The sequence below is a fragment of the Hydrogenophaga intermedia genome (assembly GCF_000723405.1).
GTDB lineage: Bacteria > Pseudomonadota > Gammaproteobacteria > Burkholderiales > Burkholderiaceae_C > Hydrogenophaga > Hydrogenophaga intermedia.
Genome location: NZ_CCAE010000020.1, coordinates 1 through 55,586, shown reverse-complemented (window position 1 = coordinate 55,586; position 55,586 = coordinate 1). Strand labels below are relative to the sequence as shown.

54 protein-coding genes and 1 riboswitch (1 of these 55 running past the window's edge) are annotated in these 55,586 nt (G+C 69.7%); of the genes, 17 read left to right on the top strand and 37 right to left on the bottom strand.

The features are described from left to right. From dnaK to BN948_RS13225, 3 genes are all read left to right on the top strand, one after another. On the top strand, positions 1-1,250 hold the 3' portion of the coding sequence (gene dnaK / locus BN948_RS13235) for a molecular chaperone DnaK (protein WP_009520237.1). Its footprint begins 685 nt before the window's first position; only the last 1,250 of its 1,935 coding nucleotides appear in the window; its start codon lies beyond the left edge, outside the window; the stop codon is at positions 1,248-1,250. A gap of 80 nt (positions 1,251-1,330) precedes the next feature. Then, positions 1,331-2,467 carry a molecular chaperone DnaJ gene (gene dnaJ / locus BN948_RS13230; protein WP_009520238.1) on the top strand — a complete coding sequence of 379 codons (1,137 nt, stop codon included), beginning with the start codon at positions 1,331-1,333 and terminating at the stop codon, positions 2,465-2,467. Positions 2,468-2,596: 129 nt separating this feature from the next. Beyond that, positions 2,597-3,331, top strand: a complete 735-nt coding sequence (locus BN948_RS13225) for a M48 family metallopeptidase (protein WP_009520239.1) — start codon at positions 2,597-2,599, stop codon at positions 3,329-3,331. A gap of 43 nt (positions 3,332-3,374) precedes the next feature. Here the strand turns inward: BN948_RS13225 and BN948_RS13220 are convergent, their stop codons facing one another. Then, complete coding sequence (locus tag BN948_RS13220) at positions 3,375-3,863, bottom strand: GFA family protein (protein ID WP_009520240.1); 489 nt, start codon at positions 3,861-3,863, stop codon at positions 3,375-3,377. A 121-nt stretch (positions 3,864-3,984) separates the two neighbouring features. Here BN948_RS13220 and BN948_RS13215 point away from each other — a divergent pair, with 121 nt between their 5' ends. Genes BN948_RS13215 through BN948_RS13205 form a run of 3 tightly spaced genes read left to right on the top strand, consistent with a single transcriptional unit; the run spans position 3,985 to position 7,638 of the window. Further along, entirely contained in the window at positions 3,985-4,983 is a 999-nt protein-coding gene (locus BN948_RS13215) for a ZIP family metal transporter (RefSeq protein WP_009520242.1), read from the top strand. Between the two features lie 47 nt (positions 4,984-5,030). Further along, complete coding sequence (locus BN948_RS13210; protein ID WP_035622059.1) at positions 5,031-6,395, top strand: MBL fold metallo-hydrolase; 1,365 nt, start codon at positions 5,031-5,033, stop codon at positions 6,393-6,395. Positions 6,396-6,441: 46 nt separating this feature from the next. Further along, positions 6,442-7,638 (top strand): lytic murein transglycosylase, encoded by a 1,197-nt coding sequence (locus tag BN948_RS13205; RefSeq protein ID WP_009520245.1) that lies wholly within the window; start codon positions 6,442-6,444, stop codon positions 7,636-7,638. Positions 7,639-7,641: 3 nt separating this feature from the next. Here BN948_RS13205 and BN948_RS13200 read toward each other — a convergent pair whose 3' ends face one another. Continuing rightward, a complete protein-coding gene (locus BN948_RS13200) occupies positions 7,642-8,619 on the bottom strand; it encodes a helix-turn-helix transcriptional regulator (protein WP_009520246.1) in 978 nt (325 codons plus the stop codon). A gap of 117 nt (positions 8,620-8,736) precedes the next feature. On the opposite strand from BN948_RS13200, the gene BN948_RS13195 reads away from it, so the two are divergent. After that, the gene (locus tag BN948_RS13195; RefSeq protein ID WP_009520247.1) at positions 8,737-9,339 is read left to right on the top strand and encodes a glutathione S-transferase family protein; all 603 of its coding nucleotides are present in this window, start codon (positions 8,737-8,739) and stop codon (positions 9,337-9,339) included. Positions 9,340-9,605: 266 nt separating this feature from the next. Here BN948_RS13195 and BN948_RS13190 read toward each other — a convergent pair whose 3' ends face one another. The 20 genes from BN948_RS13190 to BN948_RS13090 form a co-directional block, all read right to left on the bottom strand. Then, positions 9,606-9,977 carry a type II toxin-antitoxin system RelE/ParE family toxin gene (locus tag BN948_RS13190; protein ID WP_009520305.1) on the bottom strand — a complete coding sequence of 124 codons (372 nt, stop codon included), beginning with the start codon at positions 9,975-9,977 and terminating at the stop codon, positions 9,606-9,608. Next, positions 9,977-10,276: a type II toxin-antitoxin system Phd/YefM family antitoxin gene (locus BN948_RS13185; RefSeq protein WP_009520304.1), complete on the bottom strand. Its 300-nt coding sequence runs from the start codon at positions 10,274-10,276 to the stop codon at positions 9,977-9,979. Before BN948_RS13185 ends, BN948_RS13190 begins: the two co-directional genes overlap by 1 nt. A gap of 59 nt (positions 10,277-10,335) precedes the next feature. Beyond that, on the bottom strand, positions 10,336-10,680 hold the full coding sequence (locus BN948_RS13180; protein WP_009520302.1) for a heavy metal-binding domain-containing protein: 345 nt from the start codon (positions 10,678-10,680) through the stop codon (positions 10,336-10,338). Positions 10,681-10,727: 47 nt separating this feature from the next. Further along, positions 10,728-11,372: an ABC transporter ATP-binding protein gene (locus BN948_RS13175; protein WP_009520300.1), complete on the bottom strand. Its 645-nt coding sequence runs from the start codon at positions 11,370-11,372 to the stop codon at positions 10,728-10,730. Beyond that, positions 11,356-12,918 carry an ABC transporter permease gene (locus tag BN948_RS13170; protein ID WP_009520298.1) on the bottom strand — a complete coding sequence of 521 codons (1,563 nt, stop codon included), beginning with the start codon at positions 12,916-12,918 and terminating at the stop codon, positions 11,356-11,358. Before BN948_RS13170 ends, BN948_RS13175 begins: the two co-directional genes overlap by 17 nt. A 7-nt stretch (positions 12,919-12,925) precedes the next feature. Next, positions 12,926-13,948: a thiamine ABC transporter substrate-binding protein gene (locus BN948_RS13165; RefSeq protein WP_009520297.1), complete on the bottom strand. Its 1,023-nt coding sequence runs from the start codon at positions 13,946-13,948 to the stop codon at positions 12,926-12,928. 564 nt (positions 13,949-14,512) lie between these two features. Next, complete coding sequence (locus tag BN948_RS13155) at positions 14,513-15,067, bottom strand: histidine phosphatase family protein (RefSeq protein ID WP_009520685.1); 555 nt, start codon at positions 15,065-15,067, stop codon at positions 14,513-14,515. Between the two features lie 19 nt (positions 15,068-15,086). After that, on the bottom strand, positions 15,087-15,896 hold the full coding sequence (locus BN948_RS13150; protein WP_009520684.1) for an adenosylcobinamide-GDP ribazoletransferase: 810 nt from the start codon (positions 15,894-15,896) through the stop codon (positions 15,087-15,089). Then, a complete protein-coding gene (gene cobT, locus BN948_RS13145; RefSeq protein ID WP_009520683.1) occupies positions 15,893-16,996 on the bottom strand; it encodes a nicotinate-nucleotide--dimethylbenzimidazole phosphoribosyltransferase in 1,104 nt (367 codons plus the stop codon). The genes BN948_RS13150 and cobT overlap by 4 nt, the downstream gene beginning before the upstream one ends. Then, complete coding sequence (locus tag BN948_RS13140; protein ID WP_009520682.1) at positions 16,993-18,441, bottom strand: cobyric acid synthase; 1,449 nt, start codon at positions 18,439-18,441, stop codon at positions 16,993-16,995. The genes cobT and BN948_RS13140 overlap by 4 nt, the downstream gene beginning before the upstream one ends. 5 nt (positions 18,442-18,446) lie before the next feature. Further along, entirely contained in the window at positions 18,447-19,460 is a 1,014-nt protein-coding gene (bioB, locus tag BN948_RS13135; protein ID WP_009520681.1) for a biotin synthase BioB, read from the bottom strand. 39 nt (positions 19,461-19,499) lie between these two features. Beyond that, positions 19,500-20,522 (bottom strand): aminotransferase class I/II-fold pyridoxal phosphate-dependent enzyme, encoded by a 1,023-nt coding sequence (locus BN948_RS13130; protein ID WP_009520680.1) that lies wholly within the window; start codon positions 20,520-20,522, stop codon positions 19,500-19,502. Further along, a complete protein-coding gene (gene cbiB, locus BN948_RS13125; RefSeq protein WP_009520679.1) occupies positions 20,519-21,481 on the bottom strand; it encodes an adenosylcobinamide-phosphate synthase CbiB in 963 nt (320 codons plus the stop codon). The genes BN948_RS13130 and cbiB overlap by 4 nt, the downstream gene beginning before the upstream one ends. Further along, positions 21,481-22,062, bottom strand: coding sequence for a cob(I)yrinic acid a,c-diamide adenosyltransferase (gene cobO, locus BN948_RS13120; protein WP_009520678.1), 582 nt, complete (start codon positions 22,060-22,062; stop codon positions 21,481-21,483). The genes cbiB and cobO overlap by 1 nt, the downstream gene beginning before the upstream one ends. Before the next feature lie 28 nt (positions 22,063-22,090). Next, a complete protein-coding gene (locus BN948_RS26660; protein ID WP_009520677.1) occupies positions 22,091-22,852 on the bottom strand; it encodes an ABC transporter ATP-binding protein in 762 nt (253 codons plus the stop codon). Beyond that, complete coding sequence (locus BN948_RS26655; RefSeq protein WP_009520676.1) at positions 22,849-23,853, bottom strand: FecCD family ABC transporter permease; 1,005 nt, start codon at positions 23,851-23,853, stop codon at positions 22,849-22,851. The genes BN948_RS26660 and BN948_RS26655 overlap by 4 nt, the downstream gene beginning before the upstream one ends. Further along, positions 23,850-24,722, bottom strand: coding sequence for an ABC transporter substrate-binding protein (locus tag BN948_RS13105; RefSeq protein ID WP_009520675.1), 873 nt, complete (start codon positions 24,720-24,722; stop codon positions 23,850-23,852). Before BN948_RS13105 ends, BN948_RS26655 begins: the two co-directional genes overlap by 4 nt. After that, a complete protein-coding gene (cobU, locus tag BN948_RS13100) occupies positions 24,719-25,303 on the bottom strand; it encodes a bifunctional adenosylcobinamide kinase/adenosylcobinamide-phosphate guanylyltransferase (protein ID WP_009520674.1) in 585 nt (194 codons plus the stop codon). The genes BN948_RS13105 and cobU overlap by 4 nt, the downstream gene beginning before the upstream one ends. Then, entirely contained in the window at positions 25,296-26,117 is an 822-nt protein-coding gene (locus BN948_RS13095; RefSeq protein WP_009520673.1) for an ABC transporter substrate-binding protein, read from the bottom strand. Before BN948_RS13095 ends, cobU begins: the two co-directional genes overlap by 8 nt. 9 nt (positions 26,118-26,126) lie before the next feature. Further along, positions 26,127-27,944: a TonB-dependent receptor domain-containing protein gene (locus tag BN948_RS13090; RefSeq protein ID WP_009520672.1), complete on the bottom strand. Its 1,818-nt coding sequence runs from the start codon at positions 27,942-27,944 to the stop codon at positions 26,127-26,129. Positions 27,945-28,019: 75 nt separating this feature from the next. Further along, positions 28,020-28,280, bottom strand: a riboswitch (cobalamin riboswitch). Positions 28,281-28,333: 53 nt separating this feature from the next. Here BN948_RS13090 and BN948_RS13085 point away from each other — a divergent pair. The 3 genes from BN948_RS13085 to BN948_RS13075 all read left to right on the top strand — a co-directional run bounded on the left by BN948_RS13085 (position 28,334) and on the right by BN948_RS13075 (position 30,057). After that, complete coding sequence (locus BN948_RS13085) at positions 28,334-28,561, top strand: hypothetical protein (protein WP_009520671.1); 228 nt, start codon at positions 28,334-28,336, stop codon at positions 28,559-28,561. Beyond that, positions 28,558-28,968, top strand: coding sequence for a cell division protein ZapA (locus tag BN948_RS13080; RefSeq protein ID WP_009520670.1), 411 nt, complete (start codon positions 28,558-28,560; stop codon positions 28,966-28,968). The genes BN948_RS13085 and BN948_RS13080 overlap by 4 nt, the downstream gene beginning before the upstream one ends. 273 nt (positions 28,969-29,241) lie before the next feature. Beyond that, positions 29,242-30,057, top strand: coding sequence for a sulfite exporter TauE/SafE family protein (locus BN948_RS13075; RefSeq protein WP_009520669.1), 816 nt, complete (start codon positions 29,242-29,244; stop codon positions 30,055-30,057). 380 nt (positions 30,058-30,437) lie between these two features. Here BN948_RS13075 and rraA read toward each other — a convergent pair whose 3' ends face one another. After that, entirely contained in the window at positions 30,438-30,935 is a 498-nt protein-coding gene (gene rraA, locus BN948_RS13070) for a ribonuclease E activity regulator RraA (protein ID WP_009520668.1), read from the bottom strand. 274 nt (positions 30,936-31,209) lie between these two features. On the opposite strand from rraA, the gene BN948_RS13065 reads away from it, so the two are divergent. From BN948_RS13065 to BN948_RS13050, 4 genes are all read left to right on the top strand, one after another. Then, positions 31,210-31,692, top strand: a complete 483-nt coding sequence (locus BN948_RS13065) for an SWIB/MDM2 domain-containing protein (RefSeq protein WP_009520667.1) — start codon at positions 31,210-31,212, stop codon at positions 31,690-31,692. A gap of 144 nt (positions 31,693-31,836) precedes the next feature. Beyond that, on the top strand, positions 31,837-33,663 hold the full coding sequence (locus BN948_RS13060) for an adenylate/guanylate cyclase domain-containing protein (protein ID WP_081921949.1): 1,827 nt from the start codon (positions 31,837-31,839) through the stop codon (positions 33,661-33,663). Between the two features lie 33 nt (positions 33,664-33,696). Continuing rightward, entirely contained in the window at positions 33,697-34,800 is a 1,104-nt protein-coding gene (locus BN948_RS27035) for a phosphatase PAP2 family protein (protein WP_009520665.1), read from the top strand. A gap of 31 nt (positions 34,801-34,831) precedes the next feature. Further along, the gene (locus BN948_RS13050; protein ID WP_009520664.1) at positions 34,832-36,775 is read left to right on the top strand and encodes a S8/S53 family peptidase; all 1,944 of its coding nucleotides are present in this window, start codon (positions 34,832-34,834) and stop codon (positions 36,773-36,775) included. 21 nt (positions 36,776-36,796) lie between these two features. Here the strand turns inward: BN948_RS13050 and BN948_RS13045 are convergent, their stop codons facing one another. The 5 genes from BN948_RS13045 to BN948_RS13025 form a co-directional block, all read right to left on the bottom strand. Then, positions 36,797-37,450: a Crp/Fnr family transcriptional regulator gene (locus BN948_RS13045; protein ID WP_009520663.1), complete on the bottom strand. Its 654-nt coding sequence runs from the start codon at positions 37,448-37,450 to the stop codon at positions 36,797-36,799. A 10-nt stretch (positions 37,451-37,460) separates the two neighbouring features. After that, positions 37,461-38,084 (bottom strand): helix-turn-helix transcriptional regulator, encoded by a 624-nt coding sequence (locus BN948_RS13040; protein WP_035622028.1) that lies wholly within the window; start codon positions 38,082-38,084, stop codon positions 37,461-37,463. A gap of 180 nt (positions 38,085-38,264) precedes the next feature. After that, positions 38,265-39,962, bottom strand: a complete 1,698-nt coding sequence (locus BN948_RS13035; protein ID WP_009520661.1) for a thiamine pyrophosphate-binding protein — start codon at positions 39,960-39,962, stop codon at positions 38,265-38,267. Then, positions 39,959-41,206, bottom strand: a complete 1,248-nt coding sequence (locus BN948_RS13030; RefSeq protein ID WP_009520660.1) for an MFS transporter — start codon at positions 41,204-41,206, stop codon at positions 39,959-39,961. Before BN948_RS13030 ends, BN948_RS13035 begins: the two co-directional genes overlap by 4 nt. Before the next feature lie 45 nt (positions 41,207-41,251). Further along, a complete protein-coding gene (locus tag BN948_RS13025) occupies positions 41,252-43,675 on the bottom strand; it encodes a DUF1631 family protein (RefSeq protein WP_009520659.1) in 2,424 nt (807 codons plus the stop codon). Between the two features lie 258 nt (positions 43,676-43,933). Here BN948_RS13025 and BN948_RS13020 point away from each other — a divergent pair, with 258 nt between their 5' ends. Then, the gene (locus BN948_RS13020) at positions 43,934-44,173 is read left to right on the top strand and encodes a hypothetical protein (protein ID WP_009520658.1); all 240 of its coding nucleotides are present in this window, start codon (positions 43,934-43,936) and stop codon (positions 44,171-44,173) included. A gap of 18 nt (positions 44,174-44,191) precedes the next feature. On the opposite strand, the gene clpB is transcribed toward BN948_RS13020, so the two are convergent. The 9 genes from clpB to BN948_RS12975 form a co-directional block, all read right to left on the bottom strand. Continuing rightward, a complete protein-coding gene (clpB, locus tag BN948_RS13015) occupies positions 44,192-46,798 on the bottom strand; it encodes an ATP-dependent chaperone ClpB (protein ID WP_009520657.1) in 2,607 nt (868 codons plus the stop codon). A gap of 130 nt (positions 46,799-46,928) precedes the next feature. Beyond that, positions 46,929-47,681 carry a GNAT family N-acetyltransferase gene (locus BN948_RS13010; RefSeq protein WP_009520656.1) on the bottom strand — a complete coding sequence of 251 codons (753 nt, stop codon included), beginning with the start codon at positions 47,679-47,681 and terminating at the stop codon, positions 46,929-46,931. A 10-nt stretch (positions 47,682-47,691) separates the two neighbouring features. Beyond that, positions 47,692-48,171, bottom strand: a complete 480-nt coding sequence (gene moaE, locus BN948_RS13005) for a molybdopterin synthase catalytic subunit MoaE (RefSeq protein ID WP_009520655.1) — start codon at positions 48,169-48,171, stop codon at positions 47,692-47,694. Further along, positions 48,168-48,422: a MoaD/ThiS family protein gene (locus tag BN948_RS13000; protein WP_009520654.1), complete on the bottom strand. Its 255-nt coding sequence runs from the start codon at positions 48,420-48,422 to the stop codon at positions 48,168-48,170. Before BN948_RS13000 ends, moaE begins: the two co-directional genes overlap by 4 nt. Continuing rightward, complete coding sequence (locus BN948_RS12995) at positions 48,419-49,702, bottom strand: molybdopterin molybdotransferase MoeA (protein ID WP_009520653.1); 1,284 nt, start codon at positions 49,700-49,702, stop codon at positions 48,419-48,421. The genes BN948_RS13000 and BN948_RS12995 overlap by 4 nt, the downstream gene beginning before the upstream one ends. Next, on the bottom strand, positions 49,699-50,232 hold the full coding sequence (gene mobB / locus BN948_RS12990; RefSeq protein WP_009520652.1) for a molybdopterin-guanine dinucleotide biosynthesis protein B: 534 nt from the start codon (positions 50,230-50,232) through the stop codon (positions 49,699-49,701). Before mobB ends, BN948_RS12995 begins: the two co-directional genes overlap by 4 nt. Continuing rightward, a complete protein-coding gene (gene thrC / locus BN948_RS12985) occupies positions 50,229-51,671 on the bottom strand; it encodes a threonine synthase (protein ID WP_009520651.1) in 1,443 nt (480 codons plus the stop codon). Before thrC ends, mobB begins: the two co-directional genes overlap by 4 nt. Then, the gene (locus BN948_RS12980) at positions 51,671-52,993 is read right to left on the bottom strand and encodes a homoserine dehydrogenase (protein WP_009520650.1); all 1,323 of its coding nucleotides are present in this window, start codon (positions 52,991-52,993) and stop codon (positions 51,671-51,673) included. The genes thrC and BN948_RS12980 overlap by 1 nt, the downstream gene beginning before the upstream one ends. A gap of 21 nt (positions 52,994-53,014) precedes the next feature. Further along, entirely contained in the window at positions 53,015-54,241 is a 1,227-nt protein-coding gene (locus tag BN948_RS12975; RefSeq protein WP_009520649.1) for a pyridoxal phosphate-dependent aminotransferase, read from the bottom strand. Between the two features lie 115 nt (positions 54,242-54,356). On the opposite strand from BN948_RS12975, the gene BN948_RS12970 reads away from it, so the two are divergent. Then, positions 54,357-54,758 (top strand): Mth938-like domain-containing protein, encoded by a 402-nt coding sequence (locus BN948_RS12970; RefSeq protein WP_009520648.1) that lies wholly within the window; start codon positions 54,357-54,359, stop codon positions 54,756-54,758. A 129-nt stretch (positions 54,759-54,887) separates the two neighbouring features. Further along, positions 54,888-55,364: a peroxiredoxin gene (locus BN948_RS12965; protein WP_009520647.1), complete on the top strand. Its 477-nt coding sequence runs from the start codon at positions 54,888-54,890 to the stop codon at positions 55,362-55,364. The last annotated feature ends 222 nt before the right edge of the window (positions 55,365-55,586 follow it).

Here is a 55,586-nt window from a genome sequence, read left to right as displayed (position 1 = left end):
GCGGTGAAGACTTCGACCAGCGCATCATCGATCACATCATCTCCGAGTTCAAAAAGGAACAGGGCGTCGACCTGAGCAAGGACGTGCTGGCCCTGCAGCGCCTGAAAGAAGCCGCCGAGAAGGCCAAGATCGAGCTGTCGTCTTCGGCCGCCACCGACATCAACCTGCCCTACATCACGGCCGATGCCTCGGGCCCGAAGCACCTGAACATCAAGCTCACGCGCGCCAAGCTCGAAGCCCTGGTGGAAGAGCTGATCGAGCGCACCATCGCGCCCTGCCGCACGGCCATCAAGGACGCCGGCGTGAGCGTGGGCGAGATCCACGACGTCATCCTCGTCGGCGGCATGACGCGCATGCCCAAGGTGCAGGAGAAGGTCAAGGAGTTCTTCGGCAAGGAGCCGCGCAAGGACGTGAACCCCGACGAAGCCGTGGCCGTCGGTGCCGCCATCCAGGGCCAGGTGCTCTCGGGTGACCGCAAGGACGTGCTGCTGTTGGACGTGACCCCGCTGTCGCTCGGTATCGAGACCATGGGCGGCGTCATGACCAAGATGATCGCCAAGAACACCACGATCCCGACCAAGTTCTCGCAGGTGTTCTCCACCGCCGACGACAACCAGCCGGCCGTGACCATCAAGGTGTTCCAGGGCGAGCGCGAGATCGCCGCCGGCAACAAGCTGCTCGGCGAATTCAACCTCGAGGGCATTCCCGCCGCGCCGCGCGGCCTGCCGCAGATCGAGGTGACCTTCGACATCGACGCCAACGGCATCCTGCACGTGGGCGCCAAGGACAAGGGCACCGGCAAGGAAAACAAGATCACCATCAAGGCGAACTCGGGCCTGTCCGAAGCCGAGATCCAGCAGATGGTGAAGGACGCCGAGCTCAACGCGGCCGAGGACAAGAAGAAGGTCGAGCTCGTGCAGTCGCGCAACCAGGCCGAGGCCATGGTGCACAGCGTGAAGAAGAGCCTGGGCGAGCACGGCGACAAGCTCGAGGCCGGCGAGAAGTCTGCCATCGAGGACGCGATCAAGGCCCTGGAAGAAGCCGTCCAGGGCGAGGACAAGGACGCGATCGAGGCCAAGACCACCGAGCTGATGACCGCCAGCCAGAAGCTGGGCGAGAAGGTCTACGCCGCGCAGCAGGCCGAACAGGCCGGTGCCGAGGCGGGGGCCGCCGACGCCCAGCCGCAGGCCGCCAGGCCGGCCGATGACGACGTCGTCGACGCCGAGGTGAAGGAAGTCAAGAAAGGCTGATCGCGCCGCGACATCCGCCACACCGCCGCGTCCGCGCAAGCTGACGCGGCGTTCGTGTTCAAACACAAGCCCCAGAGACCATGGCCAAACGCGACTATTACGAAGTGCTCGGCGTGCCCAAGAACGCCTCCGACGAGGAGATCAAGAAGGCGTACCGCAAGCTCGCGATGAAGCACCACCCCGACCGCAACCAGGGCGATGCGGCCAAGGGCGCCGAAGAGAAATTCAAGGAGGCCAAGGAGGCCTACGAGATGCTCTCGGACGCGCAGAAGAAGGCCGCCTACGACCAGTACGGCCACGCCGGCGTCGACCCCAACATGCGCGGCGGCCCGGGCGGCGCCGAGGGCTTCGGCGGTTTCGGTGACGCCTTCGGCGACATCTTCGGCGACATCTTCGGTGGCGCGCGCCGCGGCGGCGCAGGCGGCCGGCAGGTGTACCGCGGCGCGGACCTGTCCTACGCCATGGAGATCAGCCTGGAAGAGGCCGCCAACGGCAAGGAAACGCAGATCCGCATCCCCAGCTGGGACGACTGCGACACCTGCCACGGCAGCGGCGCCAAGCCCGGCACCAGCGCCAAGACTTGCGGCACCTGCCACGGCCAGGGCGTGGTGCAGATGCGCCAGGGCTTCTTCAGCGTGCAGCAGACCTGCCCCACCTGCCAGGGGCGCGGCAAGGTCATCCCCGAGCCCTGCACCACCTGCCACGGGCAGGGCAAGATCAAGCGCCAGAAGACGCTGGAGATCAAGATCCCGGCCGGCATCGACGACGGCCAGCGCATCCGCTCCACCGGCAACGGTGAGCCCGGCCAGAACGGCGGCCCGGCGGGTGACCTCTACATCGAGATCCGCCTGCGCAAGCACGACATCTTCGAGCGCGACGGCGACGACCTGCACTGCCAGGTGCCCGTGAGCATGACCATCGCCGCCCTGGGCGGCGAGATCGACGTGCCCACGCTGCAAGGCAAGGCCACCATAGACCTGCCCGAAGGCACGCAGAGCGGCAAGACCTTCCGACTGCGCGGCAAGGGCATCAAGGGCGTGCGCAGCAGCTACCCCGGTGACCTGTACTGCCACGTGGCGGTGGAGACGCCGGTGAAGCTCACCGAGCACCAGCGCAAGCTGCTGAAGGAACTCGACGAGTCCTTCAAGAAGGGCGGGCACAAGCACAGCCCGAACGACAAGGGGTGGTTCGAGAAGGCGAAGGATTTCTTCAGCTGACTGCACCCGACCCCAAGAAAAAGCGACGCCCAGGCGTCGCTTTTTCTTTGCCCCTGTTCACGGCGCCCGAACAGGCGTACAACGGCGCTATCGAACGGTATAAATCGTATGAACCGTATACGTCGTTTCATGGAAACGGTTCTGCTGCTGGCAGGATGGGGAATCGCCTGGCCGACCGCGGCGCAGCCGGCCTGCCACGACGATGCGCAACGCACCGCCGAGCAGCGCGAACTCGACGAGGAACAGATCGCGACCCTGATGCGAGACCGCCCGGCATTGCCCGTGCCACCACGCTTGCAGACGATCCTGGACCAGCTCGTGGCCGCATCGCCGAGCCTGCGCGAACGCCCGCCGGTGAAGTTGCTGGTGCTGAACGACCGCGAGCTCAACGCCTTCGCGGCCGATCACGGCGTGGTCATCCTCGCCAACGCCCTGTGGGACCCGCGCCACGGCCTCAACGAGGACGAGCTCGCAGCCGTGATCGCGCACGAACTGGCCCACGTCGAAGTGCGAGATGGCCTGGCCGAAGCCTGCGATATGCAACTGCGTGTGGGCATTATGCAGACCGGCATCGCCCAGGTGCGCGCCCGCCTGGCCACGCTGCGGCCCGATTCAAGCGTGGCGCACGACGCCATCGAGCTGCTGCACGAACAGGAATTGCTGGCCGACGCGCGCGGCATCGCGCTGTTGCGGCTTGCGGGCCGCGACCCGCGGGCCATGCCGCGCGTGCTGGCCAAGCTGCACGCGCCGGCACTGCCGGGCATGGGCCTGCCGCCCGAGCCCACGCACCCCGCCCTGCGCGACCGCCTGGCGCGCGCCCACGCGCTGGCGGACCGCGCGGCAGCGCAGAGGATCATGAGGTGATCGAGTTGGAACGACAGGGGGGGTGCGGTGTTTTCACACCTTCTCAGGCGCTCAGGCCCTTGTCGCGGTGCCATTCGGCCAACGACATGTCGGGATACTCGTCGAAGCGCGGATCGTCCATGCCACCTTCCACGCGTACCCAGGGCGCCCGCGAGCCGACCATGCAGTGCACGTTCTCTGGCGGCACGGGCAGCGGCGTATCGATGGCGCTGGCGTGCGGGTGCACCAGCTCGGGCCAGGTCGGGTCCCACAGCCACAGCGCGCTGCCGCAGAGGCCGCAGAAGTAGCGCCGCGCGCTGCTCTTGTGCGTGCCCTGGCCGTCGTCCGCGGGCAACCGGGCCCGGTAGATGCGCAAGTGGCGCTTGCCCTTCACCTTCATGCCCTGCACCGCCGCCCCGAGGTTGATGGCGTAGCCGCCCGCGCCCGCGGTCTTGCGGCAGATGGAGCAGTAGCAGCGCATGAAGGGAACGGGCTCGTGCGATTCCACGGTGAAGCGGACCTTGCCGCAATGGCAGGAGCCTTTGAGTCGCATCACTTGTCCTTCCTTGTGTCGAGGGGGGGTCGCGAAGTCCTATGTGCGCGATTGTCAACATCGATTGGTCATCTTCGATAGTTTTTGCCAAACTAACCGCTCATTTTCATCGAGCCATCCCATGTCCACCCTCATCCGCCAGATCCAGCCCGTCTGGGCCCAGTTGCAGCAGCTCGAGTTGCCCGTGCCCGCCCACGCCCTGCGCAACGCGCTGCTGGCGCTGGCGGCTGGCCTGCTGGTGATGGCCGGCATCGCGGCCGGCTCCACCTTCTGGGCGCCCACGCGCGCCTGGTGGTTGGCGGTGGAGGGTGGCAGCGCCCTGGTGGCGGGCGTGCAGGCCTCGCTGCTGGCGGCCGTGGCCACCGCCGTGGGCGCGCTGCCGGTGTTCGTGGTGCAGCGCATCGGCAAGCGGCAGGAATCGGCCTTCATGGCTTTCTCGGCCGGGGTCATGCTGGCGGCGGCGGTCTTCGCCTTGCTGCTGCCCTCGCTGGACGCCAGCCGCGCCCTGGTGGGCGATGGCGGCTGGAGCGCCCTGCTCAGCGGTGCCGGCCTGGCCCTGGGCATGGGAATGATGCTCGCCATCGACCGCGCCCTGCCCCACGAACACGCCGTGCTGCCGCCGGCCGCCAACACCCACACCAGCGCCTGGCTGCCGCGCGACGCGGCCTCGCAGCGCGCCTGGCTGATGGTGCTGGCCCTGATGATCCACAACGTGCCCGAAGGCCTGGCCGTGGGCGCGGCCTACGCGGGCCCGGCCGGCGACGACGCCGTGCACGACGGCGCCGCCGTGGCCCTGGCCATCGGACTGCAGAACATGCCCGAAGGCCTGATCGTGGCCATGGCCCTGCGCACCCTGGGCCTGAGCGCGGGCAAGGCCTGGGGCGTGGCCGCCCTCACCGGCCTGGCCGAACCGCTGGGCGCCTTGCTGGGCGTGGTGGTGCTGGGCAGCGTGCCGGTGTTCTACCCGCTGGGCCTGGCGCTGGCCGCCGGCGCCATGATCTTCGTGGTGAGCCACGAGATCATTCCCGAGACGCACCGCAACGGCTTCGAAGGCGCGGCCAGCGCAACGTTGCTGGCGGGCTTCATCTTCATGATCTGGCTGGACAGCGCCCTGGCCTGACGCGGTGTGAATCGGCCGCCCACGAGTGCGCGGCTAAGATGCCCCGCATGGGCGTGAGCATTCGTTTTCTCGGCGGCGCGGGCACCGTCACCGGCTCCAAGTACCTCGTGGAGCACAACGGCCAGCGCTTGCTGGTGGATTGCGGTCTCTTCCAGGGCTACAAGCAATACCGTTTGCGCAACCGCGAACCCCTGGCTGTACCGCCGGGCGACATCGGCGCCGTGCTGCTCACGCACGCGCACATCGACCACAGTGGCCATTTCCCGCTGCTGGCCAAGCAGGGCTTCAAGGGCAAGGCCTGGTGCACCTCGGCCACGCGCGACTTGCTGCACGTGATGCTGCCCGACAGCGGGCACCTGCAGGAAGAAGAAGCCGAATACGCCAACCGCAAGGGCTTCAGCAAGCACCACCCGGCCCTGCCCCTGTACACCGAAGACGATGCACGCCGCAGCCTGAAGTTGCTGCACACGGCACGCCCGCACGAGGCTTTCCAGCCCCTGCCCGGCTGGACAGCCCACTTCAGCGGCGCGGGCCACATCCTCGGCGCGGCCAGCGTGTTGCTGGAAGTGGGTGGGCGCCGCCTCCTGTTCTCGGGCGACCTGGGCCGGCCCGACGACGCACTGATGCTGCCACCCGAGCCGCCGCCCGCGGCTGACGTGGTGGTGTGCGAGTCCACCTACGGCAACCGCCTGCACCCGACGGAAGACCTGCTCGCCGAACTGGGCCCGGCGCTCGCGCGCGCGGCCGCGCGCGGCGGCACGGCCGTGGTGCCGGTGTTCGCGGTGGGCCGCGCGCAGGCCGTGCTGCTGGCCATTGCGCGCCTGAAGGCCCGTGGCGATCTGCCGCACGGCCTGCCGGTTTACCTTGACAGCCCCATGGCCGTGGCGACCACCGAGCTGTACGAGCGCCATGTGGGCCAACACCGCCTGGACGCCGCGCAATGCCGCGAGATGGAACGCACCGCGCACCTGGTGACCAGCGTGGAGCAGTCCAAGGCCATCGCGCAACGTCACGGACCCAAGGTGATCCTGGCCGCCAGCGGGATGGCCACGGGCGGGCGCGTGCTGCATCACCTCACGCAGCACCTGCACGACCACCGCGCCATGGTGGTGCTCGCCGGCTACCAGGCCCCGGGCACGCGCGGCGCACTGCTGGCCGGCGGCGTCAAAAGCCTGCGCATCTTCGGCCAGCAATGGCCGGTGCGTGCCGAGGTGGTGCAACTCACCGCCGGCTCCGCACACGCTGACGCCGATCAACTCATGGCCTGGCTGCGCTCCCTGCCGCAGGCGCCGCGGCGCACCTTCGTCACGCACGGCGACATGGATGCCGCCGACGCACTGCGCCTGCGCGTCGAACATGAACTGGGCTGGCCCGCGCTGGTGCCCGAGCACGGCAGCACCTGGCCGGCCTGATCCGACGCCCACCTGAACTTTTCCGCCCCCGGGTGACCCCATCCCCATGCAACGACTCAGCACCCTCTGCTTCACGGCCGCACTGGCCACCCTGGCGGCCCCCGCCTTCGCCCAAACCAACGACAGCGATTTCCGCCAGTGCCTGAACGGCCTGCGCCCCACGGCCCAGGCCAACGGCGTCAACGAGACCACCTACCGCGCCCACACCGACACGCTGCAACCCATGATGTCGGTCATCGGCAACCTGGACGCGCAACCCGAGTTCAAGACGCCGATCTGGGACTACCTCACCGTGCTGGTGGACCCGCAGCGCGTGGACGAAGGCGCGCAGCGCCTGCAGGCCAACACCGAGTTGTTGCAACGCGTGCAGCAGCGCTATGGCGTGGACCCGGCCACCGTGGTGGCCGTGTGGGGCGTGGAGAGCAACTACGGCCAGGGCTTCGGCAAGACGCCCATCGTGCAGTCGCTGGCCACGCTGTCGTGCTTCGGCCGGCGCCAGGCCTACTTCCGCACCGAGTTCTATTCCGCGCTGCGCCTGCTGCAGGCCGGGCACTTCCCGCCCGAGCGCTTGCAGGGCTCCTGGGCCGGCGCCTTCGGCCACACGCAGTTCATGCCCAGCACCTATGAGCGCCTGGCGGTGGACTTCGATGGCGATGGCCGCGCCGACCTGATCGACAGCATCCCCGACGCGCTGGCCTCCACCGCGAACTTCCTGCAGCGCGCGGGTTGGCGCAACGACCTGCCCTGGGGCTTCGAGGTGAAGCTCCCCGAGGGCATGTCCGTGCTGGGCGAAGGCCGGCGCACCAAGCGCCCCGGCACCGAATGGGCCGCGCGCGGCGTCACACGCATCGACGGCACGCCTGTGCCGCCCGAGTTGAGCCTGGGCCTGCTCACGCCCGCGGGCGCCAAGGGCCCGGCTTTCCTCGTCACGCGCAACTTCGACGCCATCTACAGCTACAACGCGGCCGAGAGCTACGGCCTGGCCATCGCCCACCTGGCTGACCGCCTGCGCGGCGGTGGCCCCTTCGTGACGCCCTGGCCCACCGACGACCTGGGCCTCACGCGCGCCGAGCGCCGCGAGTTGCAGACCCTGCTGCTCGCGCGCGGACACGACATCGGCGAGGTGGATGGTCTGCTGGGCGAGAAGACGCGCACCGCCGTGCGGGCCGAACAGACGCGGCTGGGCTGGGAGGCCAATGGGCGCGCGGGGCAGAAGTTGTTGAAGGCGCTGCGTGGGGGGTGAGGCTCAGCCCGGCCCTCCCGCCGACCGCGCCAGCGCCCGCGCCACGCGCGCGTTCGCCTTCTCCAGCAGGGCCTTGAGCGTGGGCGGCTCCAGCACCTCGAACTCCACGTCCAGCGCCATCAGCCAGTAGGCCAGCGACTCCAGGTGGTTCGCGCCGCTGTGCATCACGCAGCGCGCGTCGTCCAGCGCTTCCAGCCGCGCCGCCGTGGGCGGAATCTGCCGCGCCATCTCGGCCAGGGGCTTGTGCAGCACCACGCGCGCCTGCTCCACGTAGGCCGACACCCCGATCGAGCGCGACACGTAGGCGCGCAGGTCACCGCCCTCGGGCCCCGCGCGCGGCGCGAAGTGCGGGCCTGGCGTCGGCGCGCCTTCGATGCGGTCCAGGCGAAAGGTGCGCCAGTCCTCGCGCGCCGGGTCCCAGGCCACCAGGTACCAGCGGCTGCCGGTGTGCACCAGGCCTTGCGGCTCCACCGTGCGCGCCGTGTCCTGGCCCCGGCTGTCGCGGTAGGCGAAGGCAACGCGCAACTGGTCTCGGCAGGCCAGCGCCAGGCTGGCGAGCGCGCCCGCGTCCACAGTGGGCCGCAGGCTCTCCAGCGGCAGGATGGTCGACCGCAGCGCCTCCAGGCGCCGGCGCAGGCGCGCGGGCATCACCTGCTCCAGCTTCACCAGCGCGCGCAGCGAGCCCTCCTCCACCCCGCTCACCGTGCCGGCCGCGGCGGTCTGCAGGGCGATGGCAACGGCCTGCGCTTCCTCGTCGTCCAGCAGCAGCGGCGGCAGCGCCTGCCCGGCGCGAAACGCGTAGCCGCCGGCCACGCCGCTGCTGGCGTGGATGGGGTAGCCCAGTTCGCGCAGGCGATCAATATCGCGACGCAAGGTGCGCGGGTTCACCGCCAGCCGCTCGGCCAGTTCGGCGCCGCTCCAGTGGCGCCGCGTCTGCAGCAGAGAGAGCAGCCGCAGCAATCGGGAAGACGAACTCAGCATGGAACGCACTCTAGCTCTTATCGAGGGCGGATTCTGTCCGCAATGGCTGAGACAGTCCGTCCCACGGATCCGGCGCCTGCCGGCCCGGTTTCAACCCCTTCATTTCAGGAGCCCGCCATGTCCCTCGTCCTCTACTGGCACCCCATGTCCAGCGCCACCCCCATCGCCTGCGCCCTCGCCGAACTGGGCGTGCCGCACGAGCGCGTGAAGGTCGACATCACCACCGGCGAACAGCGCCGTCCCGAATTCCTGGCGCTCAACCCCAACGGCAAGGTGCCCACGATGACGGTGGACGGCGCACCGATGTTCGAGGCCCTGGCCATGGAGCTGTGGCTGGGCGAGCGCTACGGCGTGGAGCGCGGCCTGTGGCCGGCCGCGGGCACGCCGGCGCAGTTGCAGGCGTTCTCGTGGTGCACCTGGGCCTACGTCACCTACGGCGCGCAGCTCATCCGCCTGCAGGCCGCGCGCGACATGGGAACACCCGACGACGCCCACGGCCAAGCCGGCCACCAGGCCATGGACCAGTTGCTGGCCCTGATCGACGCGCGCCTGGCCCGCCAGCCCTGGATGCTGGGCGAGGCGTACTCGCTGGTGGATCTGTCGGTGGGTTCGGTGATCGGCTACAGCGCGTACATCGGCGCGCCGATCGACAAGCACCCGAACGTGCAGGCCTGGCTGGCGCGGGTGCAGGCGCGGCCGGCGATGCAGATCGAGGCTTGAAGCGATGCCCCCACGCTCCGCCGCTGCGCGGGTCGCTGCCCCCCGAGGGGGCTGATCCGCCTTGGGGCGGCCCGGCGGCGGATCGGTCGTGCCCCCACGCTCCGCCGCTGCGCGGGTCGCTGCCCCCCCCGAGGGGGCTGATCCGCCTTGGGACGGCCCGGCGGCGGATCGATCGTGCCCCCACGCTCCGCCGCTGCGCGGGTCGCTGCCCCCCGAGGGGGCTGATCCGCCTTGGGACGGCCCGGCGGCGGATCGCTTCCGCGTCCTCAGCGAGGCGTGTGCAGGAAGTCCTGCATGTCGAACGCCAGTTGCTTGTGGTGGCGAATGGCCAGCAGGTCGACGCCCTGGTCGTTCACGCGATAGAGCAACAGGTGGTCGTCCATCACGTACTCGCGGATCTGGTCACCCGGCGACAGGCGCCGCGTGATGGCCTCATGCAGACGCTGCGCTTCGACGCTGTCGGGCACGCGCTCGATAAACAAGCGGCCCATGCGCGGAAACCGTTGAAGGTTGGGCAGCACGACGTCCTCCAGTTCCGCCAGCAAGCCGTCATGGCCGTAAGGGTTTCCGTTCTCGATCAGAAAAGCGTCGATGGCGTCCAGATTGGCCAGGACGTTGGCGGTGAAGCGGATGCGCATCAGGCCTTGGACCCGCGACGGCGCTGGCGCAGCATCTTCATGGCCTCATCAGCGGGCAGGGTGCGTCCGGCATCCACGTCGTCCAGGCCCTTGACCACATCTTCCAGCAACAGCAGGTGGATGCGGGCCCGCTCCAGCCGGTGGTAGTGGTCGAGCCGGCGCGCGTCGATCAACGCCACGGCCGGTTCACCGTTCTTGGTGATGATTTTCTCGGCGCCCTGCTGCACCTCGTCCACCAGGCGGGACAACTGGCTTCGGGCTTCCGAGAACGGCAGGATGTCACTGACATGTAGCGGCATGAAATGCTCCTGGAAGTACTGAAATCTGCACAAAATTCAGTGCAATATAACGCACACAGTCACAGCTTCACCGCCGTCCCGCTCACCGCCACCATCATCATGCCGTTGGCCTCGCCGAGCACCTCGTAGTCGAAGTCGATGCCGATGACGCCGTTGGCGCCCAGTTCCTTCGCGGACTCGATGAGGTCTTCGACGGCCGCGTCGCGCGCGCCCGAGAGGGCACGCTCGTAGCCGCCCGCTCGGCCGCCCACCACGTCGCGGATGGAGGAGAACATGTCGCGGAAGATGTTGGCGCCGATGATGGCCTCGCCGTGCACCACGCCCAGCATCTGGCCGCGTTCCACGCCCGGGGGCGTGGTGGTGCTGAGGAAGAACCCCGTGGGTGCCTTGGAAAACCAGCCCATGCGCGTGCTCCGGTGACCACCCCGATCGGGTGCGGGCACAGCTTAGCTCACCACAGCGAGCGCAGCTTGCCCTCGTGCAGTCCCCAGCCCTGCTGCGCCATCGCGCGCGCCTCGGCCTCGTCGTGCGTGACGAGGATGGCGGCCATGCCGGCCTCCGCGATGCGATCGCGAAACTCGGCGCGCAGTTGCTCGCGCAGCGCGGCGTCCAGCGCGGAAAAGGGTTCGTCGAGCAGCAGCGCGCGCGGCTGCGTGATGAGCGCGCGCGCCAGCGCCACACGCTGCTGCTCGCCGCCCGAGAGTGTCCACACCCGCGCCTGGGCGTGCGCACCCAGGCCGAAGCGCGTGAGCAGGGCCTGCGCGCGCTCGCGCGCCTCGCGCCGGGGCACGCGCTGTTCGACGAGCCCGAAGGCCACGTTGTCGCGCACGTCCAGGTGCGGGAACAGCGCGAAGTCCTGGAACATGAGCGCGAAGCCGCGCCGGTGCGGCGGCGTGCGCGTGATGTCCTCGCCGTCGAACCACACGCTGCCACGCTCGGGCGTCTCGATGCCGGCCACGATCTTGAGCAGCGTGCTCTTGCCACTGCCCGAGGGCCCGAGCAACGCCACGGTGTGGCCCGCGTCCACGCGCAGGTTCACGCCGTCGAGCAGCGGGCGCCGGTCCCAGCGCAGGTGGATGTCACGCAGTTCGAGCATGGGGTGGTGCCTGGCGGCGCGTGCCGCCTTCAATGAGCACGAAGGCCGCAAGGGCGAGCGCCAGCAGCAGCAGCGCCAGCACCAGCGCGGCCTGCAGGTTGGTCTCGCCCGGGCGGCCCAGGCGTTGGTGGATCAGGGTGGTGAGCGTGAGCCATTCGGGCCTCGACAAAAAGAGCGAGACCGCGAATTCGCCGAGCATGGTGGCGGCGGCAAAGGCGGTGCCGCGCCGCAACGCGGGTGCCACCAGCGGCAGGGTGACGCGCCAGGCCACACGCGCGGGCGAGGCGCCCAGCGTGGCCGCCGCCTGCGCCAGCGACGGCGGCAGCGCATCCAGCGCGGCGGCCAGGGCGCGCGCGATGAAGGGGTAGGCGATGAGCGCGTAGGCGGCCACCAACAGCGGCAGGCTGGCGGTGAATGCCGGGTAGAGCAGCAAGAGCCCGAAGGCCACCGTGACGGGCGACACCACGAAGGGCAGGAAGGCCGCCGCGCGCCAGGCCAGGCCCAGGCGCCGCAAGCCCTGCGCCGACAGCGCGTGCGCCACGCCCAGCACCAGGGCCAGCGCGAGCGCCATGGCGCTGAAGCGCAGCGTGTTGAACAGGGCCTGCAGCGTGGCAGGATCGCGCAGCACGGCCCAGGCCGCGCCGTCGAGCAGCGCGGGCGCGGTGCGCAACAGCAAGGCCAGCAGCGGCGCCCCGGCCAGCGCGAACAGCGTGGCATGCAGCGCCGCCACGGCCAGGCGATCGCCGCGTGAAGCCACCGCGCGGAGCGGGATGGGCACCGCACGCGCGGGCGCGGCCAGGCGCTGTTCGATGAAGGCGTAGATCAGCGCCACCGCGCCGTTGAGCAGCAGCATCCACACCGCCAGCACACCGGCCTGGCCCAGCGCCAGTTCGTGCGCCACCAGGGTGTAGATCTCCACCTCGGCCGTGGCCCAGCGCTGCCCGCCCAGCACCAGCGCCAGCCCGAAACCCGAGAGGCAGTACAGGAACACCAGGCAAGCGGCTGAAGCGAGCCAGGGCCGCGCCTCGGGCCATTCGACGCGCCGGAACACGCGCCAGGGCGAGGCGCCCAGCGTGCGCGCGGCGGCCACGCGCGTGCCGCTCACGTGCTCGAAGGCCTCCACACCCGCGCGCACCACCAGGCACAGGTTGAAGAACAGGTTGCCGTACAGCAGAAGCCAGGGCGTGCCAGAGCCGTCGACGCCCAGCACGCCACGCGGCCCGGCCAGCGCCAGCACGCCCATGGCCGCCACCAGCGTGGGCACCACGAAGGGCAGCATCAGCGCGCGCAGCACCAGGGCGCGGCCGGTGAACTCAATGCGTGCGAGCACCCAGGCCAGCGGCACGCCGACGAGCAACGCCGCCACCGAGGTGATGCCCGCCTGCGCCAGCGACCACAGCACGCGGCCGCGCAAGTAGTCGTCGGCCCACAAGGCCCAGAAGCCGAGTTCGCCCGTGCCCCAGCCCTCGGCCAGCAGGCGCGCCACGGGCGCCACGGCGACGAGCGCCAGGAACAGCAGCGGGATCAGGGCGAGCGCGAAGCGCATGAAGGTGTCAGCGCAGAACCGTTCGAACCCAGCGGTCCTGCCAGGCGCGCAGTTGCTCGCTCGCGCGATCGGCCGGCGGGTTGTCGAAGCGCGTGGGCTCGGGCGCGTGCTGTTTCAGCACCTCGGCGCGCGCCGCGCCGGGCTCGGCGGGGTACATCCACATGCTGGTCTGCAGCGCCTGTTGCACCGGCGCGGAGCGCAGGAATTCGATGAAGCGACCGGCAGCGTCGCGCGCGGCGGGGTTACCACCCTTGACCAGGGCCACGCCCTCGACCTGGCGGAACACGCCACCCGGCAGGAACAGGCTGGCCGTGGGCGATTCGGCGAGTGGTGTCTTGCTGAAGAAGACCTCGGCCGCCGGGCTGGTGGCGTAGCTCACCACGATGGGCCGCGCGCCGCCGTTGCGGGTGAACTCGGTGTAGTAGGCCTCGCTCCAGCCCTTGACCACTTTGAGGCCGTTGCGCCGCAGGCGCGCCCACCAGTCGAAGGCGCCCTCTTCGCCCAGGCCGGCGATGGTGGCCTGAAGAAAGGCCTGGCCAGGGCTGGAGGTGGCCGGGTGCGGCACCACCAGCAGGTCTTTGTAGGCGGGTTGCGCCAGATCGTCGAGCGAGCGCGGCAGTGCCAAGCCCTTCTGCGCGAACCAGGCCTTGTCGATGTTGAGCGCGACGTAGCCGTGGTCCACCGGCACCACGCCGTCACCCAACGCGGCGGCACTGGCGCGCTGCGCCGCCGGGCCGCCATAAGCCTCGATCACGCCGGCCTGCCGAGCGCGCGGCAGCAGCGCGTTGTCGATGCCGAAGACGAGGTCGGCGATGGGCCGGGCGCGCGTGAGGATGAGGCGGTTGAGCATCTCGCCCGCGTCGCCGCCCTTGATGAGCTGCAGCTTCACGCCGGCCTCGCGCTCGAATTGCGCGAGCAGCGGCGCGGGGAGTTCGAAGGAGTCGTGGGTGAGCACGCGCAGGGACGTCTGCGCGACGGCGAGGGACTGGCTGGCGGCCAGGATCAGGAGAAGAAGGCTTCGACGGAGCATGTGCTTACCTTAACGGTTCTTGTTGTCTGCCTGAGTTGGCCGGTTCGCTCCATGTCCTCGCGCTGACTTCTCGTTGAGACCTCGCGCTGACGGCTGGCGTGGTCCGCGTTCTCCGGCCCACGCTCGCGCAGAGGCGCCCGAGCGCTCCACAGGGCCTGCGTCACCACCGCTGTTGGCACGCCCCCTCTGTGGCAAGCGCGAATGGGGCCTGCGCCCGCGAACCCAACCATCCGTCGAGAGTGACGCCCGAGCGCTCCACCAGAAATCCGGGCCCCCTTTAATTGGGGTCAGATTCCATTTATTCGCCGAGTGCCGAGTGACGGGAAGTCCGGTCTTCTTTGGCCAGCCCATCCGCCACTGGGGTCGATGGTGTGGGTGTCCGGGCGCAGGCCCCATTCGCGCTTGCCACAGAGGGGGCGCGCCAACCACGGCGGTGACGCCAACCCTGCCCGAGCGCTCGGGCGCTTCTGCGCGAGCGTGGGCCGGAGAACGGGCACACGCACCAGCGGCCCTCGCGAGGAAGAGGCGAGAAACGCAACGCACGCCCCTCAGCCCCGACCGACGTCAAAACACCAACTCGACACAGGCACCCGGCTCGATGACGTGCTCTGGCCACTCGTGCACGCCCGCGATGACACGCGGCCCATGCGCCCGGAGGTAGTGCGCACCGCGAATGACCCCCGCGTGCGTGACCCAGGCCGCCTCGCGGATGCCGGCCGTGTGCAGTTCCATCACCACGGCGGCCACACGCTCGATGACCCGCTGCGTGCACTCCTCGCCGCCGAAGCGGTGGTGCGCGAAGTCGGCCATCCAGGCGTCGAAGGCCGCGCGCGGAATGGCGTCCCAGGCCTGCATCTCCCAGCGGCCGAAGTCCATCTCGTTCAGGCGCGGCTCCACGCGCGCGGCACCCAGGTCGGGCCGCCGGCGCTGCAGCGCGGCGGCCAGTTGCTGCGCGCGCGCCAGGCCCGACACCCACAGCGGCACGTGGCGCGGCAATGTGGCGGTAACGGCCTCGGCGGCGGCCAGCGTGGCGTCGGCGCGCGCGGGCGCGTCGGTGATGCCGTAGCACAGCCCCGGTGGCAGGGCGACGGCGGCGTGGCGGATCAACCAGAGCTTCATCGGCGCGTCATCCAACAACTCATTCGAACGGCAAGGCGATGGCGACGCCCAGGTAGAACAGCACTTCGGCCACCTGCTGCGTGGCGCCCAGGCCGTCGCCGGTGAAGCCCTGCAGGCGGCGCCACAGCAGGCGCCCCACCCAGGCGGTGCCCAGCGCGGCGCCCAGCACGCCGGCCCACCAGGCCATGCCGGGCATCAGCGCCACCACCAGCAGCAGCGCCAACGCCATCCACAGCAGCCCCGCCAGCAGCGCCGCGGGCGACAGCGCGTCGGCCAGTGGCTTGCTTTTCGAGCCGGCCGCGTCGCCCACGTGCGACAAGGTGAAGATGAGCGGCAGCGGCGCGGCGCGCGAGACCACCTGCGCCAGGAACAGCGCCGCCACCGCGTGCAGCGGGTCGATCTGCGCCAGCAGCGCGAGCAACGCCACCTTGCACAAAAGCGCAAGCACGAGCGCGATGGCGCCGAAGCTGCCGATGCGCGAATCCTTCATGATCTCCAGCGCCCGCGCGCGGTCGGCGCTGCCGCCCAGGCCGTCGGCGAGGTCGGCCAGACCGTCTTCGTGGAAGGCGCCGGTCATGAGCACGCCGGCCACGGTGGCGCCCAGCGCGGCCACCCAGGGAGCGGCGCCCACGCCGGGCAAGACCCACAGCAACGCGGTGAAGACCGCCGCCACCCACAGACCCACCAGCCAGCCCACGCCGGGAAAATGCGCCGCGCTGGCGCGCAGCATGGCCGGGCTGTAGCCCACCCAGGCGGCCAGCCGGCCCGTCACCGGCACGCGCGTGAAGAACTGCAGCGCGAGCAGGTAATGACGAATGAAGCGGCTCATCGCGCCGGCTTGTCGGCCGCATCGGCCTCTGGGGCCGCTTCGGCCAACCCGGCGCTGGCGGTGGACACGCCCGCGCTGGCGAAGCTGGCCATCTCGCCCAGCAGCGCGCAGGCGCTTTGCAGCAGCGGCCAGGCCAGGGCCGCGCCCGAGCCCTCGCCCAGGCGCAGACCCAGGTCGAGCAGCGGCTCGGCGCGCAGGTGGGCGAGCATGAGCGCGTGGCCGCGCTCGCCCGAGCGGTGGGCGAACACACAGCGCTGCAGCACGTGCGGGCGCAGCTTGCTGGCCACCAGCACGGCGGCGCTGGCGATGAAGCCGTCCACCACGACCACGCGCCGCTCGGCCGCGGCCTGCAGCACCGCGCCCACCAGCGTGGCGATCTCGAAGCCGCCGAACGCGGCCAGCGCGGCCAGTGGGTCGCGCGCGTCGGCGTGGCGGGCCAGCACGTCGCGCAGCACGCCGATCTTGCGCACCACGGCGTCGGCGTCCAGGCCGGTGCCGGCGCCGGTCACGTCGCCCACCTCGAAGCCGCCCAGGCGCGCCAGCAGCAGCGAAGCGGCCGAGGTGTTGCCGATGCCCATCTCGCCGAGCAGCAGCGCGTTGCCCGGCAGGCCACGCACGGTGGCCACGCCATTCGCGATGGCCTGGTCGCGCTGCACCTCGCTCATGGCCGGGCCCTCGAGCGCGTCGGCCGTGCCCGGCGCCACCTTGCGCACCAGCAGGCCCGCGCGCGGCGCGAAGTCGTGGCGCACGCCGCAGTCCACCACGGTGAGCGCCAGGCCGTGCTGGCGCGCCAGCACGCTCACCGCCGCGCCGCCGGCCAGGAAGTTCTCCACCATCTGCCAGGTCACGTCGCTCGGGTAGGCCGAGACGCCGCGCGCCGCCAGGCCGTGGTCGGCCGCGCAGACCAGCATCTGCGGCTGGTGCAGGCGCGGCGTGGCCGTGCCCTGGATGGCGCCCAGGCGCTGCGCGAGCGCTTCGAGGCGCCCGAGCGAGCCCAGGGGCTTGGTCTTGCTGTCCATGGCGGCCTGCAGCGCCGCGGCCAGGGGCTCGTCGTGCAGGTCGGGGACTTCAGGGAGGTTCGGGAGGTTCGGCAGGTTCATGGTGCGATGAGCGCGTCCAGCGCGCCGGGAATGAAGTGCTCGCGCAGCGTGTCGGCCAGGCGGTCGAACACCGTCTCCAACGTGGGCGCGGCGGCGCCGAACAGGGCCCGCAGCACGCGATCGTCCTCGAACAGGCCGTGCAGGTACAGGCCCAGCACGTTGCCGTCGGCGTTTTGCCAGGCCAGGCCGGGGATCACCTCGTGCGCCAAGGCGCCGGCCGCCACCATGGCGGGGTGCGGCGCGGTCTGGCCGTGGTGGATTTCGTAGCCGCTGACGGCCACGCCCGACAAGGCGGCCCAGGGGCCGCGCATCGTGGTGAACGCGGCCTCGGTGCGGCGCACGGTCTTGTCGCGCGCGAAGGTGGTGACCAGGGGCAGCAGGCCCAGGCCGGGCGCATTGCCGTCGATGCCCTCGGTGTCGATGAGCGCCTCGCCCAGCACCTGCAGGCCGCCGCACACGCCCAGCACGCGGCCGCCGCGCGCGGCGTGCTCGGCCACCCAGCGGTCCAGGCCCTGCTCGCGCAGCCAGTCCAGGTCGGCGGCCGTGGCCTTGCTGCCGGGCAGCACGACCACGTCAGCCCCCGCGCCGTCCGCTGGCGAGCGCACCCATTTCAGGCGCACGCCGGGCAGGTTCTTCAGCGGCTGGAATTCGTCGAGGTTGCTGATGCGCGGCCAGGCGACGACGGCGATGGTGGTGTGCACCGGGCCGGCGGCGTGGCTGCGGTCGTCGAAAACTCCATCCTCCTCTGGCAGGCCGTGGCGCCACTGCATGGGGATCACGCCCAGCATGGGCACGCCGGTGAGGTCCTGCAACTGTTGCGGGCCCGGCTGCAGCAGCGCGGCGTCGCCCCGGAACTTGTTGAGCACGAAGCCACGGATGAGCGCGCGGTCGGCCTCGGCCAGCAGCGACCAGGTGCCGTACAGGTGGGCGAAGGCGCCGCCACGGTCGACGTCGGTGACCAGCAGGCAGCGCGCGCCCGCCTCGCGCGCCACGCGCAGGTTGACGATGTCGTTCGGCATGAGGTTGATCTCGGCCGGCGAGCCTGCGCCTTCGATCACCACCACCTCATGCTCGGCGATGAGTTCGTGCAGCGCGCGCCGCACCGTGGGCCAGGCGCGTTCGCCGCGCTCGCGCCAGGGCAAGGCGGTGAGCTCGGCGTCCACGCGGCCCATCAGCACGTACTGGCTGTGCGTGTCGGCCTCGGGCTTGAGCAGCACGGGGTTCATGCGCACCTCGGGCTCGGCGCGCGCGGCGAGCGCCTGGAAGTACTGGGCACTGCCGATCTCGCCGCCCTGCACCACCCTTGCGTTGTTGCTCATGTTCTGCGCCTTGAACGGCGCGACCTTGAGCCCTTGCCGCGCGTAGTGGCGGCACAGGGCGGTGGCCAGCCAGCTCTTGCCGGCGCCACTGCTCGTGCCGAGCACCATCACGCAGACGGCGGCCATGCGCTTCAGCCCCTTCGTGTTGTCAGGCCCAGCTTGTCCAGCAACGCCTGGTCGGCCGCCACGTCGGGGTTGCCGGTGGTGAGCAGCTTGTCGCCGTAGAAGATGCTGTTGGCGCCCGCCAGGAAGCACAGGGCCTGCACGGCCTCGCCCATCTGCTGGCGCCCGGCCGACAGGCGCACCTTGGCGCGCGGCATGGTGATGCGCGCGACCGCGATGGTGCGCACGAATTCGAAGGGGTCGAGGTCGGGCTCATCGGCCAGCGGCGTGCCGGCCACCTTGACGAGGTGGTTGATGGGCACGGACTCGGGGTAGCTAGGCTCGAGGTTGGCGAGCTGGGCCACCAGGCCCGCGCGCTGGCGCCGCGATTCGCCCAGGCCGACGATGCCGCCGCAGCAGACCTTCACACCCGCGCCGCGCACACGCGCCAGGGTGTCCAGGCGGTCCTGGTAGTCGCGCGTGGAGATGATGTCGCCGTAGAAGCCGGGGTCGCTGTCGAGGTTGTGGTTGTAGTAGTCGAGCCCGGCGTCGCGCAGTTGCTCGGCGTGGCCCTCGGCCAGCATGCCCAGGGTGGCGCAGGCCTCCAGGCCTTCGGCCTTGACAGCGCGCACCAGTTCGGCCACGGCCTCGACGTCGCGGTCCTTGGGCGCGCGCCAGGCCGCGCCCATGCAGAAGCGCGTGGCGCCGGCCGCCTTGGCGCGCTGCGCGGCCTCGCGCACGGCGTCCACGGCCATCAGCTTGCCAGCCTGCACGCCGGTGTCGAAGTGCACGGACTGCGGGCAGTAGGCGCAGTCCTCGGGGCAGCCGCCGGTCTTCACCGACAGCAGCGTGGCCAGCTCCACCTCGTTTGCGACGTGGTGCTCGCGGTGCACGGTCTGGGCGCGATGCATCAGGTCGGCGAAAGGCAGATCGAACAGGGCCTCGATGGCGTCGACGCTCCAGCGCTCGGCCGTGGCGGGGACGGTGGGCGCAGTGGGCGCGCGCGGGATGAGGTGGATGGTCTGTTCGGCGGTGTCTTGCATGGGTGTCCTTGTCTCTCGTGGGTCGATGGCGTGGGGCCATCACCGCGCGGCATTGTCGCCGCCGCCGGTGCGGGGCCAGGCCGCGCGCAGGGCTTCTTGATCGGCGGGTGAACGCACGCCCAGACGCACGTGGCCCGGCAGGCCGAAGGAGGCACAGTCGCGCAGCTTCACGCCGTGTTCTCGGCGCAGTGTGTTCAGGCGCTCGACGTCATGCGGATCGGGCAGGCGGGCGACGAAATGGTTGGCCTCGCTGGGCAGCACCGTCCACCCCAGGGATTCGCACAAGGCGGTCTGCTGCGCTTTCCATTCGAGCAAGGTGGTCAGGCTGTCCTGCAGCCATTGCTGCGTCGCGGGCTGCGTCCAGGCCATCAGCATGGCCTCGGCGTGCGCACCCAGCGGCCATGAGGGCGCCAGGGCCTCCAGGCCAGCCATGGCTTCGCGCGCGGCCAGCGGCGCGATGGCGTAGGCACCGCGCACACCCGTGAGGCCCAAGGCCTTGTTGGGCGAGACCAGGCGCCACACGCGGTCCAGCGTCGTTCCGCTCAGCGTGGGTTCGCCCTGCAGGCGCAGCGGCGCGTAGGCCTGGTCGAGCACCAGGGCCTGATCGGGACGCAGCGCGTTCACGCGATCGGCAAGGCCTGCCTCTGCCTGGCCCAGCGGCGCCGAGGGCTCGCAGGACCACAGCAGCCGCGCCCTGCCGGGCTCGTTCGTGCGGACCAGGCCCCAGGCGTCGGCCGCGCGCGCGAGGTCGCCGTAATGGTGCGGCGGCAACCACGCCGTGGCACCGAGCGAACCGGGCGATCGCGCGGCCCAGGCCGAGAAGCGCTGGATGCCCTCGCTCGCGCTGGCCAGCAGCAGCACACGATCGGGCGCCACGCCATGGAACGCGCCCAGCGCGGCTTTCAGGCGCGTGCCCGTGGGGTCGGGGTAGCGCGAGGCGTCGGCCTGCGCGATGGCCAGCAGCGTCGACGGACAGGGACCGAGGGCGTTGGCGTTGGTGGAGAAATCGTTCGCGGGCGCGCCGAGGGCGTCGGTGCCGCCGTGCTGGGCCATGGTGTTCATGCCATGGCCCAGGTGAACAGCGCCATGGCCCCGAGCAGCACCAGGCCGACCGTCAGCGCGCGCCCCGCGAGCACGATGGCCGCCGTCGTGTCGGCCGGCTCCGGCGCGCGGCCCTCGGCGTTGAGCGTGTACACGCCCGGCTTGCTCAGCCGTAGGTTCAGCGCGAGCGCGAGCGCGGCCATGGGCCAGCCCGAGTTGGGCGACGGCGTGCGGCGCGCCTCGCGCCACAGGCTGCGCAAGGCGAGGCAACCGCCCGCGAACAGCAGCAAGGCCGCCGTGAGGCGCGCGGGCACCCAGGACAGCACGTCGTCCACGCGCGCGGCCCACTGGCCGGCCCAGGTCCAGTCGCGCGCCGTACCGTCCGCGTCGCGGCGCAGGCCGTCGTAGCCCCACATCGCGTCGGCCGTGTTGGCCCAGCGGTAGAGCGCCGCGCCTGGCAAACCGGCCACCAGAAACCAGAGCAGCGGCGCCACCACCGAGTCGTTCAGGTTCTCGGCCAGGGATTCGATGGCGCTTTCGCGCACGGCCGACGCGTCGAGCGCGCGCGTGTCGCGGCTCACCAGCCACGACAGGCGCTCGCGGCCCTGCTCCAACGACTGCGACAGCGCGGACTCGACGGCGAGCACCTCCTCGCGCAGCAGGCGCCAGGACATCAGCGGCTTGAGCAGCAGCCCCGTGAGCAGCGCCGCCCACCAGGGGTTCAGCGTCGACAGCGCAGTCTGCGCCGCCCAGGCCACGGCGACGACCACGAGCGCGCCCGCGCCCCAGCCCAGCACGCCCAGGGTCCAGCGCACGCCGTCGAAACGCGGCTCGGCCTGTTGCCGCACGGGCGCGATGCGATGGCCCATGGCGCCGAGCGCGCGGCCCATCCACACCACCGGGTGCCAGGGCGCGCGCGGTTCACCAACGACGCGGTCCACGGCCAGCGCCACGAGCAGCGACAGCGCCGAGCCGAGCATCAGTCCTCGATGCCGCGCTGCGCCGGCACACCGGCGTTGAACGCGTGCTTGACCTTGGTCATCTCGGTCACGGTGTCGGCCAGTTCGATGAGTTCGGGCGGGCAGCGCCGGCCCGTGATGACCACGTGCACATGGGCGGGGCGGGCCTTGAGCGTCTCCACCACCCACTCCAGCGGCAGCCAGCCATAGATCAGCGGGTAGGTGAGTTCGTCGAGCACCACCATGAAGTTCTCGCCGCCGAGGATGGCCTCGCGCGCACGCAGCCAGCCGTCGCGCGCAAGCTGGGCGGAATGCTCCAGGTCCTGGCTCTTCCAGCTGAAGCCGTCACCCAGCCCCTCGATGGGCAGACCGAGCTGCTCGAACATGCGGTGCTCGCCGAAGCGCGCGGTGGGCACCTTCATGAACTGGAAGATGCGCACGCCCTTGCCATGCACGTGCGTGCGGCCGAAGGCGCGCAGCGCCAGGCCGAAGGCGGCCGTGCTTTTGCCTTTGCCGTCGCCAGTGTTCACGATGACCAGGCCGCGGCGTTCGCCCTCGGGCTTGTCGTAGGGTTTGGCGCTGGGTGGGGTTTCGATCTGCATGCGGGGCTCCGTCCGGAGGAAAGAAGTATCAGCGAGGCAGCGCGACCCACTGCTCGCCCAGGGGGTGGATGGCGATGCGGTGGTCGAACACCGCTTCGAGCGCACGGTGGGTGGCGCTGTCGTCGCAGGCGCCCTGGTGGCGCACGCGGCCGCCGGCCACGATCACCATCTGGTCGGCGTGCAGGGCCACGCCGATCTCGTGCAGCACGCTCACCACGGTCTTGCCCTGCGCCACCAGGTCGCGCACCAGTTGCAGCCAGTCGGCCTGGTGCGGCGGGTCCAGGTTGGCCAGCGGCTCGTCCATCAGCAACACGTCGGCGTTGACGGCCAGCAGGCGCGCCAACAGCACGCGCTGGCGCTCGCCGCCGGAGAGCGCGCCAAGCGCGCGCTCGCGCCAGTCCCAGGCCTGGGTGGCGCGCAGGGCCTGCTCCACGGCGGCGCGGTCGGCGTCGGACGGCGGCGCCAGCCAGGGCTGGTGCGGCAGGCGGCCGAGCATGGCCACGTCCCACACGCTCAGGTCTTCGGCGCCGGTTTCGCCCTGCCCCAGCCAGGCCAGGGCGCGCGCGCGTTCGCGGCCGCGCCAGGCGCTGAAGGGGCGGCCCAGCAGCTCGGCCTGGCCGCTGTGCGGCAGCAGGCCGGCCAGGGCCTTGAGCAGGGTGGACTTGCCCGCGCCGTTGGGGCCGACCACGCTCGTCCAGCGGCCGGCGGGCAGGTTCAGGTCGACGGCGTGCAGCACCTCGACGCCGCCGAGCGAAACACCGATGCCTTTGGCTTGCAGTGCCTGGATCACTTGAAGCCCCCCGATGCGCCGCGCCGGTGCATCAGCCACAGCAGGTAGCTGCCGCCCAGCACGGCCGTGAGCACGCCCACGGGCAGTTCCTGCGGCGCGATGACCCAGCGCGCGAGCACGTCGGCCGCCATCAGCAGCAGCCCGCCCATGAAGGCCGCCAGCACCACCAGGCGCCCGTGCGTCGTCTTGACGATGGAGCGCACCAGGTGCGGCGAGGCCAGGCCCACGAAGGCGATCAGGCCGGTCTGCGCCACGGCCGCGCCGGTGGCCAGGGCCAGCACGCCCACCAGCACCGCGCGCACGGCGCCCAGCGGCAGGCCCAGGCTGCGCGCGGTGGCTTCGCCCAGGGCCAGGCCGTCCAGCACGCGGCCCAGCGCCGCGGCCACCAGCACGGCGATCAGCAGCATGGCCGCCATCACGCCGCAGGCGGCCCAGCCCACGAAGCCGGTGCTGCCCAGCATGAAGCCCTGCATGGCTTGCAGGGTGTCGGGCTCGGCGATGGTGATGAGGTCGCGCGCGGCGCCCAGCACCACGCCCACGATGACACCGGCCAGCAACAGCCGCAATGTCTGCTGCACGCCCTTGGCCAGCGTCAGCGTGAGCACCACACCCAGCACCGCCCCCAGGAAGGCCGCGCCCGTGAGGCCCAGGCGAACCACCCATTGCGTGGCCATGGTGGACGCGCCGAACAGCATCAGCGCGCCGGCCACGCCCAGCGCCGCGCCCGAGGCGCTGCCCAACAGGTACGGATCGGCCAGCGGGTTGCGGAACAGGCCCTGCGCCACCGCGCCCGCCAGGCCCAGCAGCGCGCCGGCCAGCCAGGCGCCCAGGGTGCGCGGCAGGCGGATGTCCCACAGGATCTGCCAGGCCACGGGGTCGCGGTGCGCGTTGAGCACGCTGTCGAAACCGGTGCTGCCGACGCCCGCACCCAGCAGCAGCACGAGCAGTGCGGCCAGCAGCAATCCCACGCCGAGCCACAGGCTGTGCGCGCGGCCGTTCACTTCAATCCTTTGTCGGTGATGCACTTCGCCATCAGCCGCGCCGCTTCGGCCATGCGCGGGCCGGGGCGCACCAGCACGTCGGACTCGTCGGCCGTGAACACGCACACGCGGTCTTCGCGCAGGGCGCGCATGCCCCGCCAGCCCGGGCGCTGCTCCAGGCCGGCGACGTTGCGCTTGCCGATCATGATCAGGTCCGGGTTGGCGCGCACCACGTACTCGGGGTTGATGCGCGGAAAGGGGCCGAGCTCGGGCGTGATGATGTTCTGCACACCCAGGCGGTCCATGAGTTCGCCGATGAACGACTGTGGGCCCGCCGCGTAGCCGCCGTTGCTGACCTCGTAGTACACGCGCAGCGAACGCGCGGTGGCCGGCAGCGACTGCGCGGCGGCCGACACGCCCGCATCGATGGCGCGCCAGATGCGATCGGCGTCGGGCACTTCCAGCACCTGGCCCAGCACGCCCATCACGCGCTGCGCATCGCGCGTGGTGCGCGGCTCCAGCGCCAGCACCTTCAAGCCGAATGACTCGAGCCGCGGCACGCCGCGCGAGGACGTGGCGGCGAGCACCACGTCGGGCCGAAGCGCGACGATGGCCTCGATGTTCGGATCGACGCCGCCGCCGGTCTGCGGCAGCGCGCGCACGGAGGCGGGGTGGTTGGAGTAGCGGTCCACGCCGACCAGGCGGTGGCACTGGCCCAGCTCGCACACGGTCTCGGTGAGCGAGGGCAGCAGCGAGACGATGCGCTGCGGCGAGCGCGGCAGGGTCACGCTGATGCCGCGGTCGTCGGTGACGCGGATCTCGGTGGCTTGCGCCGCGCCCGAGCACGCGAGCCACAGGCCCAGCGCCAGGGAGAACAGGAGTCGGGTCATCGAGGCGCTTTCAAACTGAGCGGCAGGCCAGCCGCCATGAAGGTGACGCGCTCGCACGCGCGCGCCACGGCCTGGTTCAAACCGCCGAGCGCGTCCACGAAGGCGCGCGTCTCGCGGCCCATGGGGATCACGCCCAGCCCGATTTCGTTGCCCACCAGCACCACCGGGCCGCGTGCGGTGTCGATGGCGTGCAGCAGGGCCTGCGTGGGCGCCTGCGGGTCGGCAGGCTCGCCCTGCGCGGGCATCAGCAGGTTGGTGAGCCAGAGCGTGAGGCAGTCCACCACCACCAGGGTGTCGGGCGCCGTGAGGTCCCCCAGCGTTTCGGCCAGGGCCAGCGGGGCCTCCACGGTGGCCATGCCGGGGACGCGCTCGGCGCGGTCGCTCTGGTGTCTGGCGATGCGCGCGCGCATTTCCTCGTCCCAGGGCTGGGCGGTGGCGACCAGCACGGCGCGGTGCGTGGCCTCGGCGTCCAGCCACTGGCGCGCGAGCGATTCCGCGCGGCGCGACTTGCCGCTGCGCTGGCCGCCGAGGATGAACTCGCTGCGTGCGATGGTCTCGGGCGTGCCGCGTGCCTCAGCCATGGCGGGCGCTCCAGTCCAGCACGATGCGGTGCAGTTGCTCCACGCCGTCGGTGAGCGCGGCCGGGCCGGGCTGCAGGATGTCGGCCGACTTGATCTCGTGCATTTCGCCGTCGCGCACGGCCGGCACGTCCTGCCAGCCGGGCCGCGCGGCCACGCGTTCGGGCCGGAACTTCTTGCCGCACCAGGAGCCGACCACGATGTCGGGCGCGCGCTCGACGATGCGTTGGGGCTCGCCGATGATGCGGTCCTTGCCCAGCGGCATGGCGGCCAGTTCGGGAAAACAATCGTCCCCGCCCGCGATGCCCATCAGCTCCGACACCCAGCGGATGCCGCTGATGCAGGGATCGTCCCATTCCTCGAAGTACATCCCCGGGCGGCGCGGCAGCGCGCGGCCCGCTTCGGCGATCTCGCGCAGACGGGCCTGCGTGCGCGAGATCCAGGCCTGGCCTTGCTCCGCCTGGCCCACCATGGCCGCCACCTGGTACAGCATGTCGAGGATCTGCGCCACGCTGCGCTGGTTGAAGACGGTGACCTGCACGCCCGCGCGGATCAGCGCCGACGCGATGTCGGCCTGCAGGTCGGAGAAGCCGAACACGCAGTCCGGCTCCAGCGCGAGGATCTTGTCGATCTTCGCGCTCAGGAAGGCGCTGACCTTCGGCTTCTCCTCGCGCGCGCGGCGCGGGCGCACCGTGTAGCCCGAGATGCCCACGATGCGCGCCTCCTGCCCCAGCAGGTAGAGCCACTCGGTGGTCTCCTCGGTGAGGCAGACGATGCGCTGCGGGCCGGTGGGCGCGCGGGAGAAGTCATGGGCCATCGGGCGAATTTACTTCGGTGCCCAGCGCAGGGTCACGAAGACGCCCCGGCCCGGCTGGTTGTAGCCGCGCACGGTCTGGTAGTCCTCGTCGGTGATGTTGCGCAACTGGGTCTGCACGGTCCAGTTCTTCGACACCGCGTAGTCGGCGTGCAGGTCCAGCGTGGTGTAGGCGTCCAGCTTGAAGGTGTTGTTGGCGTCGTCGAAGCGGTCGCCCACGTGCAGCAGGGTGCCGCCGAACTTCCAGGCGCCCACGCCATAGTCCGCGCCCAGCGTCGCTTGCGTCTCGCTGCGGCGCGGCAGCAGCCGGCCTGTCACCTCGTTGCGGGGATCGATGCTCTCCAGCGAGGCGCGCAGCGCCCAGGCGCCAACGCTGCCGTCGTAACCCAGGGTCCAGCCGTTGATGCGCGCGCGCGGCACGTTGGCCGGCAGCGGGCCCGAGGGGATGAAGCCACGGATCTTGTTGTCGAAATACACCGCCTTGACCGTGTGGCCGCCCTGCGTCCAGCTCAGCCCCAGGTCGGTGTTGCGGCCTTCCTCGGGCCGCAGCGTGGACGTGCCGAAGCCGGGGTAGTAAAGCTGATTGAACGAGGGCGCCACGAAGCTGGTGCCGTGCGACACGTGCGCGCGCAACGAGGGCGTGAGGCGGTAGCCGTAGCCCACGAAGCCGGTGGTGCTGTCGCCGAACTGCGAGTTGCGGTCGTTGCGCACATTGAACTGCCAGCTGTGCGAACCGGCCTCGCCGTTGAGACCCAGGAAGGCGGAGTTGATGCTGCGCTCGGTCACGTCGTACACCGTGGCGCTGTCCACCTTCTGCTCCAGACGCTCCACGCCGGCCAGCACCACGCCGATCGGCGTGTCGATGTCGTTCTGCCAGAGCACCTGGTTCTGCGTGGTGCCGAAGTGGCTGGGCAGGAAGGACGCGACGATGGACTTGGCGTAGTCCTCGCTCTGCGACACCTGGACCTGCGTCTTCCAGCCAGGCAGCACCTTGCCGCTCACGCCCGCGCGCAGCACCTGCGAGCGGAAGTCGTCGCGCGTGTCGCGGCCCGGGCCATCGTCGTAGTGACTGGTGCCTTCGGAATACAGCGCGCCGGCGTCGAGCTTCCAGTCGCGCGTGAGTTCGATGCCGACCGAGCTGTTGAGCGAGCGCTGGCGGAACGGGTCGCGGTCGGGGTTGTGGTTGCCGAACTGCACCGTGGGGTTGGTGGCCGAGAAGCCGCCATCGTTGAGGGTGGAGACGTCGATCGAGTACGTCACGCCGCCGCTGCCGCCGCTCAGGCCCGCGCCCACCTGCGAGAAGCTGTCGCTGCCGAGGGTGACGAAGGCGCTGGGGTGGAAGCCCTCGCGACCCTTGCGCGTGAAGATCTGCACCACGCCGCCGACGCCGTCGCTGCCGTAGAGCGAGGAGCCCGGGCCCTTGAGTACTTCGATGCGCTCGATCGCGTCCAGCGGCAGGCCCGTCCACACCGGCGTGCCGGCCGTGGCCGAGCCGTAGCGCACGCCATCGATCAGCAGGATGGTGTGGCGCGACTCGGCGCCGCGGATGAAGATGTTGCCGCTCTTGCCGCGACCGCCGTTGGTGGCCATCTGCACGCCGGCGGCGCGCACCAGCACCTCGGTCAGGGTCTGGCCGGCCATCTTCTCGATGTCGGCGCGCTCGATGACGGTGACGTCGCTCACCAGGCTGTCCACGCGGGTGGGCGTGCGGTTGGCGGTGACGACGGTTTCGGAAAGGCTGGGGGCGGTGCCCTGAGAGAACGCCGGAAAAGCGGCGGACAGGGACAGCGTCAGGGCGGCCAGGCGCCAGGACGGAACACGGGATTTCATGGTTGTGGAAACAGAAGGGCTGCCCTCACCGCCTTCCCCGACGGTGCATGGGCGTCACGGTGGCGCGCCTTGCGACGCACCACCACCGTGCTGGCCGGTATCCGGGCTGACAGACCAACCCCCCTCGCCTTCCCAGCCGGTGCACGAGGCACCGGCCAGTGGCGGTGTGAGGGGGGCAGAGCATCCGGCGGCTTGGAGCCGCCGGCCATCTCGTCTGCTTACCGTTGCGGGGGCAGCGCAGGTTAGGTTCGCCGCCGCTGGCAGCGCGCCCTCCTGCTTCCCGTTTAACCGCGGCGTGTGAACCACGCCGCGAGCACCAACGCCGGCGATTCTAAGCAAAGCCTTTGGTGACGCCTACAATGCCCCACGCCCTTCGCCACGCAAAGACCATGGCCGCGCCCACGCCCATCGACCAGATCACCGACAAGGTGGAGCGGCTGCTGCTGCGCCACGAGGAGCTTCAGCGCACCAATGCCCTGCTCGTCGAGCAGGTGCACGCGCTGCAGGCCGAGCGCGACTCACTCAAGTCGCGCCTCATGGCGGCGCGCGCGCGCATCGACGCGCTGCTGGAACGGCTGCCCGGCGCCAGCGCCGACGAACGCAAGGAGCGCACATGAACCGGCCCGGCTACAAGCAGATCGAAGTGCAGATCATGGGACAGAGCTATCTGCTGTCCTGCCCCGACGGCGGCGAAGCCGCGCTGCTCGACGCCGTGGAGCGCGTGGACACCGCCATGTGCCGCATCCGCGACGCGGGCAAGGTCAAGGCGCGCGACCGCATCGCCGTGCTGGCCTCGTTGAACCTGGCGTTCGAGCTATCGCAACTGGAGCGCAAGGAAGCCGAGCGCGAGGCCGAGGCCCAACAGTTCCAGGCCTCTTCCTTCGCGCAGGCCGAAGGCAGTGCCTTCGCAGAAGCCGGTGGCAGTTTCGAGCAGGACCCGATCGATCCGCAGACGCTCTCGCGCGTCGAAGACCTCATGCGCCGGCTCGATCAGACGTTGGACAAAGACGGTCGTCTGCTCTGATGAAATCCGCGTGACCGCGCGCCGCCCATCAGCACGCGCACACGCACCGACCGATGGTCCGCAGGGGTTTCGCACTGCTCCTAAAATTGCATCCGTCTGCAGTGTGTGCCGGGTTCTAATGTCCTTGAACCAATGCTCATTGAGCCCGGGCTTGGTACATTGCGCGGCTGGTGCGAGCGTCTCGCGTCAGACGAACCCGAAGCCGCGCTGCCCTTGCCCACCTGAACCCCGGTTCAGGCTAACGGCCCGGCACTCACTTGCAGACACCTTTTCATGCCACTTGAACCCCTGTTGATCGCCGAGCTCGCACTGCTCGGCGTGGGGACCGGATTCCTCGCGGGCCTTCTCGGCATCGGCGGCGGAATGCTGATGGTCCCGTTCATTACCCTCATCCTCAACGGCCGCGGCGTCGCGCCCGACCTGGCCGTCAAGATGGCCATCGCCACGTCCATGGCGACGATCATCTTCACCAGCATTTCCAGTGTGCGCGCGCACCACAAGCGCGGCGCGGTGCGCTGGGACATCGTCAAGCGCCTGGCACCCGGCATCGTGCTGGGCGCCATCGTGGCCAGCATGGGCGTGTTCGCCTTGCTCAAGGGCTCGTGGCTGGCGCTGTTCTTCGCGCTGTTCGTGGGCTTTTCTGCCACGCAGATGCTGCTGGACAAGAAGCCGAAACCCACGCGCACCATGCCGGGCACGGCGGGCCAGCTCGGCGCGGGCGGGGCCATCGGCTTCCTCTCGGGCCTGGTGGGCGCGGGCGGCGGCTTCGTGTCGGTGCCGTTCATGACCTGGTGCAACGTGCCGATCCACAACGCGGTGGCCACGAGCGCGGCACTGGGTTTCCCGATCGCGCTGGCCAACGCGGCGGGCTACGTGGTGTCGGGCCAGGGCGTGGAGAACCTGCCGCCCAGTTCGGTGGGCTACATCTACGTGCCGGCGCTGGTGGTCATTGCCTGCGCGAGCGTGTTGATGGCACCTCTCGGCGTTCGGGCGGCGCACGCGCTGCCCATCGCCTCGCTCAAGCGGGTGTTCGCGGGGATCCTCTATCTGCTGGCGGCGTACATGCTCTGGAAGGGGCTCGCGGGCTGAGCTTGCGGCTTCGGCCGTCGAGGCTTTTTCTCTCGGCGGGTCATGGGGTGGTCGTTTGCTTGCTCCGGTTGCTCCGGTCATCGGTGCTCGGGCGTCCGGCTCCGCGACTGTCCCCCGGAACGAAGCGCTGGCGCGCTCCGTTCCTCCTCCTTTATGTCGCTACGCCGGACACCCGAGCACCGACGACCTCGTGGGCACTCGGTCTGTTGGCGCGCCCAGGTGCCTGTTGCTCGGGGACGCTGGGTGCCCTGCGTAGCGACATAAAGGAGGAGGACTGGGCGCAGCCCGGTCCGGGGGACAGTCGCGGAGCAGGGCACCCAGCGGCCCCGAGCGACCGCGAGGTGCAGGCAGGCAACCGCCCCAACCACCAGCCGAACAACTCAAAGCCGAACAGCGCTCACCACGATCCCGTCCTCGTCCGCATAAAGCCAGTCCCCCGGCCGCACCCACACGCCCTGCACACGCACCGCCACATCGCGCTGCCCCTCACCCCGCCGCTCGGTCGGCAATGGCACCGGCGCCAGCGCGCAGATGCCCACCTCGCACGCGGCCAGCTCGGCCACGTCGCGCACGCAACCGTCGATCACCACCCCCGCCCAGCCGTTGCGCGCTGCCGCCGCGCCCAGGTTGCCGCCCAGCAGTGCTCGTCGCAAGGAGCCACCGCCGTCCACCACCAGCACCCGGCCCTCGCCCGCGCTCTCCACCGCCGCCTTCACCGCAGTGTTGTCCTCGAAGCACTTCACCGTGCTCACCGGCCCATGGAAACTGCGGTGGGCGCCGAAGTGCCGCCACACCGGTGGCAACACACGGAAAGCGCCGCTGTCGTCGGCCTTGTGCGCGTCGCAAAGGTCGCAAGTGGCGGGAGAAGTAGAGGTCATCGCAGGCTCCGCAAGGGTGGTTTCGGCACGCGCGCATTGTCGAGACAAACACCGACCGAACGCGCCTGCGTGCGCCCTCTGGGGCACTCTCTCGAGCACACACCCCCGAGGAGTGTTGTTTTCCGCGCCAAAAAGCGCCGTTTCCCCCTTGTCTTCCCTCGCAAAACCGCGTGTTCCTTATTGGAAGCCGCGTGCAACTCAATTAGCATCATGACGCTTGTGAGAGAGCGCGTTCTCCACAAGCGATACATCAACTTCTAGAAGGACATCAACCATGGCAACTGCGAAGAAAGCCGCCGCGAAGAAGGCTCCGGCGAAGAAGGCCGCCCCGGCCAAGAAAGCCGCCCCGGCGAAGAAGGCCGCTCCGGCCAAGAAGGCCGCTCCGGCGAAGAAGGCCGCTCCGGCCAAGAAGGCCCCGGCGAAGAAAGCCGCCCCGGCCAAGAAGGCGCCTGCGAAGAAAGCCGCTCCGGCCAAGAAAGCCGCCGCGAAGAAGGCCCCCGCCAAGAAGCGCACCCCCAACGCCGCCTTCATGAAGGCCCTGACCCCCAGCGCCGCCCTGGCCGCCATCGTCGGCAGCAACCCGCTGCCGCGCACCGAGGTGACCAAGAAGGTGTGGGACTACATCAAGAAGAACAAGCTGCAGGACTCGGTCAACAAGCGCATGATCAACGCCGACGCCAAGCTGAAGGAAATCTTCAAGAAGGCCCAGGCCTCCATGTTCGAGATGACCAAGCTGGTCAACGATCACCTCAAGTGATCCCCCAGCCGCCCTTCAAACGGCGGTGAACCCGACAAAGCCGACGTCCCGTCGGCTTTGTCGTTTCTGCACTTTCATCGGCCATTGGCCCCGTCGCGCGATATCGATTGTGCGAAACTGAATCGTTTGGTCACATTTGCCCGCATGGTCCCCTCTCCCGCACCCTTCTCTTCCGAGCCTGCATCACCCCCCAAGGGCCAGGCCGTGGAGTTGCCGCCGGTGCAGCACAAGACCGTGCTCGTGATCGATCTCGTCGAGTCCGTGCGCCTGATGGCGCACAACGAAGAACAGGTGGTGCGCCTGTGGCGCGGCTTCGTGCACCACGCCACCACCGAGGTCTTCCCCCTGCACGGCGGGCGCCTGGTCAAGAGCCTGGGTGACGGCCTGCTCGCCGAATTCGAGCACCCGGCCCAGGCCGTGCGCGCCGCCATGGCCCTGCACCGCCACTTCGACGCGGCCAACCAGAACCTGCCGGCCGCGCAGCAACTGCACCTGCGCGCCGGCCTCAACGCCACCCAGCTCTACGTCGACGACCACGACATCTACGGCCAGGGCGTGAACCTGGCGGCGCGCGTGGCCGATCTGGCCACGCCCGGCGAGACCGTGGTCACCGCCAGCGTGTACGACGCCATCGTCGTCGGCATCGACGCCGAGGTGCAGGACCGTGGCGAGAGCTACCTGAAGCACTGGCCCGAGCCGGTGCGCACCTGGACGGTGACGCCCGTGTCGGCGCAGGGCGCGGTGCCGCGCATGCCCGCGCCCGAGGCCGCCACCAGCGACTTCCGCCCCAGCATCGCCGTGGTGCCCTTCGAGACGCGCAGCCACTCGCAGGAGCAGTACGTCATCGGCGAGCTGCTGGCCGACGGCGTGATCACCCAGCTCTCGCGCAGCCCCGATCTGCGCGTGATCTCGCGCCTGTCCACCAGCGCCTTCCGCGGCCGGCAGGCCACGGCGGCCGAGGTGGGGCAGCGGCTGGAGGCGGCGTACACGCTCAGCGGGAGCTACGTGAGCTACGGCGACAAGGTCGTGATCAACGCCGAACTCTGCGACACCCGCCGCGGCGAGGTGGTGTGGGCCGAGCGCCTGGCGGGCGACGTGATGGACCTGCTGCAGAGCGACAGCCAGTTGATCCACCAGTTGAGCGAGGCCTGCGCCGAGGCGCTGCTTCAGCACATGGTGCAGCGCACGCTGGTGCTGCCGGTGCCGCAGCTCGACAGCAACGCGCTGATGCTGGGCGGCATCACCCTGATGCACCGCTCCACGCCGCGCGACCTGCAGCGCAGCCAGCAACTGCTGGAGGCGGTGGTGGAGCGGCACAAGCGCGTGGCCACGCCGTGGGCGTGGTTGGCGAAGTGGCACATCATGCAGGTGGTGCAGGGTCTGGCGCCCGAGCCGGCGCAGACCTTCCGCGCCGCGATTGCGGTGGCCGACCGCGCGCTGGATCTGGAGCCGCACAGCTCGCTCGCGATGGCGATCAAGGGGCATGCGCTGTGCCATCTGGGCGCCGATGTAGAGGCGGCGCGGCAATTGTTGTTCGAGTCGACGCTCAACAATCCCAACGACCCGATGGCGTGGCTGTACCGCAGCGTCTGGTCAACCATGTGGGGCACCGCTCAGGAGTCGGTGGTGGAAGCGGAGACGGCGCTGCACCTCTCTCCGCTCGATCCGCAGAAGTACTACTTCGAGATGATGCTGGCGAATTGCTACCTCTCGATGGGCCAACACGCTCAGGCGGCAGAACAATGCCGAGCGTCCCTGCAGAAGAACTGCTATCACCTACCGACGCTTCGCGCGTATGTCATCGCTCAGTACGAAACCGGCGATGTCGAGGGTGCTCGCAAGACGCTCGACACGATTCTCAAACTTCAACCCGACTTGACGCTGGATCGGTATCTGGCGTCAGGTCGGGAGAGTCGTCTGCGCCAGCATGGCGCAAGAGTGCTCAAGGCCTTGGGCCTGCCCATTCACTAGTTCACATCAATCGCAAATTTCAAGGAGGACAGCATGAGTGGTGGATACAGCGGTGGCTATAGCGGTGGATACAGCGGCGGATATAGCGGTGGCTACAGTGGCGGTTACAGCGGGGGCTACGGCGCGCCCGCCGGCGCCGTGCCCTACCTCGCGTCCGCCGACGCCTTGACCCTCTCCAGAGCAGCCATCGTGGGGCCCTACGACGGCCCGACGCTGAAAGTCAAATGGCCCGCCTTCAACGACCCGACCAACCTCAAGCGCTGGGCCGACGGCCCTCGCGTACAGGCCATCGGCTCCGAGCTCATGGAAGGCCTGAGCTTCGGCACGAACGCCCGCCAGTACCGCGCCGAGCTTCAGTACTCGCGCCAGGGCACGCCGCACACCCTCGTCACGCTCAAGGGCCCCGACGAAGCACTGCTGAAGAAGCAGCTCTCGCTCGTCGCCGCCTACGCCGACCTGCGCACCGACCGCTCGCTGGAAATCACCGAGCAGATGGGCTACCCCATCGCCTTCTGGAGTTCGGTCGTGGGCCTCACCGCGCACCGCCACGGCAAGACGCTGCAACTGCTGGAGGTGGCATTCAACCTCGCCGCCAGCGTCACCCAGCGCTTCAAGTTCATGTTCTCCACCACGCGCCCGGTGGAGTTCTCGCCGCAGATCCAGCCCATGATCCCGACCCCGGGGCACGGCGCCTGGCCCAGCGGCCACTCCACCGAAGCCTTCCTGGCCGCCACCTTGCTGCAGGCCCTGCTCGACGCCGGTTCGCCCACCACCGCGCGCCACCCCGGCAACGGCGTGGCCAGCCGCGAGCAGTTGCAGCGCCTGGCGGCGCGCATTGCCATCAACCGCACCGTGGCCGGCTTGCACTACCCCGTGGACAGCGCCGCGGGCCGCCTGCTGGGCACCGCACTGGCCGAGTTCATCGTGGCGCGCGCCACGGGCGGCAAGGTTCATGCGCGCGGCTTCAACTCTTCGCTGTTCCACGAGCCCGATGGCGCCCCCAAGGACTTCAGCCTGAACGACCCCATGGACCACGCCAGCGGCTACCCCTACACCCGCGACCCGCGCGCCCGCGCCGTGGGCGAAGCACCGTTGCTGAACTGGCTGTGGGAAGAAGCCGTGAAGGAATGGCCATGAGCGGCGCGGCGCGTTGCGCGGAGGTCATCCGATGACCTGGCGCCCGCTGCCCACGGGCGAATTCACCGGCATCGACTGGTCCGCCCCCGGGGCCATCGACGGCATGGACCCCTACCTGGCCTGGGCCGAGGCCGACGGCTTCCTGGGCTACCACATACCCGGCCGCGAGCCGGTGCCCATCAAGTGGATGCCCATCGTCATCGGCCTGCGCGAGGGCGTGGACGTGCGCCAGCTCGTGGACGCCACCTCCACCCAGTGGCTGCGCATACCGCTTGCCTACCTGCTGGTGCCCGGTCTGCGCCACTGCAGCGCGCGCGTCTCGCGCGAGTTCTTCCGCCACTGGCGCAACCAGCCCGCGCTGCGCGATCTCATCAAGCGTTTCGAGCTGGGCCTGCCGGTCGAGCAACTGCCACTGGGCCTCACGGAGTTCTGCACACCACACTGCCGCCCGCAGCCGCCGCGCCAGCGTGTGCGCGGGTCGGTGCTGGGTGTCATCGACGGCGGCCTGGCCATCGCCAATGCAGCCTTTCTCGATGCGCGCGGCCACACGCGCGTGCGCCACTTCTGGCGGCAGGACAACTTCTATGGCGGCCGCTGGCCCGGCTCGCCCGACAACCGCCGCGTACCGCTGGACCCGCGCCGCGCCGGCCCCCGCCCGGCCGACATGGGCTACGGCCATGAACTGGACCGCGAGGCCATCGACCGCGTGAGGGCCGAGTTCACGCGACGGGGCCAGGTTGACGAAGAGGCGGTGTACCAGTACGTGCAGCTCTGGGATCTGTCGCACCCCGTCAACCACGGCACGCACGTCACCGGCCTGGCCACGGCGCCGGGTGGGCTGCTCAACCCGGGCCTGGACGACGCCGCGAGCCGCAGCGCCATCGTGGCCGTGCAGCTCGACTGGGCCAACGTGCTCGACACCTCGGGCGGTGCCATGAACGTGAGCGTGCTCGACGGCCTGATGTACATCGTCTCGCGCTGCGCGGACGACGCCGACATCGTGGCCAACGTGAGCTGGGGCACCCTGGCCGGGCCGCACGACGGCAGCTCGCTGCTGGAGGCGGCAATGGATGAGCTGGTGGACAAGCTCGGCGGGCGCCTGCGCATCACCCTGCCCGGTGGCAATGGCTACCAATCCCGCACGCACGCCAACGCCACGCTCGCACCGGGCGAATCGCTGCCATTGCACTGGCGCATCCAGCCTGACGACCACACGCAGAGCTTCCTGGAGATCTGGCTGCCCGACGGCGCCGAGGGCGTGAGCCTGAGCGTCGCGCCGCCGGATCGGCCGGAGCAGGCGGTGACGCTAAGACAAGGCCAGTCAGGCATGTGGACGGACGCGCAGGGCCAGCCATTGTGGTCGCTGATCTACCCCACGCGCAGCGCCCTGGGCGAGCGCGGCACCTGCGCACTGCTGGTGCTGGAATGCACGGCCAGCCGCGAAGCCGACCACCCGCTCGCGCCTTGCGGCGTGTGGACGGTGACGCTGCGCAACCGGGGCCGCAGCGCAGTGGTGTTCGACGCCTACGTGGAACGCGACGACATCGCCCTTGGCCTGCACACGGGCGGGCGGCAGTCGTATCTGGAGGACCGGTTCTACGACACCCAGGGCAACCTGAACGGCTGGGTGGACCAACCGGGCAACCCCACGCCCATCCGACGCAGCGGTGTGTTCAACAGCCTGTCCACCGGGCAGCGCACGGTCAGCGTGGGTGGCACGCGCGTGGCCGACAACGGGCCGCAGAACCTCTCGCGCTTCGCGCGCTATTCGCCGCAACGGCCCGACCCGGGCCCGGCGCGCGCACAGCGGCCCGACGTGAAGCTGGTGCCCGAGACATTGGCGGCCTGCGACGACAACCCCGCGTTGTGGGGCGTGCGCGCCACGGGCAGCCTGAGCGGCAGCACGGTGCGGCTGGCGGGCACGAGTTCGTCGGCGCCGAAGGAGGCGCGGCGTTTGCTCAACAGCTTGGGTTGATGTTTGTGAAGACTTGCCGGCTCACCACCGCGCCGGCAGGTTCTTCAGCAACCAGATGCGCCGCTCCCGCACGGCGATGTAGCCGCCGTTCTCCAGGTCCTTCAACAGCCGGCTCACCATCTCGCGTGAACACGCCAGGTGCTGGGCCATCTGCTGGTGCGTCAAGCGCTCGCGCAGCGGGCGGGCGCCGTCTTCTTCCTGCGGCTCCAGCGCCCAGCCGTTGAGCAGCTTCACCAGGCGGCCATAGACATCGATCAGCGCCACGCTGCGCGCGCTCTCGGTGGCCAGGCGCGCGCGCCGGATCAGGCGCGCCATGAGTTCGAAGGCGAATTCGGGGTGCTCGGCGATGTAGGCCAGTAGCCGGTCGCGCGTGACCACGGAGCAGGTGCTGGCCTCGGCCGCCTCCACGTTGGCCGAGCGCGGGCCGCCGTCGAGCGACATTTCGCCCACGTATTCGAGCGGGCCGTACAGACCCAGGGTGAGTTCGCGGCCAGAGGCATCGGCCACGTAGGCGCGCAAGCGGCCTTGCAGCACGATGTAGAGGGTGTCGCCGGTTTCGCCTTCCTGAATGAGCAAGGCACCGCGGCGGTAGCGGCGGTGGATCCCTTGCGCGGCCAGTGCTTCGATGTGCTGCGTGTTCTGCGAGGGGAAAGTCGAAGCGCTGGCTAAGGGCATCCGGTGGTGGCTACGGGTGGGAGTAGGCCACCGGATTGTGCGCGACCGGCGTGATGATGCGCAAGGCAGGCACCACGGGCGGCAGACTGTTCACGCGTTGCAGCAGGCGGCGCACGCTGCTGGCGCCGGCCTTTTCGCGCAGGGTCTTGACCTGGCTGCGCACGGTGGAGATGGCCACGCCGTTCTCGGCGGCGATCTCTTGCACGTCCAGGCCGCGGCACAGGGCCAGCATCACCACCTCCTCGGTGGGGCTCAGGCTCAGGGCGCGGGCGAACATGCGCACGGCCAGGTTGTCGCTGGCGCTCTGGCGCGACAGCAGCACCAGCACGGTGGGCGTGTCGTCTTCCAGCGGGTGTGACAGCGGGGTGAAGGCCATGGACAGGTCGCGCTCGCCTTCGCGCATGAGCAGCAGGCGTCGCTGCCCGCGGCTGGCGGCGTCCAGGGCCTGCTGGATGCGCTCGCTGTGCTCGGCGCTGCTGCCCATGAGGTTGCCGCTGCAGGCGCGCAGCACGCGCCGCTGCGCCAGCTCGTGGCGCGCCAGGTGGTTGGCGTGCAGGATGCGCCCTTGCGGGTCGAGCAGCAGCATGCCGTAGTCCACCTCGTCGAACACCCGCAGCAGGTGGGCCTGGCTCAAGGCCCTGGCCTCGCCCGTCGAAAACTGCGTGTTGCTCCCCCAAACCGTGTCAGTTGCCTGTCGCATATGAATACCTCCGTATGACGGAAAGTTTTTCACTGACAGGCGTTGGATACTGTGCCGTGTTGGGGTCTAAACCTGTGATGTATTCACATTCCACCCCCCGGGGCCGGGGGTGGTTCAGCGTTTCTGGGCGGCTTCGCGGATCGCCGTGAGCGTGCCCCGGGTGGTGATCACCTCGGGCGAGAGCGGCACCACGATGACCGTGCCGCCCGGGTGCGCCAGCGCGCGCTGCAGCGCGGGCTCGAAGTCGGCCGTGCATTCCACGCGCTCGCTGGCGTAGCCGTAGGCGCGCGCCAGGGCCCCGAAGTCGGGGTTGTTGAGGTTGGAGCCGCTCACCCGCGCGGGGTATTCGCGCTCCTGGTGCATGCGGATGGTGCCGTAGGTGCCGTTGTCCAGCAGCAGCACGATGCTGCGCGCGCCGTGCTGCACGGCGGTGGCCAGCTCCTGCCCGTTCATGAGGAAGTCGCCGTCGCCCGCGATGGTGAAGGCGGTGCGGCCGGTGAGGATGGACGCGGCGATGCCGGCCGGTACGCCGTAGCCCATGGCGCCGTTGGTGGGCGCCAGTTGCGTCTTGTGGCCGCGCACCAGGCCGGGGTAGCGGTAGAAGCGGTGCAGCCAGCTCGCGAAGTTGCCCGCGCCATTGGTGAGCACGGCGTCGGCCGGCAGCAGGCGCTGCAGGGTGTGCACGATGGCGGGCATGTCGATGGGCCCGGGCAGTTGCACGCCCCCGTTGGCCGGGTCGATGTTGGCGAGGTAGTCGGCGTGGCAGGCGTCCGTCCAGTCGGCCCAGGGCAGGCTGGGTGGCGGGCTCAGCACCTCCAGGCTGCGCGCGGCGGCGTTCATGCTGGCCTGGATGGCGAGCGTGGGCTGGTAGACGCGGTGCAGTTCCTCGGCGCTGGCGTGAACGTGCACCAGCTTCTGCTTGGGCACGGGCGCTTCGATGAGCGTGTAGCCACCCGTGGTGCTTTCGCCCAGGCGCGGGCCCAGGGCGATGAGCAGGTCGCTTTCGCGCACTCGGCGCGCCAGCGCGGGGTTGATGCCCAGACCGACGTCGCCCGCGTACTGCGGGTGGTGGTTGTCGAAGCAGTCCTGGAAGCGGAAGGCGTTGGCCACGGGCAGACGCCAGGCTTCAGCGAAGCGCTGCAGCGCGGCGGCGCTCTGCGGCGTCCAGCCGCCGCCACCGGCGATGACGAGCGGCCGCTCGGCCGCCAGCAGCAGGGTGCGCAGCTCGCGCAGCGCGCCCGGGTCGCTCCAGGCCTGCACGGGCTCCACGCGCGGCAAGGGCGCGGTGTCCACCTCGTGCGTGAGCATGTCCTCGGGCAGCACCAGCACCACCGGGCCGGGGCGGCCATTCATGGCGGTGGCGAAGGCGCGCGCCACGTACTCGGGGATGCGGCGGGCGTCGTCGATGCGCTCGACGCGCTTGGCCATGCCTTTGGTGGACGGACCGAAGAAGGCGGCGAAGTCGACTTCCTGGAAGGCCTCGCGGTCGCGGGCGTCGCTGGCCACGTCGCCCACGAACAGCACCATGGGCGTGCTGTCCTGGAAGGCCGTGTGCACGCCGATGGAGGCGTTGGTGGCGCCCGGCCCGCGCGTGACGAAGCAGACACCCGGGCGGCCAGTGAGCTTGCCCTGGGCCTCGGCCATGAAGGCGGCACCGCCCTCCTGCCGGTTGGTGACGAAGCGGATGCGGTCCGCGTGCGCATGGAAGCCGTCGAGCACGGCGAGGAAGCTCTCGCCCGGCACGCCGAAGGCGTGGGTGACGCCCTGCTCGATCAGGCATTCGACGAGGAGGTGGCCGGCCAAGGTACTCATGCCGCCACCCGTTTGCCCACGCCCAGCGCGGCGTAGGCCGACAAGGCCAGCACCACGGCGCCTCCGGCCAGCGTGGCCGCGTACCAGCCGTGGTCCATCAACACGCCGAACACCAGCGGCGAGAGCGCGAAGCCCACGTCCAGGCCCGAATAGACCGTGCCATACACGCGGCCGGTGGCGCCCTTGGGGGTGGCGCGCTTGATGAGCAGGTCTCGGCTGGGCCCGGCCACGCCGAGTGCAAAGCCCGTGATGGCCAGCACCACCATCGTGCCGACTTCGCCGAACCAGCCGGTGGCGCAGAGCAGCATCAGCAACGCGCCCAGGCCCATGCCCCAGGCCAGCACGGTGTCGCTGCTGATCTGGCGGCGCTGGCCGTAGACCGCGACGAAGCCGCCCACGAACATGCCGACGGCCGAGCACAGCATGTAGGCGCTGACGGTGAGGGTGGCGGCCTCCATCGAGGTGCCATAGACCGCCTGCAGGATGGAGGGCACGAAGCTCTGCACCACGGCCAGGGTCATGGTGGACAGCAGGAAGAAGGCGAAGCACCACCACACCACGGGCAGCTTGAGGAAGTCCAGGTCCTTGCCGGCGGGCGCGCCGCTCTCCGCGGGCGCGCGCACCACCACCTGGGTCAGCAGCTTGTCGCGCTGCCACCAGAGCAGCGCCAGCACACCCAGGTAGAGCAGCGCCGCCGAGTAATAGGCGGTGCGCCAGTCGCTCAGGCTGGTGATGCCGACCAGGAACACGGGCGCCAGCGCCCAGCCCAGGCTGCCGGTGACGCCATGCACGCTGAAGGCGTGGCCCAGGCGCTCGTTCGAGACGCGCTGGTTGAGGATGGTGAAGTCGCAGGGGTGGAAGGGCGCGTTGCCGATGCCCGCGAGCACGGCCACTGCCATCAGGCCCCAGTAACCCGTGGCCTGCGAGGCCACCAGCGAAGCGGCCAGGAAGCAGCTGATGGCCGCGAACAGCACCGGGCGCGCGCCCACGCGGTCGACGAGAAAGCCCGAGGCCGCCTGGCCAATGCCCGAGATGACGAAGAACACCGTCATGAGCAGGCCCACGTCGGCGAAGCCCAGGCCGAAGTCGCGGATGAACACCGGGAACAGCGGCGCCAGCAGCATGTGGGAGAAGTGGGACGTGCCGTGCGCCAGGCCAACCAGGCCGATGACGGCGGCGTCTTGCTTGAGCGGGGCGGGCTTGGCAGGGGGCAGCGTGCCCAGGGCGGCGGCAGCGGAAGTCATGGGCCGAGATGGTACCCAGCCCGCGCCAGGCGGGTGCGCGGACGGTTACTGCACGCTGACCGGCTCGAGAACCGGGGGCGCGCCCGACGCCAACACCGATTCCAGCGCCGTCTGCACCACCGGCCGGGCCTCGACCGGGCGCAGCCAGCGGTTGCGGATGAGCCGCACACACACGCGCTTGGTCATGGAGTGGGCGCGCCCGCCCCGGCTGGTGAACATGAACAGCGTGCCGCGCGTGCTGGCCCAGATGAGCTGGGCGCGCAGCCATTCGCCGTGCGAGTAGAGGTCGACCCAGGTGCCTTCGCGCAGCGACATCAGCAGTTGCTCGGCGTCGAGCGCCTCGCCCTCCCCGCCCAGCGGCATGCTGTCGGAATCGACCTCGCCGTGCAGGCCGCCAAGGTCGGAGGCCAGGGTGTCTTCGAAGCCGGCCTCGGCCAGCTCCTTCTGGCCCAGCCAGGGCTGCGCGGCGGCCTTGGGCAGGCGCTGCTCGGGCGTGGCCGGCGCGAATTCGTCGAACACGGTCGGATCGACGATCTGCTCAAGCGGGATCGGGTCGGAATGGCCGGAGTCGCTGCGCACCTTGGCACGGCGCAGGCCCAGCACGGGCTCGTGCAGGCGCATCAGCGCGTCGAAGAATGGCTTGGTTTCGTCGCGGGTCTTGCCCAGGGCGTCCAGGCCCTGGTGCAGGGTCTTGATGAGGCCCGGAATGATGCGGAACAGGTCGGCCGGGCGGCGCAGGGTCACTTCCTTGCGGATGCTCCAGAGCAGGTCGGTGACGGCCTTGCGGTAGGCGTTGAGGTCGTTCTGGCTGTCGGGCAGGCCCATCTCGGCCTGCGCCAGCACCAGCGCCCAACTGCCGTAGACGAAATCAAGGATGAAGCCCGGCGCGTTCTCCACGTCGGCGCGCTGGCTCAGGTCCCAGGCGATGCGGTCGGCCAGGGCCTGGCGCTCCTCGGCGTGCCGCAGGGCATGCAGGCGCTCCTGTTGCTGCTGCTGCTCGCGGTCGTCCTGCGAACGCCAGTGGCCGCGCAGCTTCTCCAGCATCTCGCCGAAGGCCTTGGGCTCCTTGCTGGCGCGTTCGTTGAGCTGGCGGAACGCGTCGCGCACCGGGCCGAAGAAGGACTCGAACTCCTCGCTGAATTCGTCGTTGTAGCGGAAGCTGCGCTGCGCCACGCTTTCGACGAGGCGGCGCGCGGGGTGGGCGTCTTCGTTGAAGTAGCGCGGCTGCGTGAGCGCCTGGTTGAGCAGCGCGGGCTCCAGCGCCACCACGGCCTCGCGCACCGGCGCCAGCAGCAGCGGGTCGCGCGCAACCTGGTTGACCAGCTTGCGCACCACGTCCAGGCCCACTGCCTGGCCCACCGAGCGGGCCTGGCGCTTGAGGTCGAGCAGCTCGCGCGAGCGCCGCACGGCGCTGGCGAAGTCGCCCCAGTCCTGCTGGTTGAGCTGCGAGCCGATGCTGACGCCGCGCGCTGGACGGTCCACCACCGGCAGGTCGCGAAAGCGCGTGCGCTCTTCCTCCAGCACCACGTCGTCGAGCACGGGCAGCGCCGCCTCGGCCTTCACCGCCGCCATCTCGCGGTCAAGCTGGCGGTAGTACTGCTCGTCCAGCGACTGCTCGAACTCCTCGCCACCGTGCTGCAGGAACTGCTGCATCACGTCGTGGTCGATGGTCGGGTGGGCGCGGGCCAGGTCGCCCATGGCCGGCATGAAGCCGTAGGCGGGCTGCGCCGGCGCGGGCGCGTGGCCTTCGGTGGCCATGCCGCCCGGGGTGAATTCGAAGTCGAGCAGGTCGCGCTTGGGCGGCGTGGGCCGCGAGGCTTGCGGGTCGGCGACCAGGCGCACGCGGTAGCTGGCCTCCTGCACGTTGGCCCGCTGCAGCATCAGCGCCAGGTTTTCGTACAGGCCGCGCAGTTCGCGCCCCAGCACCGGGGCCAGGTGGCGCATCCACAGGGTGCGCACTTCGGCGTCGTTCTCGCTGGCGGCCAGCAGTTCGCGCAGCACCCGCACATACACCGAGGGGCGCAGCGGGTTCTTCTCGGCGTGCACGGTGTCCAGGCCGATCAGCGAGCTCATGCGCGCGTCCAGCACGGCCAGGGCCTGCTCCACCTCGGGCAGCAGGTTCTGCAGCAGCTTGGCGGATTCGATCGACTCGGCCACCGCGTTGTCGTCCACCAGGGCGAGCAGTTCGGTGTTGGACAGCAACGCCAGGCTGGAGGTATTGCCTTCGTTGTACCCGGTGCGCAACGCGGCCTTCAGGCGCTGCGCGAAGCTGGGCCCCCAGGCGTTGCGGTGTTTGAGCAGCGCGAACCAGGACCGCGCCGCGCGGTCCCGGGCGGCCACTTCGCGCATCTCCTTCTCCTCGTTCTGCAGGGACGAGACGGCCACGTCGATGCAGCGACCCAGCATGGGGGCCGCGTGGCGGATGGCTTCCTCGAAGCACTGCTCCAGCAAAGGAGAGGGAACGGTCATGGGGGCAAAGGGGCCAGGAGAGCGGCGACCATCATGTGACGAAAGCATCACGTGATGCAGGTCACGGTTATAGCCGCCGCGGATGTGATCGATGTGGTGATCGGCGGATTTCCTGACAGGGGTAGCCCCTGGGGCTCCGATCGGTCAGCCCAGGGTGCCGGACGGCGGGAACGACCCCTGGCCCAATTCTTGAATTTGTCTCACGGCCAGGCGTGCTTTCATCGCGAGGTCACGCCGCTGGTGCATCCTCATCGGGACATGGAAGGCAAGCTGTACACGAAGACGCCGCGCGCCTGGGAGGCGCTGGCCCGCCCCGACGGGCTGGACCGCCGGGCGCACACCCTGCTGCTGATGGCCAACGGCCGGCGCAGCCTGCGCGAACTCTCGCGCCTGCTGGGCGAGGACGTGCGCGACCTCGCACACGAGCTGGCCGCGCAGGGCTATCTGCAAAACACCCAGGTGCCGGTGCTGGCCGAGGCGGACGACGAAGCGGCCTGAGCGCCGCCCCGGCCGAGCTCAGTCCATCGCCACCGGTTCGCCGAACTCGAACACCCCGGGGTTGCGCACCGGGTCCACGCCGACCGGAATGACCGACTTGGGCGGGTAGCGTCCCTCCAGCAGCAGCTTGGAGAGCGGGTTCTCGATGCGCTGCTGGATCGCGCGCTTGAGCGGGCGGGCGCCGAACACCGGGTCGAAGCCGACCTTGGCGAGTTCGCCCAGGGCCGCGGGCGACACGTCCAGGCTCAGGTCCATCTTGTGCAGGCGCGCCTGCAGCGCCTTGAGCTGGATGGCGGCGATCGCCTCGATGTTCTTCGCATCCAGCGCGTGGAACACCACCGTTTCATCGATGCGGTTGAGGAACTCGGGCCGGAAGTAGCCTTTGAGCTCGCCCCACACGGCCTCCTTCACCTCGTCGTAGGGCTGGCCCACCATGGACTGGATCATGTGCGAGCCGATGTTGCTCGTCATCACGATCACGGTGTTCTTGAAGTCCACGGTGCGGCCCTGGCCGTCGGTCAGGCGGCCGTCGTCCAGCACCTGCAGCAGCACGTTGAAGACGTCGGGGTGGGCCTTCTCCACCTCGTCGAGCAGCAGCACCGAATAGGGTTTGCGGCGCACCGCTTCGGTGAGGTAGCCGCCCTCCTCGTAGCCCACGTAGCCGGGCGGCGCACCAATCAGGCGCGCGACCGAGTGCTTCTCCATGAACTCGCTCATGTCGATGCGCACCAGGTGCTCTTCGCTGTCGAACAGGAAGCCGGCCAGCGCCTTGCACAACTCGGTCTTGCCCACGCCGGTGGGGCCCAGGAACAGGAAGGAGCCGGTGGGCCGGTTCGGGTCGGACAGGCCCGAGCGCGAGCGGCGGATGGCATTGGCCACGGCGCTGATGGCCTCGTCCTGCCCCACCACGCGCTGGTGCAGCTTGTCTTCCATCTGCAGCAGCTTGTCGCGCTCGCCCTGCATGAGCTTGCTCACGGGAATGCCCGTGGCGCGCGCCACCACCTCGGCGATCTCTTCGGCGCCGACCTGGGTGCGCAGCAGCTGCGGGCGGCCCGCGTCCTTCTTGCCGGTCTCGGCGGCTTGCGCGTCCTTCAGGCGCTTTTCCAGCTCGGGCAGCTTGCCGTATTGCAGCTCGGCCACTTTGTTGAAGTCGCCCTTGCGGGTGAACTCCTCGATCTGGTGGCGCAGCTTGTCGATCTCTTCCTTCACCTGGGCCGAGCCCTGGGCCTGGGCCTTCTCGGCCTTCCAGATCTCCTCCAGATCGGCCAACTCGCGCTTGAGCCGATCGATCTCGACGTCGATGAGCCCCAGGCGCTTCTGCGAGGCCTCGTCGGTTTCTTTCTTGATCGCCTCGCGCTCGATCTGCAACTGGATCAGTCGGCGGTCCAGCCGGTCCATGGCCTCGGGCTTGGAGTCGATCTCGATCTTGATCTTGGCCGCGGCCTCGTCGATCAGGTCGATGGCCTTGTCGGGCAGGAAACGGTCGGTGATGTAGCGGTGGCTGAGTTCGGCCGCGGCCACGATGGCCGGGTCGGTGATCTCCACGCCGTGGTGCACCTCGTACTTCTCTTGCAGGCCACGCAGGATGGCGATGGTGGCTTCCACGCTGGGCTCGTCCACCAGGATCTTCTGGAAGCGGCGCTCCAGCGCGGCGTCCTTTTCGATGTACTTGCGGTACTCGTCGAGCGTGGTGGCGCCCACGCAGTGCAGTTCGCCACGCGCCAGCGCGGGCTTGAGCATGTTGCCGGCGTCCATGGCGCCCTCGGCCTTGCCGGCGCCCACCATGGTGTGCAGTTCGTCGATGAAGACGATGGTCTGGCCCTCGTCCTTGGCCAGCTCGTGCAGCACGCTCTTGAGGCGCTCCTCGAACTCGCCGCGGTACTTGGCGCCGGCCAGCAGCGCGGCCATGTCCAGGCTCAGCACGCGCTTGCCCTTCAGGCTGTCGGGCACCTCGCCGGCCACGATGCGCTGGGCCAGGCCCTCGACGATGGCGGTCTTGCCCACGCCGGGTTCACCGATCAACACCGGGTTGTTCTTGCTGCGCCGCTGCAGCACCTGGATGGCGCGGCGGATCTCGTCGTCGCGGCCGATCACCGGGTCGAGCTTGCCGGCGCGGGCGCGCTCGGTCAGGTCCATCGTGTACTTCTTGAGCGCCTCGCGCTGGCCTTCGGCCTCCGGGCTGTCCACCTGTTGGCCACCGCGCACGGCGGCGATGGCCGATTCGAGGCTCTTGCGCGAGAGGCCGTTCTCGTTGGCGATGCGGCCCAGCTCGCCCTTGGCGTCGGCCACGGCGAGCAGGAAGAGCTCACTCGCGACGAAAGCATCGCCGCGCTTGATGGACTCCTTCTCGGTGGCCTGCAGCAGCTTGGCCAGCTCCTGACCGACCTGCACCTGCTCCTGCCCTTGCACCTGGGGCAGGCGCTTGACGCCTGCCTCGGCCGCTTGCGTGAGGCCGGGCACGTTGACGCCGGCGCGCTGCAGGATAGAGACCGGACCGTCGGCCTGGCGCAGCATGGCCAGCAGCAGGTGCACCGGTTCGATGTACGCGTGGTCGTTGCCCAGGGCGAGCGATTGGGCGTCGCCCAGGGCTTCCTGGAATTTGGTGGTGAGCTTGTCGAGACGCATGAGAGGGGCGCTCCGGAAAGTGGATTGCGGTGCACATGGCGGCGATGGGGCCATTTTCAAGGCTCAAGGCGGGCCTGAACGGCGCCAATGCCGCGACCTTGATCCGCGTCAAGCCGCAGGGCCAGCGGCGTCAGCGCCGCCAATACGCGTACGACCAGGCCAGTTGGAAGCCCGCACGCTGGTAGAGCGCCAGCGCCGGCGCGTTGTCGGCCGTGACCTGCAGGAACACGCGCGGGATGCCCCGGCGCAGTGCTTCGCCGGCCATGGCGCGCAACACCATGCCCGCCAATCCGCGCCCGCGCTGGCGCGCAGCCGTCCGCATGCCATGTACCCCCAGCCAGCCGTGGCTGAAGCTCGCGGCGCCACAGGCCAAGGTGTGACCTGCTTCGTTCAGACTGGCAAAGCGCGTGCCGACGGCGCGCGAGAGCGCGCGTGAGCGGCTGGCGCCATCCACCGGGTCCAGGCCTTCACCGAGGAACATGGCCAGCCATGCCGCATCGGGCGTGTCTGCCAGACGCAATTCGATGCCCTGCGGCGGGTCCGGCAGGCGCCTCAACAGTTCGGCGGCCTCGGCGATGTGGGTTTGCGTGGGCTGGGTGCGGGTGAAACCGCGCTCGCCAAGGGTTTCGACGAAGGCGCCCCACTCGGGCAAGTCGGGCAGGCGCCAGGCCACCGCGAAGCCACGCGCGCGGTAGCGCTCGGCGATGGTGTCGATGAGGGCCGGATCGGGCGCCGCGTGCGACAGCGGCACCGCGCACTGCGCACGCCCCACGGTGCCGCGGTCCATGGGCAGCAACCAGCCGGGCAGGCCCTCGTCCACTTGCTCCGGTGCCACGGCCTGGACCGTGTTGCGTTCGATGGCCTCAACGGCGGCGGGGCCCATGGCCAGCCCTTCAGGCGTTGCCCGCCTGGATGCCCCAGCGGGCCAGGGCCGCATCGTCGCTCACGCGGGCGTCGACCCAACGCGCGCCCTCCGGCGTCTCTTCCTTCTTCCAGAACGGCGCCTGGGTCTTGAGGTAGTCCATCAAAAACTCGCAGGCCTGGAAGCTCTGGCCCCGGTGCGCCGAGCTGACGACCACCAGCACGATCTGGTCGAGCGGCTGCAGCGGCCCCACGCGGTGGATGACCCGCGCGCCCAGGATCTGGAAGCGGCGGAAGGCCTCGTCGATCATGGCCTCGACGGCCTTTTCGGTCATGCCCGGGTAGTGCTCCAGCTCCATCGCACTGACGGATTGGCCGTCGTTGCGGTCGCGCACCGTGCCGATGAAGCTGCACACGGCGCCCACGCCCTTGTCCTGCTCGCGCAGGCGGGCGACCTCGGTGCTCAAGTCGAAGTCGGCGGTCTGGATGGAGACGCGGCTGGCCACGTTCATCCCCCGGTGACGGGCGGGAAGAAAGCCACCTCGGCGCCGTCGGCGAGCGCGGCGGATTCGTCGGCCATGGCCTGGTTGAGCGAGACGCGCACGGCCTTGCCGCGCGCCAGCGCCTCCGCGTGCGCGCCACCGCGCGCGATGAGTTCATCGCGCAGCGCCGCCAGCGTCGGCGCCGCCGTGCTCAGGCGCTCGGTGCCGGTGCCGATGGCCTCGCGGATGGAGGCGAAGTAGCGCAGCTGGATGGTGTTCATGCGAGCAGGTCCGACAGGGCGATGAAGCGCACGGTGTCGCCGGGCGCAATGGTGGTGCCGGAGGGGTTGTCGACGAGGCCATCGGCCCAGACCACCGACGTGAGCACGCCCGAGCTCTGGTTGGGAAAGAGCTTGACGCCACCGTCGCCATGGCGGCGCGCGCGAAGGAACTCGCGGCGCTTGTCGGCGCGCGGCAGGCTGAAGTCGGCGCGCAGCGGCGTGGCGGGCGGCAGGCGCAGGGCCGCGGCGTCGGTCACGCCCTGCAGCTTGAGCAGGAAGGGTCGCACCAGCAGCAGGAAGGTGACGTAGCTGGACACGGGGTTGCCCGGCAGGCCGATGAAGTGGCAAGACTTCGTCGCGTCGGCACCCGCACCGGCGTCGCGCCGCACGTGGCCATAGGCGAAGGGCTTGCCCGGTTTCATGGCGATCTGCCAGAGGTCGAGCCCGCCGAGTTGCTGCACCGAGGGCTTGATGTGGTCCTCTTCACCCACCGACACCCCGCCGCTGGTGAGGATCAGGTCGTGGTGGTCGGCCGCCGTCTTCAATGCGGCCAACGTGGCCTCGCGCTTGTCGGGGACGATGCCGAGATCGCTCACCTCGCAGCCGAAGCGCTGCAGCAGCGCGCGCAGGAAGAAGCGGTTGGAGTTGTAGATGGCGCCGGGCTTCATGGCCTCGGGCGGCACCTCACCGGGCATCACGAGTTCGTCGCCGGTGGAAAACAGGGCCACGCGCGGGCGGCGCAGCACCGTGAGATGCGCCAGGCCCAGGCTGGCCGCCAGGCCCAGCGCGCCCTCGTCCAGGCGCTGGCCGCGCGCGAGCACGGTGGCACCACGCGTCACGTCTTCGCCGCTGCGGCGCACCCACTGGCCGGGTTCGGGAATCGCATCGATGTGCACGGCGTGCAGGTCACCACCAACCTCGCGCGTGTCCTCCTGCATCACCACGGCGTCGGCGCCCTCGGGCATGGGCGCGCCGGTGAAGATGCGCGCGCAGGTGCCGGGCTGCAGCGGTTCGCCCGCGTGGCCAGCGGGTATGCGCTGGCTGATGGGCAGCACCACGCCCTTTTCCGTCACGTCGGCGCGGCGCACCGCGTAGCCGTCCATGGAGGAGTTGTCCTGGGGTGGCACCTGCAGGGCGCTCACCAGGTCTTGCGCGAGCACGCGGCCCACGGCGTCGAAGGTGGGCACCGATTCGGTTTCGTTCAGGGGCGCGGCGCGGCCGAGCAAGGCGGCCAGGGCGTCGTCCAGGGCCATCAGGGGCGCGCGGGCCGGGGCGTTCATGGCTTGTCGGGTGGGCTGTAGTGGAACCGGCTGGCATTGTCGACCAGCCACGCGGCCACGTCATCGGGGGCGTTCAAATCCAGCACGGGCCGTGCGGGTGGCTCGGGCAAGGCGCCGGGGCTGTCGGTGGCGATGGCCAGCACCTGCGCTTGCGAAGGGTAAATCACCGGCTGGCCGCTGGCCTCGCGCCAGACCTCGACCTTGGGCAGGCTGCTGGCCTTGAAGCCCTCGACCAGCACCCAGTCCACCTCGGCGCTGAGCCGCGCGATGAGCGCGTGCACGTCGTGCGTGGCCTCGGTCTCGAACTCGCGCATGACCACCATGCGGCGCGGCGAGGCGGCCACGATTTCGACCGCGCCCGCCTCGCGGTGGCGCCAGGTGTCCTTGCCGGGATGGTCGATGTCGAAGCTGTGGTGCGCGTGCTTGATGACCGACACGCGCAGGCCACGCAATCGCAGGGCCGGGATGAGTTGCTCGACCAGCGTGGTCTTGCCCGAACCGGAGAAGCCCGCGAAGCCGACGACGTTCATGCAGCCGCGGTGCGCTCGGCGATGTAGGCCTTGACGCGCTCCACGTCGGACGGCATCACGGTCACGCGCTTGGGCAAGGACTCGATGCCCGCGTAGGCGGCCGGGCGCTCGGGCTCGTGGCCCAGGGCCTCGACGATGGTCTCGGCGAATTTGATTGGCAGCGCGGTTTCCAGCACCACCATGGGTACGCCCGGCTCCATGTGCTCACGCGCCACTTTCACGCCATCGGCGGTGTGGGTGTCGATCACCACGGCGAAGCGGCGATCGACGTCGCGGATGGTGGCCAGGCGGTCGGCGTGGGTGCTGCGCCCGCTCAGGAAACCGTAGTGCGCAGCGGCCTCGGCGAAAACCGGGTCGCCGCTGAGGTCGAAGCGGCCCTCGCGCGGGAGCGCGTCGGCGAACAAGGCCTTGCAGCGCGCCGGGTTGCGGCCCACGAGGTCGAAGACGAAGCGCTCGAAGTTGCTCGCCTTGGAGATGTCCATGGACGGGCTGGAGGTCTCGTGCGTGTCGGCGCTGCCGCGCACGCGGTACATGCCGGTGCGGAAGAACTCGTCGAGCACGTCGTTCTCGTTCGTGGCCACCACCAGGCGGTGGATGGGCAGGCCCATCTGGCGCGCCACGTGGCCGGCGCAAACGTTGCCGAAATTGCCGCTGGGCACGGTAAAGCTCACGCGCTGGTCATCGCCGCCCGTGGCCTGAAAGTAGCCGGCAAAGTAATAGACCACCTGGGCCAGCAGGCGCGCCCAGTTGATGGAGTTGACCGTGCCGATCTTGTGGCGGCGCTTGAAGTCGAGGTCGTTGCTGACAGCCTTGACGATGTCCTGGCAGTCGTCGAACACGCCTTCGATGGCGATGTTGTGGATGTTCGGGTCCGTCAGGCTGAACATCTGTGCCTGTTGGAAGGGGCTCATGCGTCCGTGTGGGCTGAGCATGAACACACGCACGCCGCGCTTGCCCTTCATGGCGTGTTCGGCCGCGCTGCCCGTGTCACCGCTGGTGGCGCCCAGGATGTTGAGTTCCTCACCGCGACGGCCGAGTTCGTACTCGAACAACTGGCCCAGCAACTGCATGGCCATGTCCTTGAAGGCCAGCGTGGGTCCGTTGGACAGGGCTTCGAGGTAGAAGCCGTCGTCAAGCTGCTTGAGCGGCACGATGGCCGGGTTGGCGAACACGGCCTCGGTGTAGGTGCGCTCGCAGATCGCGCGCAGATCGGCCGCGGGAATATCGTCGATGTAGAGCGAGAGGATCTCGAAGGCCAGTGCCGCGTAGCCGCCGGGCTTGCCTTCGTTGAACACCGCGCGCAGGCGCTGCAGCGCGGCGGCGTCCACCTGCGGGTAGCGCTCGGGCAGGTACAGGCCGCCGTCGGGCGCCAGGCCTTCGAGCAGGATCTCGCAGAAGCGCTTGCGGTCGGCGTGGCCACGCGTGGACAGGTAGCGCATCAGCGGAGCTCTTCCTTGCGGATGCGCACGATGGGCGAGAGCACGGTGGGCAGGGCTTGCAGCTCGGCCAGCACCTTGTCCATGGTGCCTTCGCGCGTGTCGTGCGTGAGGATGATCAGATCGGTGCTGGTGGCACCCTCGCCACCCACCTCGTCGGCCTCGCGCTGCAGCACGGCGTCGATGCTGATGCCGTTGAGCGCAAGCACGCCGGTGACCTTGGCCAGCACGCCGGCCTCGTCGGCCACGCGCATGCGCAGGTAGTAGCTGGTGACCACCTCGCTCATCGGCAACACCGGCAGGTCGCTCATGGCGTCGGGCTGGAACGCCAGGTGCGGCACGCGGTGGTGCGGGTCGGCGGTGTGCAGGCGCGTCACGTCCACCAGATCGGCGATGACGGCGCTGGCCGTGGGCTCGCTGCCAGCGCCCTTGCCGTAGTACAGCGTGGTGCCGACGGCGTCGCCATGCACCACCACCGCGTTCATCGCGCCCTCTACATTGGCGAGCAGGCGCTTGGCCGGCACCAAACTGGGATGCACGCGCAACTCGATTCCCTTGGGTGCGCGTTTGGTAATACCCAGCAGCTTGATGCGGTAGCCCAGTTGCTCGGCGTAGCGGATGTCGGTGGCCGACAGTTTCGTGATGCCCTCGACGTGTGCCTTGTCGAACTGCACCGGGATGCCGAACGCAATGGCACTCATGATGGTCGCCTTGTGCGCGGCGTCCACACCCTCGATATCGAAGGTCGGGTCGGCCTCGGCGTAGCCCAGGCGCTGCGCTTCCTTGAGCACGACCTCGAAGTCGAGCCCCTTGTCGCGCATCTCGGAGAGGATGAAGTTGGTGGTGCCGTTGATGATGCCGGCGATCCACTCGATGTGGTTGGCCGACAGGCCTTCGCGCAGCGCCTTGATGATGGGGATGCCCCCCGCCACGGCGGCCTCGAAGGCCACGATCACGCCACGCGCCGAGGCGGCGGCGAAGATTTCGGTGCCGTGCACCGCCAGCAGGGCCTTGTTGGCCGTGACCACGTGCTTGCCGGCCGAGATGGCCTCCATTACCAGCGCCTTGGCGATGCCGTAGCCGCCGATGAGCTCGATCACGATGTCGATGTCGGGGTTGGCGATCACCTCGCGCGCGTCGCTCACGACGGCAACGCCCTCACCTACCACGGCCCTGGCGCGCGCCACGTCGAGATCGGCCACCATGGTGATCTGGATGCCGCGGCCGGCGCGGCGGCGGATCTCTTCCTGGTTGCGTTGCAGCACGTTGAAGGTGCCGCTGCCCACGGTGCCAATGCCCAGCAGGCCCACTTGAATCGGTTTCATCGGTCGGTCAGATAAGAAAACTCAGTTGCCGTGGCGTTTTCGCCAGTGTTCGAGGAAGCGCGCGACGCGGCCGATGGCCTCGCGCAGGTCGTCCTCGTGCGGCAGAAAGACGATGCGGAAGTGCTGGTTGTCGGGGTAGTTGAAGCCCGAGCCCTGCACCAGCATCACGCGCGTTTCCTGCAGCAGCTCCAGGAACATCTGCTGGTCGTCCTGCACGGGGTACATCGCCGGATCGAGCTTGGGAAACATGTAGAGCGCCGCCTGTGGCTTGACGCAACTCACCCCCGGGATCGCCGTGATGAGTTCGTAGGCCAGGTCGCGCTGGCGGCGCAGGCGCCCGCCTTCCTGCACCAGGTCGTTGATGCTCTGGTAGCCGCCCAGTGCGGTCTGGATCGCCCACTGGCCCGGCACGTTGGCGCACAGGCGCATGTTCGAGAGCATGTTCAGGCCCTCGATGTAGTCCTTGGCGGGCTTCTTGTCGCCCGACACCACCAGCCAGCCGGCGCGGTAACCGCAGGAGCGGTAGCTCTTGGACAGCGAGTTGAAGGTAAGCGTGAGCACGTCCTCCGACAGGCTGCCGATCGGCACGTGCTTCACGTCGTCGTACAGCACCTTGTCGTAAACCTCGTCGGCGAAGATCACCAGGCCGTGCTCGCGCGCGATGGCGACGATCTGCTGCAGCAACTCCTTCGAATAGAGCGCACCCGTGGGATTGTTCGGATTGATCACCACGATGCCCTTGGTGGCCGGCGTGATCTTGCGGCGGATGTCGTCGATGTCGGGCATCCAGCCCCTGGATTCCTCGCACATGTAGTGCACCGGCGTGCCGCCCGACAGGCTGGTCGCCGCCGTCCACAGCGGGTAGTCGGGGGCCGGCAGCAACAGCTCGTCGCCGTCGTCGAGCAGCGCATTGGTGGCCATCACGATGAGCTCGCTCGCGCCGTTGCCGAGGTAGATGTCGTCGAGCGTGACGCCCTTGATGCCCTGCAACTGGGTCTCGTGCATCACCGCCTTGCGTGCCGCGAAGATGCCCTTGCTGTCGGAATAACCCGCCGAATTGGGCAGGTTGCGGATCATGTCCTGCTGGATTTCCTCGGGCGCATCGAAGCCGAACACCGCCAGGTTGCCGATGTTGAGCTTGATGATCTTGTGGCCCTCTTCCTCCATCTGCCGCGCCGCGTCCATGATGGGACCGCGGATGTCGTAGCAGACGTTGGCGAGCTTGGCGGATTTCTGGATGGTCTTCAAAGTCCCTCCGACGACGGGAACGCGGCGCGCAAGGCTAAGATGGAAGCCATGCCGGCCACGAGCAAACCGGCAATTTGACCACAGTTCCCCGACCCGACCAGGGCGCGAACGCCCCATGAAACTGCACGCCGACACGCCCCATCAACTCGCCATCACCTCCATCGGCGAGGGCTGGGTGGCCGTCAACGGCGAACGGCACGTGACCAGCGTGGTGCTGACGGCGGCGGGGCAATTGCGGCCCTGGAACTGCCAGCGCCTCGAGGACCTGACCCCGGCCCACTTCGAGGAACTTGTCGAGCCGGCGGGCGTCAAGCCCGAGCTGGTCCTCTTCGGCAGTGGTTCGCGGCTGCGGTTTGTTGCGCCCCGCCTGCTGCGAAGCCTGCTCGAACGCGGCATCGGCGTCGAAACCATGGACACCGCGGCCGCCTGCCGCACCTACAACATCCTGGCCGGCGAGGGGCGGCGCGTAGCCGCAGCCCTCCTACAAGAAGGTGGATCCCCGTCCATATCTGGGTAATCGGGGCCTCAAAGAGGTAAAATAGCGGGTTGTTGCCCGGCCAGACCTTCCGTATGCATACGGAGCGCCGGTCTGGCCCGCCGGGCAGCCAACGCAACACCATCCACTTACGTCAGGGGTCTCCACAGCATGGCCGTCGTTGTCAACAAACCCATCCCCGAGTTCGAATCCCAGGCCACCGGCGGCATCAAGGTCAGCCACCAGAGCCACCTCGGGCAGACGCTCGTGCTGTATTTCTACCCCAAGGACAACACGCCCGGCTGCACCACCGAGGCCATGCAGTTCCGCGACAAGTACAAGGACTTTGTCAAGGCCGGCGCTCAGGTGTTCGGCGTCTCGCGCGACAACATGAAGTCGCACGACGACTTCAAGGCCAAGCTCGAACTGCCCTTCGAGCTCATCGCCGACACCGAGGAAAAGATGTGTCACATGTTCGGCGTGGTCAAGAACAAGATCATGTACGGCAAGAAGGTCAAGGGCATCGAGCGCAGCACCTTCCTGATCGGCCCCGACGGCGTATTGCGCCAGGAATGGCGCGGCTTGAAGGTGCCCGGCCACGTGGAAGAAGTGCTCAAGGCGGTCAAGACACTCAAGAAGGCCGCCTGATCCACCGATGGTGCGGCGCAGCGACACCTCGCTGCCCCACCGTCACGCCGAGCTTTCGGCGACATGTGGAAGGTGTATAGTGGTTTGTATGTCTTCGGGCATCTTCCCCGTCCACCGCTGTTCCACTTTCGTCCGACGCACGCCAAGCCGCCCGGTTCTCCCGGCGGCTTTTTGTTTTTTCGAGCCCGCACGCTGAAGCCCACATGCCCCTGCCCCCCGCCC

Coding starts and splice junctions, on each gene's coding strand:
- BN948_RS13165 (WP_009520297.1), bottom strand. CDS start 13,948: ATGCTCCGTCGAAGCCTTCTTCTCCTGATCCTGGCCGCCAGCCAGTCC.
- thrC (WP_009520651.1), bottom strand. CDS start 51,671: ATGCGCTACCTGTCCACGCGTGGCCACGCCGACCGCAAGCGCTTCTGC.
- BN948_RS13035 (WP_009520661.1), bottom strand. CDS start 39,962: ATGAGTACCTTGGCCGGCCACCTCCTCGTCGAATGCCTGATCGAGCAG.
- BN948_RS12980 (WP_009520650.1), bottom strand. CDS start 52,993: ATGAAACCGATTCAAGTGGGCCTGCTGGGCATTGGCACCGTGGGCAGC.
- BN948_RS12970 (WP_009520648.1), top strand. CDS start 54,357: ATGAAACTGCACGCCGACACGCCCCATCAACTCGCCATCACCTCCATC.
- dnaJ (WP_009520238.1), top strand. CDS start 1,331: ATGGCCAAACGCGACTATTACGAAGTGCTCGGCGTGCCCAAGAACGCC.
- BN948_RS13195 (WP_009520247.1), top strand. CDS start 8,737: ATGTCCCTCGTCCTCTACTGGCACCCCATGTCCAGCGCCACCCCCATC.
- bioB (WP_009520681.1), bottom strand. CDS start 19,460: ATGCAAGACACCGCCGAACAGACCATCCACCTCATCCCGCGCGCGCCC.
- moaE (WP_009520655.1), bottom strand. CDS start 48,171: ATGAACGTGGCCAGCCGCGTCTCCATCCAGACCGCCGACTTCGACTTG.
- BN948_RS13225 (WP_009520239.1), top strand. CDS start 2,597: ATGGAAACGGTTCTGCTGCTGGCAGGATGGGGAATCGCCTGGCCGACC.
- BN948_RS13185 (WP_009520304.1), bottom strand. CDS start 10,276: ATGCCGCTACATGTCAGTGACATCCTGCCGTTCTCGGAAGCCCGAAGC.
- cobU (WP_009520674.1), bottom strand. CDS start 25,303: ATGGCTGAGGCACGCGGCACGCCCGAGACCATCGCACGCAGCGAGTTC.
- mobB (WP_009520652.1), bottom strand. CDS start 50,232: ATGAACGTCGTCGGCTTCGCGGGCTTCTCCGGTTCGGGCAAGACCACG.
- BN948_RS13105 (WP_009520675.1), bottom strand. CDS start 24,722: ATGACCCGACTCCTGTTCTCCCTGGCGCTGGGCCTGTGGCTCGCGTGC.
- BN948_RS13050 (WP_009520664.1), top strand. CDS start 34,832: ATGACCTGGCGCCCGCTGCCCACGGGCGAATTCACCGGCATCGACTGG.
- BN948_RS13085 (WP_009520671.1), top strand. CDS start 28,334: ATGGCCGCGCCCACGCCCATCGACCAGATCACCGACAAGGTGGAGCGG.
- BN948_RS13080 (WP_009520670.1), top strand. CDS start 28,558: ATGAACCGGCCCGGCTACAAGCAGATCGAAGTGCAGATCATGGGACAG.
- BN948_RS27035 (WP_009520665.1), top strand. CDS start 33,697: ATGAGTGGTGGATACAGCGGTGGCTATAGCGGTGGATACAGCGGCGGA.
- BN948_RS13210 (WP_035622059.1), top strand. CDS start 5,031: ATGGGCGTGAGCATTCGTTTTCTCGGCGGCGCGGGCACCGTCACCGGC.
- BN948_RS13010 (WP_009520656.1), bottom strand. CDS start 47,681: ATGGGCCCCGCCGCCGTTGAGGCCATCGAACGCAACACGGTCCAGGCC.
- BN948_RS13150 (WP_009520684.1), bottom strand. CDS start 15,896: ATGAGCCGCTTCATTCGTCATTACCTGCTCGCGCTGCAGTTCTTCACG.
- BN948_RS13020 (WP_009520658.1), top strand. CDS start 43,934: ATGGAAGGCAAGCTGTACACGAAGACGCCGCGCGCCTGGGAGGCGCTG.
- BN948_RS13200 (WP_009520246.1), bottom strand. CDS start 8,619: ATGCTGAGTTCGTCTTCCCGATTGCTGCGGCTGCTCTCTCTGCTGCAG.
- clpB (WP_009520657.1), bottom strand. CDS start 46,798: ATGCGTCTCGACAAGCTCACCACCAAATTCCAGGAAGCCCTGGGCGAC.
- rraA (WP_009520668.1), bottom strand. CDS start 30,935: ATGACCTCTACTTCTCCCGCCACTTGCGACCTTTGCGACGCGCACAAG.
- BN948_RS13095 (WP_009520673.1), bottom strand. CDS start 26,117: ATGGCCCATGACTTCTCCCGCGCGCCCACCGGCCCGCAGCGCATCGTC.
- BN948_RS13075 (WP_009520669.1), top strand. CDS start 29,242: ATGCCACTTGAACCCCTGTTGATCGCCGAGCTCGCACTGCTCGGCGTG.
- BN948_RS13045 (WP_009520663.1), bottom strand. CDS start 37,450: ATGCCCTTAGCCAGCGCTTCGACTTTCCCCTCGCAGAACACGCAGCAC.
- BN948_RS13170 (WP_009520298.1), bottom strand. CDS start 12,918: ATGCGCTTCGCGCTCGCCCTGATCCCGCTGCTGTTCCTGGCGCTCGTC.
- cobO (WP_009520678.1), bottom strand. CDS start 22,062: ATGCAGATCGAAACCCCACCCAGCGCCAAACCCTACGACAAGCCCGAG.
- BN948_RS13030 (WP_009520660.1), bottom strand. CDS start 41,206: ATGACTTCCGCTGCCGCCGCCCTGGGCACGCTGCCCCCTGCCAAGCCC.
- BN948_RS13215 (WP_009520242.1), top strand. CDS start 3,985: ATGTCCACCCTCATCCGCCAGATCCAGCCCGTCTGGGCCCAGTTGCAG.
- BN948_RS13130 (WP_009520680.1), bottom strand. CDS start 20,522: ATGAACACCATGGCCCAGCACGGCGGCACCGACGCCCTCGGCGCGCCC.
- BN948_RS12995 (WP_009520653.1), bottom strand. CDS start 49,702: ATGAACGCCCCGGCCCGCGCGCCCCTGATGGCCCTGGACGACGCCCTG.
- BN948_RS13175 (WP_009520300.1), bottom strand. CDS start 11,372: ATGCTCGAACTGCGTGACATCCACCTGCGCTGGGACCGGCGCCCGCTG.
- BN948_RS13190 (WP_009520305.1), bottom strand. CDS start 9,977: ATGCGCATCCGCTTCACCGCCAACGTCCTGGCCAATCTGGACGCCATC.
- cbiB (WP_009520679.1), bottom strand. CDS start 21,481: ATGCTCGGCTCGGCGCTGTCGCTGCTCGTGGCGCTGGCCGTGGACCGC.
- cobT (WP_009520683.1), bottom strand. CDS start 16,996: ATGAACCTGCCGAACCTCCCGAACCTCCCTGAAGTCCCCGACCTGCAC.
- BN948_RS13180 (WP_009520302.1), bottom strand. CDS start 10,680: ATGGGCTGGTTTTCCAAGGCACCCACGGGGTTCTTCCTCAGCACCACC.
- BN948_RS12965 (WP_009520647.1), top strand. CDS start 54,888: ATGGCCGTCGTTGTCAACAAACCCATCCCCGAGTTCGAATCCCAGGCC.
- BN948_RS13155 (WP_009520685.1), bottom strand. CDS start 15,067: ATGAAGCTCTGGTTGATCCGCCACGCCGCCGTCGCCCTGCCACCGGGG.
- BN948_RS13090 (WP_009520672.1), bottom strand. CDS start 27,944: ATGAAATCCCGTGTTCCGTCCTGGCGCCTGGCCGCCCTGACGCTGTCC.
- BN948_RS13220 (WP_009520240.1), bottom strand. CDS start 3,863: ATGCGACTCAAAGGCTCCTGCCATTGCGGCAAGGTCCGCTTCACCGTG.
- BN948_RS13140 (WP_009520682.1), bottom strand. CDS start 18,441: ATGGCCGCCGTCTGCGTGATGGTGCTCGGCACGAGCAGTGGCGCCGGC.
- BN948_RS13065 (WP_009520667.1), top strand. CDS start 31,210: ATGGCAACTGCGAAGAAAGCCGCCGCGAAGAAGGCTCCGGCGAAGAAG.
- BN948_RS13060 (WP_081921949.1), top strand. CDS start 31,837: ATGGTCCCCTCTCCCGCACCCTTCTCTTCCGAGCCTGCATCACCCCCC.
- BN948_RS13000 (WP_009520654.1), bottom strand. CDS start 48,422: ATGAACACCATCCAGCTGCGCTACTTCGCCTCCATCCGCGAGGCCATC.
- BN948_RS13205 (WP_009520245.1), top strand. CDS start 6,442: ATGCAACGACTCAGCACCCTCTGCTTCACGGCCGCACTGGCCACCCTG.
- BN948_RS13025 (WP_009520659.1), bottom strand. CDS start 43,675: ATGACCGTTCCCTCTCCTTTGCTGGAGCAGTGCTTCGAGGAAGCCATC.